Source organism: Pseudomonas sp. GV071 (genome assembly GCF_003050835.1).
Classification (GTDB): Bacteria; Pseudomonadota; Gammaproteobacteria; order Pseudomonadales; family Pseudomonadaceae; genus Aquipseudomonas.
In genome coordinates this window covers 114,971-158,242 of sequence record NZ_QAOJ01000014.1, presented here as the reverse complement: position 1 = coordinate 158,242, position 43,272 = coordinate 114,971, and the positions used below count along the sequence as shown (strand labels likewise).

General features: G+C 60.1%; 40 protein-coding genes, 3 tRNA genes and 1 pseudogene (1 of these 44 running past the window's edge). 28 read left to right on the top strand and 16 right to left on the bottom strand.

Annotation, left to right across the window (positions count from 1 at the left end; all coding sequences use genetic code 11):
- Positions 1 to 201 precede the first annotated feature (201 nt).
- Entirely contained in the window at positions 202 to 1,593 is a 1,392-nt protein-coding gene (locus C8K61_RS23310) for a PhoH family protein (RefSeq protein WP_108098691.1), read from the bottom strand.
- A 512-nt stretch (positions 1,594 to 2,105) separates the two neighbouring features.
- On the opposite strand from C8K61_RS23310, the gene C8K61_RS23305 reads away from it, so the two are divergent.
- From C8K61_RS23305 to C8K61_RS23245, 13 genes are all read left to right on the top strand, one after another.
- Complete coding sequence (locus C8K61_RS23305) at positions 2,106 to 3,401, top strand: NCS2 family permease (RefSeq protein ID WP_108098690.1); 1,296 nt, start codon at positions 2,106 to 2,108, stop codon at positions 3,399 to 3,401.
- Positions 3,398 to 4,486: a tRNA (uridine(54)-C5)-methyltransferase TrmA gene (gene trmA / locus C8K61_RS23300; protein WP_108098689.1), complete on the top strand. Its 1,089-nt coding sequence runs from the start codon at positions 3,398 to 3,400 to the stop codon at positions 4,484 to 4,486. Before C8K61_RS23305 ends, trmA begins: the two co-directional genes overlap by 4 nt.
- A 241-nt stretch (positions 4,487 to 4,727) precedes the next feature.
- Positions 4,728 to 5,681, top strand: a complete 954-nt coding sequence (locus C8K61_RS23295; RefSeq protein ID WP_108098688.1) for a DUF523 and DUF1722 domain-containing protein — start codon at positions 4,728 to 4,730, stop codon at positions 5,679 to 5,681.
- A gap of 19 nt (positions 5,682 to 5,700) precedes the next feature.
- Positions 5,701 to 6,672, top strand: coding sequence for a MerR family transcriptional regulator (locus C8K61_RS23290; RefSeq protein ID WP_108098699.1), 972 nt, complete (start codon positions 5,701 to 5,703; stop codon positions 6,670 to 6,672).
- A complete protein-coding gene (gene phrB, locus C8K61_RS23285) occupies positions 6,672 to 8,150 on the top strand; it encodes a deoxyribodipyrimidine photo-lyase (protein ID WP_108098687.1) in 1,479 nt (492 codons plus the stop codon). Before C8K61_RS23290 ends, phrB begins: the two co-directional genes overlap by 1 nt.
- Before the next feature lie 4 nt (positions 8,151 to 8,154).
- Positions 8,155 to 8,619, top strand: a complete 465-nt coding sequence (locus tag C8K61_RS23280; RefSeq protein WP_108098686.1) for a nuclear transport factor 2 family protein — start codon at positions 8,155 to 8,157, stop codon at positions 8,617 to 8,619.
- Complete coding sequence (locus C8K61_RS23275) at positions 8,616 to 9,386, top strand: SDR family oxidoreductase (protein WP_108098685.1); 771 nt, start codon at positions 8,616 to 8,618, stop codon at positions 9,384 to 9,386. Before C8K61_RS23280 ends, C8K61_RS23275 begins: the two co-directional genes overlap by 4 nt.
- On the top strand, positions 9,386 to 10,645 hold the full coding sequence (locus tag C8K61_RS23270) for an NAD(P)/FAD-dependent oxidoreductase (protein ID WP_108098684.1): 1,260 nt from the start codon (positions 9,386 to 9,388) through the stop codon (positions 10,643 to 10,645). The genes C8K61_RS23275 and C8K61_RS23270 overlap by 1 nt, the downstream gene beginning before the upstream one ends.
- Positions 10,645 to 11,442, top strand: a complete 798-nt coding sequence (locus C8K61_RS23265) for a DUF1365 domain-containing protein (protein ID WP_108098683.1) — start codon at positions 10,645 to 10,647, stop codon at positions 11,440 to 11,442. The genes C8K61_RS23270 and C8K61_RS23265 overlap by 1 nt, the downstream gene beginning before the upstream one ends.
- Positions 11,429 to 12,700 carry a cyclopropane-fatty-acyl-phospholipid synthase family protein gene (locus C8K61_RS23260; RefSeq protein ID WP_108098682.1) on the top strand — a complete coding sequence of 424 codons (1,272 nt, stop codon included), beginning with the start codon at positions 11,429 to 11,431 and terminating at the stop codon, positions 12,698 to 12,700. The genes C8K61_RS23265 and C8K61_RS23260 overlap by 14 nt, the downstream gene beginning before the upstream one ends.
- Positions 12,693 to 13,214 (top strand): DUF2878 domain-containing protein, encoded by a 522-nt coding sequence (locus tag C8K61_RS23255; RefSeq protein WP_108098681.1) that lies wholly within the window; start codon positions 12,693 to 12,695, stop codon positions 13,212 to 13,214. The genes C8K61_RS23260 and C8K61_RS23255 overlap by 8 nt, the downstream gene beginning before the upstream one ends.
- A 12-nt stretch (positions 13,215 to 13,226) precedes the next feature.
- Complete coding sequence (locus C8K61_RS23250; RefSeq protein ID WP_108098680.1) at positions 13,227 to 13,544, top strand: YkgJ family cysteine cluster protein; 318 nt, start codon at positions 13,227 to 13,229, stop codon at positions 13,542 to 13,544.
- 10 nt (positions 13,545 to 13,554) lie between these two features.
- Positions 13,555 to 14,286, top strand: coding sequence for a class I SAM-dependent methyltransferase (locus tag C8K61_RS23245; protein ID WP_256589534.1), 732 nt, complete (start codon positions 13,555 to 13,557; stop codon positions 14,284 to 14,286).
- 228 nt (positions 14,287 to 14,514) lie between these two features.
- Here the strand turns inward: C8K61_RS23245 and C8K61_RS23240 are convergent, their stop codons facing one another.
- On the bottom strand, positions 14,515 to 15,678 hold the full coding sequence (locus C8K61_RS23240; protein ID WP_108098679.1) for a type III PLP-dependent enzyme: 1,164 nt from the start codon (positions 15,676 to 15,678) through the stop codon (positions 14,515 to 14,517).
- A 496-nt stretch (positions 15,679 to 16,174) separates the two neighbouring features.
- On the opposite strand from C8K61_RS23240, the gene C8K61_RS23235 reads away from it, so the two are divergent.
- Complete coding sequence (locus tag C8K61_RS23235) at positions 16,175 to 17,758, top strand: peptide chain release factor 3 (protein WP_108098678.1); 1,584 nt, start codon at positions 16,175 to 16,177, stop codon at positions 17,756 to 17,758.
- Positions 17,759 to 17,822: 64 nt separating this feature from the next.
- On the opposite strand, the gene C8K61_RS23230 is transcribed toward C8K61_RS23235, so the two are convergent.
- Complete coding sequence (locus C8K61_RS23230) at positions 17,823 to 18,221, bottom strand: endonuclease domain-containing protein (protein ID WP_178086499.1); 399 nt, start codon at positions 18,219 to 18,221, stop codon at positions 17,823 to 17,825.
- A gap of 14 nt (positions 18,222 to 18,235) precedes the next feature.
- Here C8K61_RS23230 and C8K61_RS23225 point away from each other — a divergent pair, with 14 nt between their 5' ends.
- Positions 18,236 to 19,012: a TatD family hydrolase gene (locus C8K61_RS23225; RefSeq protein ID WP_108098677.1), complete on the top strand. Its 777-nt coding sequence runs from the start codon at positions 18,236 to 18,238 to the stop codon at positions 19,010 to 19,012.
- Between the two features lie 115 nt (positions 19,013 to 19,127).
- Here the strand turns inward: C8K61_RS23225 and C8K61_RS27355 are convergent, their stop codons facing one another.
- The 5 genes and pseudogenes from C8K61_RS27355 to C8K61_RS23205 all read right to left on the bottom strand — a co-directional run bounded on the left by C8K61_RS27355 (position 19,128) and on the right by C8K61_RS23205 (position 25,316).
- Positions 19,128 to 19,832 (bottom strand): methyl-accepting chemotaxis protein, encoded by a 705-nt coding sequence (locus tag C8K61_RS27355; protein WP_371920021.1) that lies wholly within the window; start codon positions 19,830 to 19,832, stop codon positions 19,128 to 19,130.
- 153 nt (positions 19,833 to 19,985) lie between these two features.
- Positions 19,986 to 20,189: pseudogene (locus C8K61_RS27350) on the bottom strand (HAMP domain-containing protein); the annotation flags it as partial.
- A 1,301-nt stretch (positions 20,190 to 21,490) separates the two neighbouring features.
- Positions 21,491 to 22,327: a regulatory signaling modulator protein AmpE gene (gene ampE / locus C8K61_RS23215; protein ID WP_108098675.1), complete on the bottom strand. Its 837-nt coding sequence runs from the start codon at positions 22,325 to 22,327 to the stop codon at positions 21,491 to 21,493.
- Positions 22,324 to 22,917 carry a 1,6-anhydro-N-acetylmuramyl-L-alanine amidase AmpD gene (ampD, locus tag C8K61_RS23210; RefSeq protein ID WP_108098674.1) on the bottom strand — a complete coding sequence of 198 codons (594 nt, stop codon included), beginning with the start codon at positions 22,915 to 22,917 and terminating at the stop codon, positions 22,324 to 22,326. The genes ampE and ampD overlap by 4 nt, the downstream gene beginning before the upstream one ends.
- A 95-nt stretch (positions 22,918 to 23,012) precedes the next feature.
- Positions 23,013 to 25,316 carry a DUF1631 domain-containing protein gene (locus C8K61_RS23205; protein WP_108098673.1) on the bottom strand — a complete coding sequence of 768 codons (2,304 nt, stop codon included), beginning with the start codon at positions 25,314 to 25,316 and terminating at the stop codon, positions 23,013 to 23,015.
- A 307-nt stretch (positions 25,317 to 25,623) separates the two neighbouring features.
- Here C8K61_RS23205 and nadC point away from each other — a divergent pair, with 307 nt between their 5' ends.
- Positions 25,624 to 26,472: a carboxylating nicotinate-nucleotide diphosphorylase gene (gene nadC, locus C8K61_RS23200; protein ID WP_108098672.1), complete on the top strand. Its 849-nt coding sequence runs from the start codon at positions 25,624 to 25,626 to the stop codon at positions 26,470 to 26,472.
- Between the two features lie 58 nt (positions 26,473 to 26,530).
- Here the strand turns inward: nadC and C8K61_RS23195 are convergent, their stop codons facing one another.
- Entirely contained in the window at positions 26,531 to 28,267 is a 1,737-nt protein-coding gene (locus tag C8K61_RS23195; protein WP_158272537.1) for a PglL family O-oligosaccharyltransferase, read from the bottom strand.
- A gap of 161 nt (positions 28,268 to 28,428) precedes the next feature.
- Between C8K61_RS23195 and C8K61_RS23190 the strand changes: the two genes are divergently transcribed.
- The 6 genes from C8K61_RS23190 to yacG all read left to right on the top strand — a co-directional run bounded on the left by C8K61_RS23190 (position 28,429) and on the right by yacG (position 33,590).
- A complete protein-coding gene (locus tag C8K61_RS23190; protein WP_108098670.1) occupies positions 28,429 to 28,857 on the top strand; it encodes a pilin in 429 nt (142 codons plus the stop codon).
- Between the two features lie 122 nt (positions 28,858 to 28,979).
- Positions 28,980 to 30,683, top strand: coding sequence for a type IV-A pilus assembly ATPase PilB (gene pilB / locus C8K61_RS23185; RefSeq protein WP_108098669.1), 1,704 nt, complete (start codon positions 28,980 to 28,982; stop codon positions 30,681 to 30,683).
- A gap of 3 nt (positions 30,684 to 30,686) precedes the next feature.
- The gene (locus C8K61_RS23180; RefSeq protein WP_108098668.1) at positions 30,687 to 31,904 is read left to right on the top strand and encodes a type II secretion system F family protein; all 1,218 of its coding nucleotides are present in this window, start codon (positions 30,687 to 30,689) and stop codon (positions 31,902 to 31,904) included.
- 2 nt (positions 31,905 to 31,906) lie between these two features.
- Positions 31,907 to 32,779 carry an A24 family peptidase gene (locus C8K61_RS23175; RefSeq protein WP_108098667.1) on the top strand — a complete coding sequence of 291 codons (873 nt, stop codon included), beginning with the start codon at positions 31,907 to 31,909 and terminating at the stop codon, positions 32,777 to 32,779.
- Positions 32,776 to 33,387, top strand: a complete 612-nt coding sequence (gene coaE / locus C8K61_RS23170) for a dephospho-CoA kinase (RefSeq protein WP_108098666.1) — start codon at positions 32,776 to 32,778, stop codon at positions 33,385 to 33,387. The genes C8K61_RS23175 and coaE overlap by 4 nt, the downstream gene beginning before the upstream one ends.
- Positions 33,384 to 33,590, top strand: coding sequence for a DNA gyrase inhibitor YacG (gene yacG, locus C8K61_RS23165; protein ID WP_108098665.1), 207 nt, complete (start codon positions 33,384 to 33,386; stop codon positions 33,588 to 33,590). Before coaE ends, yacG begins: the two co-directional genes overlap by 4 nt.
- Positions 33,591 to 33,593: 3 nt before the next feature.
- Here the strand turns inward: yacG and C8K61_RS23160 are convergent, their stop codons facing one another.
- The 3 genes from C8K61_RS23160 to C8K61_RS23150 all read right to left on the bottom strand — a co-directional run bounded on the left by C8K61_RS23160 (position 33,594) and on the right by C8K61_RS23150 (position 35,021).
- A complete protein-coding gene (locus C8K61_RS23160) occupies positions 33,594 to 33,809 on the bottom strand; it encodes a hypothetical protein (protein WP_108098664.1) in 216 nt (71 codons plus the stop codon).
- A 109-nt stretch (positions 33,810 to 33,918) separates the two neighbouring features.
- Positions 33,919 to 34,599, bottom strand: a complete 681-nt coding sequence (locus tag C8K61_RS23155; RefSeq protein ID WP_108098663.1) for an energy-coupling factor ABC transporter permease — start codon at positions 34,597 to 34,599, stop codon at positions 33,919 to 33,921.
- Positions 34,596 to 35,021, bottom strand: a complete 426-nt coding sequence (locus C8K61_RS23150; protein ID WP_108098662.1) for a GNAT family N-acetyltransferase — start codon at positions 35,019 to 35,021, stop codon at positions 34,596 to 34,598. Before C8K61_RS23150 ends, C8K61_RS23155 begins: the two co-directional genes overlap by 4 nt.
- Positions 35,022 to 35,087: 66 nt before the next feature.
- On the opposite strand from C8K61_RS23150, the gene C8K61_RS23145 reads away from it, so the two are divergent.
- From C8K61_RS23145 to C8K61_RS23130, 4 genes are all read left to right on the top strand, one after another.
- Positions 35,088 to 35,717, top strand: coding sequence for a DUF1780 domain-containing protein (locus tag C8K61_RS23145; protein WP_108098661.1), 630 nt, complete (start codon positions 35,088 to 35,090; stop codon positions 35,715 to 35,717).
- Complete coding sequence (locus C8K61_RS23140) at positions 35,714 to 36,208, top strand: MOSC domain-containing protein (RefSeq protein ID WP_108098660.1); 495 nt, start codon at positions 35,714 to 35,716, stop codon at positions 36,206 to 36,208. The genes C8K61_RS23145 and C8K61_RS23140 overlap by 4 nt, the downstream gene beginning before the upstream one ends.
- Positions 36,209 to 36,249: 41 nt before the next feature.
- A complete protein-coding gene (locus tag C8K61_RS23135) occupies positions 36,250 to 36,423 on the top strand; it encodes a DUF3094 family protein (RefSeq protein WP_108098659.1) in 174 nt (57 codons plus the stop codon).
- Between the two features lie 63 nt (positions 36,424 to 36,486).
- Positions 36,487 to 37,788 carry an NAD(P)/FAD-dependent oxidoreductase gene (locus C8K61_RS23130; RefSeq protein ID WP_108098658.1) on the top strand — a complete coding sequence of 434 codons (1,302 nt, stop codon included), beginning with the start codon at positions 36,487 to 36,489 and terminating at the stop codon, positions 37,786 to 37,788.
- Positions 37,789 to 37,981: 193 nt separating this feature from the next.
- On the opposite strand, the gene C8K61_RS23125 is transcribed toward C8K61_RS23130, so the two are convergent.
- From C8K61_RS23125 to C8K61_RS23115, 3 genes are all read right to left on the bottom strand, one after another.
- Positions 37,982 to 38,057: transfer RNA gene (locus tag C8K61_RS23125), tRNA-Lys, on the bottom strand.
- Between the two features lie 5 nt (positions 38,058 to 38,062).
- A tRNA-Pro gene (locus C8K61_RS23120) sits at positions 38,063 to 38,139 on the bottom strand.
- A 10-nt stretch (positions 38,140 to 38,149) separates the two neighbouring features.
- Positions 38,150 to 38,225: transfer RNA gene (locus C8K61_RS23115), tRNA-Asn, on the bottom strand.
- 205 nt (positions 38,226 to 38,430) lie between these two features.
- Between C8K61_RS23115 and C8K61_RS23110 the strand changes: the two genes are divergently transcribed.
- Both C8K61_RS23110 and C8K61_RS23105 read left to right on the top strand, forming a co-directional pair.
- Positions 38,431 to 40,797, top strand: a complete 2,367-nt coding sequence (locus C8K61_RS23110; protein ID WP_108098657.1) for a DUF1631 domain-containing protein — start codon at positions 38,431 to 38,433, stop codon at positions 40,795 to 40,797.
- A gap of 9 nt (positions 40,798 to 40,806) precedes the next feature.
- Positions 40,807 to 41,139: a PilZ domain-containing protein gene (locus tag C8K61_RS23105; protein WP_108098656.1), complete on the top strand. Its 333-nt coding sequence runs from the start codon at positions 40,807 to 40,809 to the stop codon at positions 41,137 to 41,139.
- A gap of 77 nt (positions 41,140 to 41,216) precedes the next feature.
- Here C8K61_RS23105 and clpB read toward each other — a convergent pair whose 3' ends face one another.
- A protein-coding gene (gene clpB / locus C8K61_RS23100) for an ATP-dependent chaperone ClpB (protein ID WP_108098655.1) crosses the window boundary here: on the bottom strand, positions 41,217 to 43,272 show its 3' portion. Its footprint extends 509 nt past the window's final position; the window shows 2,056 of its 2,565 coding nt (coding positions 510-2,565); its start codon lies beyond the right edge, outside the window; it ends in the stop codon at positions 41,217 to 41,219.

The window sequence follows — 43,272 nt, the reverse complement described above, 5'->3', positions numbered from 1 at the left end:
TCAAGATGAAGCTAGGCGGACTCAGCCCTGTCGCATACAGAGCCAAGTCCGCCATGGCTTAATCAATAGCCGTCCAACTTTTGGGGCGCACTTCAGAATGCGATCAGCTGTGGGAGGGGCTTCAGCCGCGAGCTCTTGATCTTTCACAGCATCATAAAAAACCGGGCACAAGGCCCGGTTTTTTTATCCTGCAAAACTCCTCTACATATTGGCTTCGGCGTACTCCGCCAGCACCGAACGGGGCACCCCTTGCAGGGTGATGTGCACCCCATGGGGGAAGTCTTTGAAGCGTTCGGTCAGGTAAGTCAGGCCCGAGCTGGGCGCCGACAGGTACGGTGTGTCGATCTGCGCCAGGTTGCCCAGGCACACCACTTTGGAACCGGTACCGGCACGGGTGATGATGGTTTTCATCTGGTGCGGGGTCAGGTTCTGGCATTCGTCGATCAGGATCAGGCTCTGCTGGAAGCTGCGCCCGCGGATGTAGTTGAGCGATTTGAACTGCAACGGCACCTTGCCGAGGATGTAATCCACGCTGCCGTGGGTGTTCTCGTCGTCCATGTGCAGGGCTTCGAGGTTGTCGGTGATGGCGCCCAGCCAGGGCTCCATTTTTTCCGCTTCGGTGCCGGGCAGAAAACCGATCTCCTGGTCCAGCCCCTGCACGCTGCGGGTGGCGATGATGCGCCGGTAGCGCTTGGTAACCATGGTCTGTTCGATGGCGGCCGCCAGGGCCAGGATGGTTTTCCCCGAACCGGCGGCGCCGGAGAGGTTGACCAGGTGGATGTCCGGATCGAGCAAGGCAAACAGCGCCAGGCTCTGGTAGATGTCCCGTGGGCGCAGGCCCCAGGCTTCCTGGTGCAGCAACGGCTCCTGGTGCAGGTCGAGAATCAGCAGCTCATCGGCTTTGATGCCTTTGACCCAGCCGACAAACCCCTGCTCGTCGATGATGAATTCGTTGATGTGCACGGCCGGCAGGTTGTCGGTCATCTGCACACGGTGCCAGGCGCGGCCACGGTCCTGACGGGTGTCCACCTTGCTGACGCGGTCCCAGAACGAGCCGGTCAGGGTGTGATAACCACGGGGCAACAGCGAGATGTCGTCGACCAACTGGTCGGTGTGATAGTCCTCGGATTCAATGCCACAGGCGCGCGCTTTGAGGCGCATGTTGATGTCTTTGGTGACCAGCACCACCGACAGACCCGGCTTGCGTGCTTTGAGGTCTACCAGCTGGTTGATGATTTTGTTGTCGTTGAGGTCTTCCGGCAGCCACGTGATGGGCTCGGCACGACGGCTCATGAGAATGGAGAGGTAACCGCAGGGACCGCTTTTGTCGCGCTGGATGGCGACACCATGTTCCACTTCTTCGGGGGAGGCACCGCCGAGGATCTTGTCGATCAGGCGGATGGCTTGCCTACATTCTGCGGCGACGCCTTGCTTGCCAGTTTTGAGCTTGTCCAGTTCCTCAAGGACGGTCATCGGGATGGCGACGTGGTGTTCCTGGAAGTTCAGCAGGGCGTTGGGGTCGTGGATCAGAACGTTGGTATCGAGGGCGTAGAGGATTGGAGCAGTAGGGCTGGAGCGTCCGTGGTCATCCATACTCGGTCACCTTCTTATAGGAGCCAAGCGACGGAATGCCGGAACAGCGCTCCGCCGCACAAACCGTCAATATCCCCGGCCGCGGCGGAGGAAAACTGTACACATCAACTGTGCTGCAGCATTTGGCGGTCTGCCTTTTAGATACTCCAAAAAACGTGACAGGAAAAAGTAATTTTTGCGTTTGCCGGGTTTATTTTTCAGTGCGACGAAAAGCCCTTGGCGTACCCGCACCGTCTCGTTAAAGTCGGAAGTCCGGCTAGCGTCAAACAGCCGTTGCCTACATACATTTTCCGTATGCGGGCCCGCTGCACTCTCCCTCCCCGACTTGCCCCCTTTAAGCACTGCGCCCGATACAAGGCACGAGCACTGCCGTGCGAACTGGTATGATGCGCCGCTTTTTTCGCCGCACCTCGCTACCGAGAACGGGCAATACCAGCGCCATCCAGGCGGCTGTGCTTTGCTTCTCGGTAGCTGAACAAGACGGCCACTGATCACATCCGCGGAGCCCGCCCATGCTGGAAAGACTGTTCCAACTCAACGCACACAACACCAACGTGCGCACCGAGGTCCTTGCCGGGATCACGACTTTCCTGACCATGGCCTACATCCTGTTCGTCAACCCGAGCATCCTCGGCGAGACCGGCATGGACAAAGGCGCGGTCTTTGTCGCTACCTGCCTGGCCGCCGCCATCGGTTCGGCGATCATGGGTTTCATTGCCAACTACCCAATCGCCCTCGCCCCGGGCATGGGCCTGAACGCCTTCTTTACCTACACCGTGGTGCTGCACATGGGCCACACCTGGCAGGTGGCGCTCGGCGCGGTGTTTCTGTCGGCCTGCATGTTCTTTCTGCTGTCGATCTTTCGCATCCGTGAATGGATCATCAACAGCATCCCGCTGGAGCTGCGCTCGGCCATTGCCGCCGGTATCGGCCTGTTCCTGGCGCTGATCGCGCTGAAAGAAGCCGGCATCGTCATCGCCAACCCGGCCACCCTGGTGGGCATGGGCGACCTCAGCAAGCCGGAGCCGCTGCTGGCCATCCTCGGCTTCTTTATCATCGTTGCCCTCGAAGCGCGCAAGATCACCGGCGCCGTGCTGATCGGCATTCTGGTCACCACTGCTGCCGGCATCGCCCTGGGCGTGTCGCAGTTCGGTGGAGTGTTCTCGATGCCACCATCGCTGGCGCCGACCTTTATGCAGCTGGATATCAAAGGCGCGCTGAATATCGGCCTGGTCACCGTGGTGTTCGCGTTCCTGTTTGTGGATATCTTCGACAACTCCGGCACCCTGATTGCCGTGGCCAAGAAAGCCGGCCTGATGCGCGCCGACGGCCATATGCCGAAGATGGGCCGCGCCCTGATCGCCGACAGCAGCGCGGCGATGGTCGGCTCGGTACTGGGTACCTCGACCACCACCAGCTATATCGAATCCGCTGCGGGCGTCAGTGCCGGTGGCCGTACTGGTCTGACCGCTGTCGTCGTCGCCATTCTGTTCCTGTTCGCGCTATTCCTTGCCCCCCTGGCGGGTAGCGTTCCGGCCTTCGCCACTGCCCCGGCCCTGCTGTTCGTGGCCGTACTGATGACCGCCGGCCTGGCGGAAATCGAATGGAGCGACATCACCGTCGCCGCCCCGGTGGTGATCACCGCCCTGGCCATGCCGCTGACCTTCTCCATCGCCAACGGCATCGCCTTTGGTTTTATCGCCTGGACCGTCATCAAGCTGTTGGCCGGCCGCGGCCGTGAGCTGAGCCCGGCACTGGTGATTTTGTCGATTCTGTTCGTGATCAAGCTGGGTTGGTTCAACGCATGAGTGCGCCGCAATTCGACCCAAGCCGCTACGACGCCCAACTGGCAGAAAAGAAACAGCGCCTGCAAGACCTGCTGGCGCCCTTCGACGCTCCGGCGCCACAGGTATTCGAATCGCCGCGCGAGCACTACCGCCTGCGCGCCGAGTTCCGTTTGTGGCGTGAAGGCGAAGAGCGCTTCTACGCCATGTTCGCCGCCGGCGACAAACACACGCCGATCCTGCTGGAAGACTTCCCCATCGCCAGCCAACCCATCAATGAGCTGATGCCGCGGCTGAAAGCCGCCTGGCAAGGCAGCAAGGCGCTGGGCTTCAAGCTGTTTCAGGTGGAATTTCTCACCACCCTGGCCGGCGATGGCCTGATCACCCTGTGCTACCACCGCCCGCTGAATGACGAGTGGCAAGCGGCGGCCACCGAGTTGGCAGCCGAACTGGGCGTCAGCATCGTCGGCCGCTCCCGCGGCCAGCGCCTGGTGGTGGGCCGTGACTACGTGGTGGAAAAACTCGACGTTGCCGGCCGCACCTTCAGCTACCGGCAACCCGAAGGCGCCTTCACCCAGCCCAACGGCACGGTCAACCAGCACATGCTCAACTGGGCCTATGAAGCCCTCGGCACGCGCAGCGACGACCTGTTGGAGCTGTACTGCGGCAACGGCAACTTCACCCTGCCGCTGGCCACCCGCGTGCGCAAGGTGCTGGCCACCGAGATCAGCAAGACCTCGGTGAATGCTGCCCTGGCCAACCTGGATGACAACCAGGTGGGCAACGTCACCCTGGTGCGGCTGTCCGCCGAGGAGCTGACCGAAGCCCTGAATGAAGTGCGCCCGTTCCGCCGCTTGCAGGGCATCGACCTCAAGGCCTATGAGTTCGGCAGCGTATTCGTCGACCCTCCGCGCGCCGGCATGGACCCGGACACCTGCGAACTGACCCGGCGTTTCGACAACATCCTGTACATCTCCTGCAACCCGGAGACGCTGGCCGCCAACATCGCGCAGCTTAATGACACGCACCGAGTTGAGCGGTGTGCGTTGTTTGATCAGTTTCCGTATACGCACCATATGGAATCTGGGGTTCTGCTGGTTCGCCGTTAAGCCCGCCCCTCTCCCCTAGCCCCTCTCCCGTAAACGGGAGAGGGGAACCTCTTCGCCGCTTTCCCCGCCAACGCGATCTGCCCCCTCTCCCGCTAGGCCGGCCGGGCAGGCGAGAGGGCTGGGGAGAGGGCAGCCCTTGAAAACTTGTACAAGAAACTTGACCTGTACAACCACTCATCTATGCTGCCCCCTAAAGCTGTACAAGAACTCAATCTTGTACAACTAACCCACAGGGGCCGTCATGGGTCAGAGCAAGCCGAAAATCGCCATCAGCGCCTGTTTACTGGGCGATGAAGTGCGCTTCAACGGCGGGCACAAACGCTCGGAGCTGTGTACCGAGCGGCTGGCCGAGCATGTGGAATTTGTCCGTGTCTGCCCGGAAGTCGCCATCGGCCTTGGCACGCCGCGCGAGCCGATCCGCCTGGTGGGCGATATCGCGGCCCCACGAGCGATAGGCAGCGTGCACAACGAACTCGACGTCAGCGACGCCCTGCACGACTACGGCACGCAAATGGCCGAGCAGTTGCGCGGTATCAGCGGCTACATCTTTATGCAGAAGTCGCCGTCGTGCGGGTTGTACCGCGTCAAGGTTTACGGCCCCAAAGGTTTGCCTGAAGCCGGTGGCGGACGCGGTCTGTACGCGGCGGCATTCTGCGCCGAACACCCGGATTTGCCGGTGGAGGAAGAAGGCCGCCTGAACGACCCGGTGCTGCGGGAAAACTTTCTCACCCGGGTTTTCGCCTATGCCGACTGGCAGCAGCTGCTGGCTGACGGCCTTACCTCGCGCGCCCTCACCCACTTCCACGCCCGCTACAAATACCTGCTGCTCGCCACCCACCCCGAACAGTACCGGGCGCTGGGCCAGTTGCTCGGTGGCCTGAACAAACACAACCTGCACGAGCTGGCGCCGCGCTACTTCAGCGCGCTGATGGAGGCACTGCAGAAGTGCGCCACACGCGGCACCCACAGCAACGTGCTGCAGCACATCAGCGGCCACCTGAAGCAAACCCTGAGTGCCGACGAAAAAACCGAAATGCAGCAGTTGATCGAGCAGTACCGCCGTGGCTATGTGCCGCTGGTGGTGCCACTGACCCTGCTCAAGCACCACTTTCTCTTGCACCCCGATCGCTACATTGCGCAGCAGGTATACCTGCAGCCCCACCCGGCCAACCTCAGCCTGCGCAATGCGCTCTGACCTGGAACCTGAACGCACCATGAGCAAACACGCCACCCACGTCGACGAGCCTGAAGACAGCACTGACGCTGAACTGCAGGCCGCGCTCGCCAACAACCTGCTGCCGATTCGCGAGGTGTCGCGCATCACCGGGGTCAACCCGGTCACCCTGCGCGCCTGGGAACGCCGCTACGGCCTGATCGTGCCGCAGCGCACGGCCAAAGGGCATCGCCTGTACACCCAGGAGCACATCGAACGTATCCAGGCGATTCTCACCTGGCTGAATCGCGGCGTGGCCGTCAGTCAGGTCAAGGCGCTACTGAAAACCGCCGCCCTGCCCAATGCCCATGTCGACAGCGACGGCTGGCAAAACGCCCGCGCCGCCCTGCTGAGCGCCATCAGTGAACAGGCCGAGCGGCGCCTGGACGATGCCTTCAAACGCGTCGAGCAGCTGTACCCGCCCAAACTGCTCTGCGAACAGCTGCTGTTGCCGTTGCTGGCCGAGCTGGAACAACGCTGGCAAGGGCAGTTCGGCGCCCGTCTGGAGCAGGTGTTTTTCTACTCCTGGCTGCGCAGCAAACTGGGCGCGCGCATCTACCACAACAACCGCCAACTGGGCGGCGCGCCGCTGCTGTTGGTGAACCTCTCCGACCTGCCGATGGAGCCGGCGCTCTGGCTGTCGGCCTGGCTGCTGAGCAGCGCCGATTGCGCCGTGGACGTGTTCGATTGGCCGCTGCCGCCGCTGGAACTGGCGCTGGCCATCGAGCACATCAAGCCGCGCGCCACCCTGCTGTATTCCGGCCAGGCACTGGTGGGCGCGCAATTGCCCAAACTGCTCGCCGACAGCAGCTGCCCGCGCCTGTTGGTCGGGCCCACTGTGCGTATTCACCAGGCCGACCTGCTCGCCCTGCAAACCCAGCTCAACGGCCTGCACCTGGCCGATGACCCATTGCTGGCCCTGGAAACCCTGCAGCAGCTCGACCTGCTCGGTCCGCAAAAAGGCAAACCGTGATGCGCCAGCTGATCTGGTTTCGCACCGACCTGCGGGTGCAGGACAACAGCGCCCTGGCCGCCGCTATGCAAGCCGGGCCGACCGTCGCGGTGTTTCTGCTCAGCCCCGGGCAATGGCAGCAGCACGACGATGCGCCGTGCAAAGTCGACTTCTGGCTGCGCAACCTGCAGCACCTGAGCGAAGCCCTCGGGCAGTTGGGTGTGCCACTGTTGATCCGCCACGCCGACACCTGGGAGCAGGCGCCGCAGGTGCTCGCCGAGCTGTGCAATGAGCATGAGATCGGCTGCGTGCAGGTCAACGAGGAATACGGCGTCAACGAAACCCGGCGCGACCATGCGGTGGCCGATCGTCTCGGCGAACAGGGCATCCACTGGCACAGTCACCTCGACCAGTTGCTGTTCCAGCCGGGTAGCGTGCTGACCAAGGCCGGCAACTACTTCCAGGTGTTCAGCCAGTTCCGCAAGGTCTGCTACAGCCGCCTGCACACCGCCCTGCCGCCACTGGTAGCGCTGCCGCACAAGCAGCAGGCGCTGGGTATCAAAGCGGACGCGGTACCCGCCGCAGTGCCCGGTTTCGCCACACCAGATAACAGCCTGCAAGCCCTCTGGCCAGCCGGCGAAGCCGAGGCCCACGAGCGCCTGGAAACCTTCGCCGACGAGGCGATCGGCTATTACCACGAACAGCGCGACCTGCCGGCCAAACCCGGCACCAGCCAGCTCTCCACCTACCTCGCCGCCGGGGTTCTGTCGCCACGCCAATGCCTGCACCGCGCGCTGATGAGCAACCAGGGTGAGTTCGAAAGTGGCAACACCGGGGTCATCACCTGGATCAACGAACTGCTCTGGCGCGAGTTCTACAAACATATCCTCGCCGGCTACCCACGGGTGTCACGCCACCGCGCCTTCCGCCAGGAAACCGAAGCCCTGCCCTGGCGCGATGCACCGCAAGACCTCGCCGCCTGGCAACAAGGCCGCACCGGCATTCCGTTGATCGATGCGGCCATCGCGCAACTGCTGGCCACCGGCTGGATGCACAACCGCCTGCGCATGGTGGTGGCGATGTTTCTGACCAAGAACCTGCTGATCGACTGGCGTGAGGGCGAGCGCTTTTTCATGCGCCACCTGATCGACGGCGACCTCGCCGCCAACAACGGTGGCTGGCAGTGGAGCGCGTCGACCGGTACCGATTCGGTGCCCTACTTCCGCATTTTCAATCCGGTCAGCCAGTCACAACGCTTCGACCCACAAGGCCGTTTCATTCGCCATTGGCTGCCACAGTTGGCAGACCTCAGCGACAAGGACGTGCACAACCCGGCCACGCGCAAAGGCGGCGATCTGTTCGCCAGCCTCGCGTACCCCGCACCCATCGTCGACCTGAGCAGCAGCCGCGCCCGTGCCCTGAGTGCCTTCAAAGGCCTGGGTGAGGCCAAGCTGCCACCCCTGTTCGACGATGACAGCGAAGCCCCCTGGAGGGACTGATGCGATGAAGTTCGAACGCGCCGACGCACTCAACCCTGAACAACTGCAACGCGAGTTTCTGCAGCGTTTTGCCACGGCTTTCGCCAGCCTGAATGCCGATAACCTAGAGCGCCTCGGCGAGCTCTATACCGAGGACGTGCGCTTTCAAGACCCGCTGCATGAGATCCACGGCCTGCCTGCGCTGCAGGAGTATTTCCGCGAGCTGTACGCCAACGTCGCGGAGCTGCATTTCCAGTTCTACGGTTTCGACCAGCTGTATCCCGGTGCCGGTTACCTGCGCTGGAAAATGACTTATCGCCACCCGCGCCTGAAGGGCGGCCAACTGATCGAAGTGCAGGGCTGCTCGCACCTGCTGTGGCGCGACAAGGTTTACGCCCACCGCGACTACTTCGATGCCGGCGCCCTGCTGTACGAGCATCTGCCGCTGCTGGGCCGGGTCATTCGCTGGCTCAAAGGCCGGCTGGTATGAGCAACGCCCGACGCATCTGGCTGACCGGCGCCAGCAGTGGCATTGGCGCCGCGCTGGCCGAACAGCTGTTGGCCAGCGGTGCACGCCTGGTACTCAGTGCCCGCCGCGCGGAACCGCTGCACGCCCTGGCCGCCCGTTACCCCCAGCAAGTGCTGGTGTTGCCGGGCGATCTCGGTGATGCCGAGCAAGTGCGCGCCATCGGTGAGCAGATAGCCCAGCAATGGGGGGCGCTGGATGGCGCCATTCTGAATGCCGGCACCTGTGAATACATCGAGGCCGCGCATTTCGAAGCGGCGATGGTCGAGCGCGTGCTGCGCGCCAACCTGCTGTCTGCCAGCTACTGCATCGAAGCCGCGCTGCCGCTGTTGCGTGTCGGGCACCAGCCGCATCTGGTGGCGGTGGCCAGTTCGGTGACTTACCTGCCGCTGCCGCGCGCCGAAGCCTATGGCGCGTCGAAAGCCGGCCTGCGCTATTTGCTGCAAGCGCTGCGCATTGACCTGGCGGCCGAGGGCATCGACGTCACCCTGGTCAGCCCCGGTTTTGTCGATACGCCGCTGACCGCCCGCAACGACTTCGCCATGCCCATGCGCTGGTCAGCGGCAAAAGCCGCCGCGCATATCACCAAACGCCTGGATAAACGCCCTTATGAAATCGCTTTTCCCGGCCCCTTTATTGCCATTCTGAAACTGCTCGCCAGTCTGCCCGTCGGCCTGCAACTGGCGCTCGGCAAACGCATGGCGCGCACCGAAAACAGCAAGGACGCGTGATGAAAATCGCCATTATCGGCAGCGGTATTTCCGGCCTGACCACGGCCTACCTGCTCAACCGCCAGCACGATATTCAAGTGTTCGAAGCCAGTGACTGGATTGGCGGCCACACCCATACCGTGGACGTACAGGTGGACGTGCGCAGCTATGCCATCGACACCGGTTTTATCGTCTTCAACGACTGGACCTACCCCAACTTCATGCGCCTGCTCAGCCAGCTGCAGGTGGCTTATCAGCCGACCGAGATGAGCTTTTCGGTGCGCGACCAGCAAAGCGGCGTGGAATACAACGGCAACACCCTCAACAGCCTGTTCGCGCAACGGCGCAACCTGCTGTCGCCGCTGTTCTGGGGCATGTTGCGCGACATTCTGCGGTTCAACCGCGAGGCCATCGACGACCTGCAGCAGCAACGTATCGACGCCGCCACCACGCTGGGCAGCTACCTGCAGACACGCGGCTACCGGCAACGTTTTATCGACCATTACATCGTGCCCATGGGGGCGGCGATCTGGTCGATGTCGCTGGGTGAAATGCTCAATTTCCCGCTGCAGTTTTTTGTCCGCTTCTTTAAAAATCACGGCCTGTTGTCAGTAACCAATCGCCCCCAGTGGCACGTGGTGAGCGGCGGCTCGCGCAGCTATGTGGAACCGTTGTGCGCCTCGTTCCGTCAGCACATCCGGCTTAACTGCCCGGTGCACCAGGTCGAGCGCGACGCGCTGGGTGTGACGGTGCATAGCGCCCAGGGCAGTGAACGTTTCGACAAAGTGGTATTTGCCTGCCACAGCGACCAGGCCCTGCGCCTGCTGGCCAAACCCAGCCAGGCCGAACAGAGCATTCTCGGCGCCCTGCCCTACGCCGATAACGAGGTGGTATTGCACACCGACACCCGCCTGTTGCCCAAGCGCCGGCTGGCCTGGGCCAGCTGGAACTATCACCTTGAAGGCCAGCTCGACGGCGACCGCAGCCGCGCGGCGGCGGTGACCTACAACATGAATATCCTCCAGGGTATCCACAGCGACACCACGTTCTGCGTCAGCCTCAATCAGAACGAGGCCATTGACCCTGCTACCGTGCTGTCGCGCCACACCTATGCCCATCCGCAATACAGCCTGGCCGGCGTCGCCGCTCAGGCGCGCTGGCACGAGCTGGTCGGCGCGCAACACAGCTATTACTGCGGCGCCTATTGGGCCAACGGTTTTCACGAAGACGGCGTGGTCAGCGCCCTGCGTGTGGCCAACGCATTCGGCGAGGCCCTGTGATGAACAGCGCCCTGTACAGCGGCTGGGTTGAGCACCGGCGCTTCAGCCCGCGCGCCCACGCGTTTCGCTACCGCATGGGCCTGCTGTTTCTCGACCTTGATGAACAGGAACAGGTGCTGGCTTTATCGCCGCTGGCAGGTCGTGGGCGCTGGTCGCCGTTCGCCTTTCGCGAAGGGGATTTCCTCCCCAGTTTTACCCAGCAGGGCATACGCCTGGGCGATGCGGTGCGCCAGGTGGTCAGCGAGGCACTGGGACACCCCTTGTTAGGGCGCATCTGTCTGTTGGCGCAACCGCGCAGTTGGGGGCTGGCGTTTAACCCGGCGAGTTTTTTCTACTGCTACGACAGCGTCGGGCAACTGCAGGCGGTGCTCTGCGAAGTCCGCAATACGCCGTGGCAGGAGCGCTACCACTACGTCCTGCCCTGCCCCGATGGCGAGCCTGGCCCTTATCACGTGCGGGTGCCCAAAGCCTTCCATGTGTCGCCGTTCTTACCGCGCGAGCTGGAATACCGCATGAGCTTCAGCCTGCCCAGCGCCCGTCTCGGCGTGCACATGGCCGACTGGCAAGGCGAGCTCAAACTGTTCGACGCCAGCCTCAGCCTGCAACGCCGGGAATTGTCCCGCGCCAGCCTGCATGGCCACCTGCTCAGTTTCCCCTGGATGACCGCCAAAACCCTGTTGGCCATCTATTGGCAGGCCCTGCGCCTGCTGCTTAAACGCACCCCTCTGTTTTCCCACCAGCCAGCGCAAGGTTCTGTGCGCGTGGCCTCGCCGGACCGCCCGCATGAAAAGCCCTAGCCTCAGCAGTAAAACCTTTATCCGCAGTGGCGCCGGCATCGGTGCCAACTTGCTGCGCCGTGCCGTATTGCGCCTGCTCGGGCAGTTGCGACATGGCCAACTGAGCATCGTCGAAAATGGCGAACGCTTGGTATTCGGCCAACCCGGTGCGGCGCTGCAGGCCGAGATCCAGGTGCTCGACCCGGCGGTTTGGGCGCTGGTGGCCAGTAACGGCTCGATAGGTTCAGGTGAGGCGTATATCCACGGTTACTGGAGCAGCCCGGACCTCACGGCGGTGGTGCGTGTGTTCGTCTGCAACCTTGATCTGCTGGATGCCATGGAGCGCGGCCTGGCGCAGTTAAGTCGGCCGCTGATTGCCGGCCTGCACTGGCTGAACCGCAACACCCGCGAAGGCTCGCAAAAGAACATCGCCGCCCACTACGACCTCGGCAACGACCTGTTCGAACAATTTCTCGACCCCACCATGATGTACTCGGCGGCCATGTTCCAACGTGCCGACGACAGCCTCGAACAGGCACAACTGAACAAGCTCGAACGCATCTGCCAGAAGCTCGCGTTGAAACCCACTGACCACCTGCTGGAAATCGGCACCGGCTGGGGCAGTATGGCCATCTATGCGGCGGTGCATTACGGCTGCCGGGTGACCACCACCACGCTGTCGCGCGAGCAGTTCGCCTATACCCAGCAGCGCATCGAAGCGCAGGGGCTGCAAGAGCGCGTCACCCTGCTGCTGCAGGACTACCGCGACCTCGACGGCCAGTACGACAAGCTGGTGTCGATCGAGATGATCGAAGCGGTCGGCCACAGTTTTCTGCCCACCTATTTCAAGCAATGCGCACACCTGCTCAAGGACGACGGCCTGATGCTGCTGCAGGCCATCACCATCCGCGACCAGCGTTACGAGCAAGCCAAGCGCAGCGTCGACTTCATTCAGCGCTACATCTTCCCCGGCGGCGCCCTGCCCTCGCTGAACACCATGCTGACGGTGCTGACCCGCGACACCGACATGAACCTGCTGCACATGGAAGACTTCGGCCTGCACTACGCGCGCACCCTGCGCATGTGGCACGACAACCTGCGCAACGCCCGCCACACCCTGCACGAACGCGGCTACGACGAGGCCTTCTTCCGCCTCTGGGAGTTCTACCTGTGCTACTGCGAAGGCGGCTTTATCGAGCGCACCATTGGCACCGCGCAACTGCTGCTGGCCAAACCGGCGGCGCAAACAGCTCCCTTGCTCGGCCGCTTTGATGCTTAACAACCTGGCGAACGCCGGGCTGTTCCAACTGGCCTGGTTCGCCAGCATTTTCAGCCCGCGCTACCCGGCGCTGTTACTGGTACCGGCGCTGGTGATCGGTCTGCATCTGCTCTGGCTCGGCCGCGGCGAACTGAAGCTGCTGGTGGCGATCACCGTGCTTGGCACCGCCATCGACAGCCTGTTGATGCACGCCGGGCTGTTCGAGTTCGCCGCACCGCGCTGGCTGATTCCGCTCTGGCTGGTGCTGATGTGGCCCCTGCTGGCGACCACCCTGCGCCACTGCCTGGCCTGGACCGCACGGCCCTGGTGGCTGGCGAGCCTGCTCGGCGCCATCAGCGCGCCGCTGTCCTACTACGCGGGTGCACGCCTGGCCGGCGTCGGTTTGCCCTTTGGCCTGTGGCCCAGTCTGTTGGCGTTGGCGGCGTTGTGGGCGGTGCTATTTCCGCTACTCCATCAGTTGGCGCGGCGCCTGCAGCCGGTCGAATTGCAGCCAAGCAGCCAGCGCAGTCTGTAGACTGTCGCCCCCATGAGCACCCTCCCCCCCATTCCCCTCGTCACCCTTGAGCCTACCCCAGCGGTGTCCTGCTCCAACTGCGCGGCCTGCTGCTGCCAGTTGGAAGTGCTGCTGCTCACCGACACCGGGGTGCCCGAGCGTTATATCGACACCGATGAATGGGGTGGAGAGGTGATGGCGCGCCTGGACGATGGCTGGTGCATCGCCCTGGACCGCGACACCATGCGCTGCACCATCTACGAAAACCGCCCCTGGGTGTGCCGGATTTTTGAAGAAGGCTCCCCGGAGTGCCTGGAAGAGCGCGAGCAGCTGACCACCATTTATCGCTAAGGGACTAGGCATGACGTTGCACAGCATTGAACGCATTTATCCAAAGGATCTGGACGCGCAAAACCCTGACGATCAGGCCACCCTGGCCATTCACATGCAGCGCTACGAATTCGCCGCAGGCCTGCTCAGCGGCTCGCGGGTACTGGATATGGCCTGCGGCTGCGGTTACGGCACGGCGCTGCTGGCCGAGCAGAACCCGGACAAACGCGTGATCGGCGTCGACATCGACCCCGACGCCATCGCCTACGCCCAGGCCCACTACCAACTGCCCAACCTCAGCTACGTTTGCGCCAACGCCGAAACCTTTGCCAGCGAGCACGGCTTCGACACCATCGTCAGCCTGGAAACCATCGAACACCTGCCCAGCCCCAGCCGCCTGGTGAGTAACTACAGCAAGCTGCTGGCCAAAGGCGGCCAGGTGATCGCCTCAGTGCCGATCACCCCGACCCTGGATGGCAACCCGCACCACCTGCATGACTTCAGCAAACGCTCATTTGCCCGCCTGTTCGGCAACCAGGGTTTGCGCGCCGTGGCGCAGTTCGAGCAGATCCAGTGGTGGCAGTTCAAAGGGCTGTTCAGCAAAAAGGCCGACCACCAGAAGCAACACCGCTCCGAAGGCGTCGGCAATGCGGTGCTGCAGTACTACCGCCAACACCCCTTCTACCTGCTCGCCCGCCTCGGCTCGATGCTGCGCTACGGCTTCAGCAACCGTTACCTGACCTGCCAGTTCAAGGCCGACTGAAGGCCGAATGTCGCACAAAATCCAGCCGCGCCGCCGTTGATCTTTTAAGCCACAACTCGGTCGCGAGTTCCGGGGCTAAGGTCAGGCAAGGCGCGCTCGGGAGGGAAAGCGGAGCGTACTTAAGTACGTGAGCATTTACCGAGCGAGCGCAACGCAGCATGACCGACGACCCGGAGCTCGCATACAAAAAAGCCCCGCCGAAGCGGGGCTTTTCATCTAGCGCGAGGGTTACAAATAGAACGCCTTCAGCGGCGGGAAGCCGTTGAATTCGACGGCACTGTAGCTGGTGGTGTAGGCACCGGTGGACAGCCAGTACAGGCGGTCACCGATGGCCAGGTTCAGCGGCAGGCCGTACTTGTAGTTCTCGTACATGATGTCGGCGCTGTCGCAGGTCGGGCCGGCGATCACCACCTCTTCCATCTCGCCTTTCTTCTCGGTCCAGATCGGGAACTTGATCGACTCGTCCATGGTTTCGATCAGGCCGGAGAACTTGCCCACGTCCACGTACACCCAACGCTCGACGGCGGTACGCGACTTACGCGCCACCAGCACCACTTCGCTGACCAGAATGCCGGCGTTGGCGATCAGCGAGCGGCCTGGCTCCAGAATGATTTCCGGCAGGTCATCACCGAAGTCTTCCTTGAGGAAGCGAATGATCTCTTCGGCGTAGGTTTCCAGGCTGTTGGTGCGGGTGATGTAGTTGGCCGGGAAGCCACCGCCCATGTTGATCAGTTTCAGTTCGATGCCGTCTTCTTCTTTCAGACGCTCGAAAATCACTTTGACCTTGGCAATCGCCGCGTCCCACACCGAGATATCACGCTGCTGCGAACCGACGTGGAACGACAGGCCGTAAGGCACCAGGCCCAGGTCACGGGCGAGGATCAACAGGTCCATGGCCATGTCGGTCTGGCAGCCGAACTTGCGCGACAGTGGCCAGTCAGCGGTGGTCGAGCCTTCGGTGAGAATGCGCACATAGACTTTCGAGCCCGGCGCGGCCTTGGCAATGTTGCGCAGGTCGGCTTCCGAGTCGGTAGCGTAGAGGCGCACGCCCTTCTCGTAGAAGTAACGGATGTCTTTGGATTTCTTGATGGTGTTGCCGTAGCTCATGCGCTCCGGGCCGACACCGGCGGACAGCACCTTGTCCAGCTCGTAGATCGAAGCGATGTCGAAGTTCGAGCCTTTGTCGCGCAGCAGCTCAATGATCTCGATGGCCGGGTTGGCCTTGACGGCGTAGTACACCTTGGCGAATTCGAAACCGGCGCGCAGGTCATCGTAGGCCTGGCTGATGATGTTGGTATCGATGACCACGAACGGGGTTTCTTGCTTATCGGCGAAAGCCTTCATTTTTTCGAAGGTAGCGCGCGGGTAGTAGTCTTCCACCTGAATCGACATGCGAGGGACTCCATGGGCAAAACAAACAAAGGTAGTTAGGGGTGGCTTTGTGACAAAGCCGCGAACGTCTAATCCGTTTCCCCACTTTGGTTCGCCTACTTCCCAAGGCTTGTCGCCGAGTATCGAATTCGATCTCTCGTCGTCAGTACTTGAGCCGCATGGATCGTTTCCAGCATGGACGTTCGGGCGCGAACTTTAGGAGCATGTGGGGGCAAGATCAATCAAAAAATGCCGCTGTTTTGCACCTATTTGTCGCCTCGTTTTGGATAACAAACAAAACGTCCGAAATGCTGCACAAACCGTTGCCAATCAAGGGTTGCAGCGTAGGTGCCTGGGTCAGTGTCCGAGTCTTTTTTGACAGACCGACTATCACCCTGAGGGTTCCTTCGGACTGACCTGCGGGCAGCAACCCCGCCACTGGGCTCGCCACGCCCAAACGCGACGGGCATCCTGTATACTTCGCGGCCAATTTCCAGCTCCACGACCAGGTTCTCGCATGACCACTCAGGCCGCCGAAGTCGCGAAACGCCGCACGTTCGCGATCATTTCCCACCCCGACGCCGGTAAAACCACCATTACCGAAAAGCTCCTGCTGATGGGCAAGGCCATTGCCGTGGCCGGTACGGTGAAGTCGCGCAAGTCCGACCGCCATGCGACGTCCGACTGGATGGAAATGGAGAAACAACGTGGTATTTCCATCACCACCTCGGTGATGCAGTTCCCCTACCGCGAGCACATGATCAACCTGCTCGACACCCCCGGCCACGAAGACTTCTCCGAAGACACCTACCGCACCCTGACCGCGGTGGACTCGGCACTGATGGTGCTCGACGGCGGTAAGGGTGTTGAGCCACGGACCATCGCCCTGATGGACGTTTGCCGCCTGCGCGACACGCCCATCGTCAGCTTTATCAACAAGCTCGACCGCGACATCCGCGATCCGATCGAACTGCTCGACGAGATCGAAGCGGTCCTCAAGATCAAAGCCGCGCCAATCACCTGGCCAATCGGTTGCTACCGCGACTTCAAAGGCGTGTACCACCTGGCGGACGACTACATCATTGTCTACACCGCCGGCCACGGCCATGAACGCACCGAAGTGAAGATCATCGAGAAGCTCGACTCCGATGAAGCCCGCGCCCACCTGGGTGACGAGTACCAGCGCTTTGTCGATCAGCTCGAACTGGTACAAGGCGCCTGCCACGAGTTCGATCAGCAGGAGTTCCTCGACGGCAAACTGACCCCGGTGTTCTTCGGTACCGCCCTGGGCAACTTCGGTGTCGACCATGTGCTGGACGCCGTCGTTGACTGGGCGCCCCGCCCGCTGCCACGGGTGGCCAACGAGCGCACCGTGGAACCGGTGGAAGAGAAATTCAGCGGCTTCGTGTTCAAGATCCAGGCGAACATGGACCCCAAACACCGCGACCGGATTGCCTTTATGCGCATCTGCTCGGGCAAGTACGAGAAAGGCATGAAAATGCGCCACGTGCGCCTCGGCAAAGAAGTGCGCATCGGCGATGCGCTGACCTTCTTCTCCTCCGAGCGTGAGCAACTGGAAGAAGCGTTTGCCGGCGACATCATCGGCCTGCACAACCACGGCACCATCCAGATTGGCGACACCTTCACCGAAGGCGAGAACCTCGGCTTCACCGGTATTCCGCACTTCGCCCCGGAACTGTTCCGCCGCGTGCGTCTGAAAGACCCGCTGAAATCCAAGCAACTGCGCCAGGGCCTGCAAGAACTGGCCGAAGAAGGCGCCACCCAGGTGTTCTTCCCCGAGCGCAGCAACGACATCATCCTCGGCGCCGTCGGTGTGCTGCAGTTCGACGTGGTCGCAAGCCGCCTGAAAGGCGAATACAAGGTGGAGTGCCAGTACGAGCCGATCACCGTGTGGTCCGCGCGCTGGATCGACAGCAGCGATAAGAAGAAGCTCGAGGAGTTCAAAGTCAAGGCGGTGGAAAACTTGGCCATTGATGGTGGCGGGCATTTGACCTACCTGGCACCGACGCGGGTGAATTTGGCGTTGATGGAAGAGCGTTGGCCGGAGATTAAATTCAGGGCTACGCGCGAGCATCATTGATCGGCGGAGAATCGCGTAAAAGCACCCTCACCCCTGCCCCTCTCCCGTAAACGGGAGAGGGGTTCTAATCGCGGTCAGCTTGTCTCCCCTCGCCCGCTTGCGGGAGAGGGGCCGGGGGTGAGGGCCGCTCTTGCTGCTCCAACCAAGTCTGCATCGACTCCAGCACGGCCTCCATTTCAAGCAACACCTGATCGTTCCAAAACCTCAGCACCCTATAGCCTTGCCCCTCCAACCATTGAGTCCGACATTGGTCGTAGGCAGCCTGCTCCATATGCTGACCGCCATCCAATTCGACGATCAGCTTCATCTCGCTACACAAGAAATCGACGATGTACCGGCCCAGCGGTACCTGACGCCTAAACTTAAGCCCCATAAAGCGCCGATCACGCAACCGATACCACATCCCCCGCTCCGCCTCCGTCGCCTCCCCCCGCAACCCTTTGGCACGCTCGCGCAAATCCATTTACCCTGTCCCCCATGCACCTCATAGACACCCACACCCACCTCGACTTCCCCGACTTCGACGCCGATCGCGGCCAGCTCCTGGCCAATGCACGAGCGAAAGGAGTTGAGCGCCTGGTAGTACTGGGCGTCTATCAGCGCAACTGGCAGCGGGTATGGGACCTGGCCCAGGAACACGACGGTCTGTATGCCGCCCTCGGCCTGCACCCGGTCTATCTGGAACAACACCAACCCGAGCACCTGCTGGAACTGCGCACCTGGCTGCAACGCCTGAGTGGCGAACACAAGCTGTGTGCCATCGGCGAATTTGGCCTCGACTACTACCTGCCTGAACTGGATCGCGAACGCCAACAGGCGCTGTTCGAAGCCCAGTTGCAACTGGCCGTGGAGTTCGAGTTACCGGTGCTGCTGCATGTGCGCCGCAGCCATGCCCAGGTGATCGCTACCCTCAAGCGTTTCAAGCTCAAACGCGCGGGCATCATCCATGCCTTTGCCGGCAGCTATGAGGAGGCTCGCGAGTACATCAAGCTGGGTTTCAAACTCGGCCTCGGCGGCGCCGCAACCTGGCCGCAGGCATTGCGCTTGCGCAAGGTACTGGCCCAGTTGCCGCTGGACGCGCTGGTGCTGGAAACCGACTCGCCCGATATGGCGCCCGCCATGTACCCCGAGCAGCGCAATAGCCCGGAGCACCTACCGGAGATTTGTGCGGCACTGGCGGAAATTGTCGGGGTGGACGCGCAGGAGTTGGCGCGGGTAAGTTCAGAGAATGCCCGCGCGCTGTTCGGCTGGTGAACCGCTCAGCTTGCCTCCCCTCGCCCGTTTACGGGAGAGGGGCCGGGGAGAGGGCCGCCCCAACCACAAAAACAACAAAGCCGCCCAAAGGCGGCCCTGTCGCTAGCCCAAAACCTCAGACGCGGAACGCACTGATCAACTGCTTCAAGTGCGCCACCTCTCCCGACAACTCACGACTGGCCTGCTCGGTCTGGCTAGCGCCTTCGGCCGTGCGCTCGCCCGCCAGGTTGATCTCGACAATGTTCTGATCGATATCGTGCGCCACCGCCGTCTGCTGCTCGGCAGCCGCGGCGATCTGCTGGTTCTGGTCGACGATCATGCCCACCGCCCCGAGGATATTCTCCAAGGCGATCTGCACCTTGCCCGACTCACTCACGGTGTTGTCGGCCATGGTGTGGCTGCTGTGCATGGTTTTCACTGCGGCACCGACGCCACCTTGCAGCTTGGCGATCATCTTTTCGATTTCTTCGGTGGACTGCTGGGTGCGCTTGGCGAGGTTGCGTACCTCGTCGGCCACCACGGCAAAACCACGGCCTTGCTCACCGGCACGGGCTGCTTCGATAGCGGCGTTAAGCGCCAGCAGGTTGGTTTGTTCGGCGATGCCTTTGATCACGTCCAGCACCTGGCTGATCGACGCGCTGTCGCTGGCCAACTGGTTGATCACGCTCACCGACTGGTCGATTTCATCGGCCAGACGCTGGATGCTGCCCACCTGCAACTCCACCAGGGCGCGGCCGCTGACGGTTTCGTGATTGACGCTCTGCGCGCTGTCCACCGCGGCAGCAGCGCTACGCGCTACTTCCTGGGCAGTGGCGGACATCTGGTTCATCGCCGTGGCCACCTGTTCGATCTGACTGCGCTGACCGGCCACCGCCTGGTTGCTCTGCGCTGACACATCTTCCACGCGATCCGCCTGCACCCCTACCGCGCTGACCGTGTGGCCGACGCGCTCGATCAGGTGGTGAATCTTCTGCACGGTGCCGTTGAACACTTCCCCCAGCTCACCCAATTCGTCGCGGCTTTGCGCGTGGAAACTGACCGTCATATCGCCGGCGGCCACCTGATCCATGACCTTACCGAGGCTTTTCAGAGTAGTGCGAGTGGAGACGTAGAAGCCGCCGTAGAGGTAGCCGATGAGGATGAACACCACCAACAGCGCCGCCACCAGCAACACCATCTGAGTTTGTTTCTGAGCCAGACGCTTCTGCAGTTGCTGCTTGAGGAATACCAGGGCGGCGTCGTTCAGTTGGTAGGTCTTGTCCATCGAGGCAGAGACCTTGTCATAGAACTCCTGCCACGGTGCGTCCAGGGAGTCGGCCATCACCACCTGGTCTTCGAACAGCGTGCCGCTGTCTTTCAGGGTGGCGCGGCTGGCTTCGGCCAGGCCTTTGAGCGCCTGTTGCGCGGCAGGGCTGCCGTCGAGGGCATCATTGATGGTCAGGCCGTATTCGGCGTGCAGTTTTTCCAGCAGCAGCAACAGCTCATCAAACTTGCCGCTGGCCGAAGAGTTGAGGAAGCCTTGGGCCAGCGAGGCGGAACCCAGGGAACGGCCAGTGCTCAACGCGGCGGTGACCGAGGTAGTGCCGTTGGTGACCAGCTCGATCATCTGCCGCACGGTGGTTTGCCCGTCCTGGCTGAGGCCCGCCTGGTTGGCGATGATCTTGATCAGCACCTGCATGTTGCCAGACAGCTTCTCGATCATCGGCGCCTTGCTCTGCAGCGAGGTCTCCGCGTCGGCGGCCTTCAGGGCTTTTTGCAGTTCGTCGCGCTTGCTGGTGAACAGCTCGACCTGATCGGCATCGGTGACCACTGGCTCAAGCTTGAGCAGGTCGGCTTCGATACGTTTGCTCAGGGCGCCGATACGCGCTTCGAGATCCCCTGCCTTGCCGGACTGGCCGACGGCAGCGTTGATCTCGACCATGTCATTGAGATTTTCCAGATCGGCGCGCAGCTTGAGGCTCGCGCTCATCAGGTCGAGGCTTTGCAGTTCAGCCCGGGTGCCGACGAACTCACGGTAGGAGTCCTGCACCAGATAGAAGTTGGTAACCAGCATCGGCAGAAAGAACAAGACGCTGATTAAGCTGAATTTCATACCAAAACTAAGGCGATTCATCAGCGCGATGGCCGGATACAGCACGGTCTTCACAAGACGTCTCCTGTTCACATTATTGTTATGGATCGTCACAGGGTAGAGCGGTGAGACTGGCGGGGGTCAGCCGCTTTATCCCTGCCGGCCCTTGCTGCACTGTTCTTTGGCGAACACTGTCAGCGGGCAAATCAAGCGTGACGCGAGTCACAGACTGCCGAGCGCGGCATTCTGTATACCCGATATCGGCAGGCACCTTTGTAACTTAAGGTTAAGGAGGCGTCTATCACCTGGCCGAGCCATTGATCTGAGTGATGGCACTTCACACCCAGAGCCGCCGCGCGCCCAGCCAGACCGGGCCTTCCGGCCCGACCGACGGCGTCTTGCAGGGACTAGAAAAGCAAGGTCCAGACAGCAAAACCGGCGTACCAAAACACCCCGGCACGCACCAGCAATTGCCACAGGCCATCGAGGCTCGATACGCCACTTTCGCCCAAGCCGGGAGTGGCAAATTCTTCAGCAGCACGACCACTGTTGGCGATCAGTTGTGCGGCGGCGATATTCCAGTTCAACAGCTCATGCAGAAGCACCCGGCTGACCGCGACAAAGCTGCCGACCAAGGCAAAGCTGCCCGCCAACAGACGCACCGGTAGCCAGTCGAGGGCATGTCGCCACTGCCCGGCGCGCAGGCGCAGGGCGTCGTCCTGGGCATGTTCCATGGTCAACGCCAGCAGGCGATAAGCCAGGGCCGCCAAGGGGCCGAGCAAGGCGTACCAGAAGATCACCGCGAAAAAGCTCTGGTAGCCCTGCCACAGCAGAAAGCCCTGGGCCTGCTGCAACAGACTGTCGGCATCGGCCGCCTCGACACCGAGATCGCGTTGCGCCACCAGATAGGCTGCCTCGACATCCTCACGCCGCCAGGCGTCACGGAATGGCCCGAGCGCCACCAGCGGGTCGCCGCGCCCCAGGCTGTACACCAGCACGCCCAAGTGCACCGGCAAAGCCAGCCAACCATGCAACGGCACGCCCAACACCACCAGAAGCAACGCCAACGCCAGCAATGGCAGCAGGACCAACACCGCCAGTTGCAGCCAGGGATTGTGGCGGAACGCGCTCTGCCGCTCGGCCCAGGCCAGGAGCCGCAACCAGCTGGCGTCTTGCTGGATTCTGGCGCGCCAGGACGAGAACTTCTCGACCCACAACACCAAGAGCAGCACTAGAAAACTCATTGTTTCACTCCTTTTGCGGGCAGCGCCTGCCCTGACAATCCTTGATCGGCCAGCCCAGCGTGAAAGCGGGACCAGTCAAAATGCTCACCGGGATCGGTCTTGCGCCCTGGTGCGATATCGCTGTGGCCGCAGATACGCTGCGGGGTGATGCCTGGATAAGCCCGGCACAGCTCGCCACTCAACTGCGCCAGGACGGCGTACTGAGCGTCGCTGAAGGGCTGATCGTCGGTCCCTTCTAACTCAATTCCAAGGGAGAAATCATTACAGTTGTCGCGTCCCTCGAACAACGACACGCCAGCGTGCCAGGCCCGTTCAAGGCAAGACACGAACTGGATTAACGTTCCGTCGCGCTCGATCAGAAAATGCGCCGATACACGCAGATGGCATATGCCCGCGAAGTACGGATGCTCCTCCGCCTGCAGCTCGTTCTGAAACAACTCCAGCACTTTGCCCGTACCAAACTGCCCCGGCGGTAGGCTGATGTTATGGATCACCAACAGGGAAATCTCGCCGTTGGGGCGGGCATTGAAGTTGGGCGATGGGCAGTGGCGAATGCCTTCGCACCAGCCGGTGAGCGGGTCCAGCAGCATAAAAACTCCTTACAGTGCGGGACACTCTACCGGGCCCAGCCCGAAAACGACAACGCCCGACATAAGCCGGGCGTTGTGGATAACTCATAGCGCGATCAGGCGTTTTTCAACCGGCGCAGGTTGCCGATCACCGACTCCAACGCCCGGTCAAACAGCAGCGCGTCGTCGAGCAGGCGGATGGCGTTGCGGCGGAACTCCACGGCCAGACCCATGCGGGTTTTCTCCAGCACTTTCATGCCGGTGCGGTTAACGAAGATGTACTTGCCGGTGGGCTTGATCACCGCCGCCAGCTTGCAGCGCAGCTTGTGCTCTTCGTCTTCCTGGAACTCGACCCAACTGCCCACCACCAGGCTGTCGACGCGAGCCAGCGACTCGTCATCATCCGGCAGCAAGACTTCCGGCTCCTGCACCCGGTTTTCACCCGGGGCCAGCAACACGATTTCTTCGATCACTTCGACCATCGCTGGCACGGCAACCGCTTCGATTTCCTCTTCCGGCGGCAGCTCCAGCAGCGGCGCGTCGCCATCCAGGTTTGGCAGCAGATCAACAGCCGTCTCTTCCGAGGTTTCCGGTAGCGGCCGCTTGAAGCGCTGGAACGCCTGCACATGCAGGTTTTCCAACTGACTGAAAAATTCGCTGGTGGAGAATGGGTCGAACGCCGCGCTGGCCATGCCTTCGCGCAGAGCCTTAAGCAGGCCAGGAACCAGTTCCAGCAAGCGCAGACGGGCTTCCGGATCTTCGTGCGGCGCAACGCTCCAAACCAGATCGTCCATGGTATTAAGGGCTGCTTGCCATTCTGGCGAGTCGACGCCGTGCTTGAGGCAGGTGAGCATCATCACCTTGCTCCAGGCTTCCTGCAGCAGACGCACCACCACTTCCGGCAGGGTCTTGCCCAGCAGGCGCTCGTTCAGCGCATGTTCCACTTCACGGCGAGCCAGTTCAGCTTTGGCGCTGCCCTCTTCGGCATCACGGGTGCGCTGCTCCAGCAGTTCGCTACGGCGGCGCTCGTCACCGGTGAAGGCGAGGAAGTCGGCCAGCAATTCGGAGAAGATCGCCGGGTCGTCAACAAAGTCATTGAGCAGGCGCTGCACGATGCTTTCGATCTTCTGGTACAGGCTGTCGCGCTGGGCGTCATCCTGCTCCGCCCAGCCGAGGGCTGCGGCGGCAATTTCGTTGAGCAGACGGCGCGCCGGATGGCTGCCGCGGCTGAAAAAGGTCTTGTCCAGCACCGCCACTTTCAACATCGGAATCTGCAGGCGGCCGATCAGGGCCTTGAGCGAATCCGACAGGGTGCGGTCGTCGAGGATGAACTCGAACAGCATCGACACCAGGTTGATCACATCTTCATCAACCTCACCAACCACCCGCGACTTGCCGCTCTTGGCGCTGGCGCGCACCAACAGTTGCTCGAGCTGGTTACGCAGGTCGAAATCGTCCTGCACAGCGGTGGTGAAGGCTGGGCGCTGCTGCATATGGGAAAGCAGGCGCATCAGGTCATTACTGGAAATCGGTAGAGCGTCGGCAGGCGCTTCGCGGCGCGGTACACCGCTGCCACGCACCTGCGACAACAGCTCCTGCAACACGCCAAACACTTCCTGCACGCCTTCATCGGCGTAAGCGCCTTGGCCCTGGCTGGCGTCGCCGCCGGACTGGCTTGCACCACCACGGCCGCCGGTAACGGACGGGCCGTTTTTGCGGCGCACAGGCGCGGTTTTCAATTCAGGCAAGACACCCGCGTCAATCAGTTGCTGGTTGGTGTCGGCGTACAGTTGGTCGAGATCGGCAAGAACATATTTCTCAAACAACTTGAGAATGATCAGTTTGACCTTGATCTCAACGCCCAAACGGCTGCAGGCCTCCAGAAAGTACTCGCAGAGTACGGTGGGGCCAAGCGGGTTGGTTTTATCGTCGAGTTTTTTGCTGACCATCGCATTGATGCGGGTGGTCAAGTGACCAAGGGAGACCGCGTCGCGGCTCATGACCTTGGCCACCATGGTGTCAATGGCGACAGTCTCTTCCAGCTCATCGTTCTGAATCAGCGCCAGGGTGTCGAACGACACTGCATCCAGCTGTGGCGCGCGGCCGATTTCGTACTGATTGAGATTGGCGAAGGTTTCAAAGACTTTCTGCAGGAAGCCGCGTTCGATGCCCTTGCGCTTCAGACGCAGGTCACGCATGGCCTCGAAAAAGGCGTTTTGCTCGGCGTTGCTGGTGGCGCGGTCAGCCATCTCGAAGAGGGTGTCATCCGCGTTGTCGAACAGCGCCTGCAAGGCTTGTTTCAGCTGCTGAGCAGCTTTGTCGCGCACGTGAATGAGTGCCACGGGCAGCCTCCCCGCCGATGATGTTGGCGAGTGCTCGGGGGCAAGCTTGTTCAGCTGCACCACTTTCGCATCAGTCATTGCAACTCTCCCGCAGACCGGCCCTTTGGCTCTCACATCTGCATAACGATCAACTGAGCGTCATCCGCTACGTCAAAGGCATGGCGTCAATAATAAGCAGTAAAACGATTATAGAGAGGCCGCGCAAGATAAAACCCTACTTCTTGCCCAGATATGACCTACATCACACATGTACCGCATCTGGTTACGAACGGCTACTGACTGACGACCAACGCGCGATAAGACGCACAGTTTTACCCACATAAATGGCACTAGCCAGAGGCCTTCGCCTCCTTATAATCGCCCCCATACGAAATGGGAGCCCCCAATGCCGAACCTACTCCTCGCCGACCTTGGCGCAGAAATTCAAGCCAACGTGCGTCGAGCCCTGCAAGAAGACGTCGGCAGCGGCGATATCACCGCCCAACTGATCCCCGCAGAACGCCTGGCGCACGCCACCATCATCACCCGCGACACCGCCGTCATAGCCGGCAGCGCATGGGTTGACAACGTATTCGCCCAAATAGATCCCCGCGTCGCCGTACATTGGCAAGTCCGCGACGGCGAGCGCGTGCAGCCTAACCAGCCTTTGTTTCATCTCGAAGGCCCCGCCCGCGCCCTATTGACCGGCGAGCGCAGCGCCCTGAACTTCCTGCAAACCCTCTCCGCCGTCGCCACCCGCTGCCGCCACTACGCCAACATCGTCGACGGCACGGGCGTAAAACTGCTCGACACCCGCAAAACCCTACCGGGACTTCGCCTGGCACAGAAGTACGCCGTTACCCAAGGCGGCTGCCATAACCATCGCATCGGCCTGTACGACGCTTTCTTGATCAAAGAAAACCATATTGCAGCCTGCGGCGGCATTGCCCAGGCCATTCAGGCCGCCCACGGCATTGCCCCGGGCAAGCCGGTGGAGGTGGAAGTAGAGAGCCTGACTGAGCTAAAGGAAGCGCTGGATGCGGGGGCGGACATCATCATGCTGGATGAATTGAGCCTGGATGAAATGCGCACAGCGGTGGCGATGACGGCTGGCAAGGCGAAGCTTGAGGCTTCCGGTGGGATTAATGAGGCAACGTTGCGGGTTGTGGCTGAGACCGGAGTGGATTATGTCTCTATTGGCACGTTGACCAAGGATGTGAAGGCGGTGGACTTGTCGATGCGGTTGAGTATTTGACGTTCTGCCCGCCAACAAAAAGCCCCGCGATTGCGGGGCTTTTTGTTGGCTGATGAAATTACTCGGCCGGCTTGGCGGCAACCGGCAATTTCAAACGCTCGAAAGGAATATCAGGGAAGAACTTCTGAGTAGCCGCTATTTGCTCAGCTAGCTTTCCTTCGTGACTGTCACCATAAAAGCGCCGCATTTCTAGTAGCACCGCTTGGGCTTTCAACTCATCCCCGCCAGCCATATACACCAGCGACAAACGTACCAAAACCGCTGGATAGGGCATGTAATTTTTAAATCGAAGCAATACGTCGCGCTCTCGACCCAAAGACGCAGGAGCAATATCGAAATTAGCGAAGTAGACCAAATACCCATAGGGCTCAAGCAATGGATCACGAATCATAGAGTCTACAAATGTATAACTTCGTGAATCCGTCGGTGCCCTTAGGAAGTATTGCTTATAACTCCATACCAAACGTTCTGTCAGCGGCAAATAAATAATCATAACCGCCAAAAACGCGGCAAAAATAATACCTGAAAAAACCTTACCTACTTTAAGCTTCACAACCATCGCCGGGCCGCCAAGTGCACCCAGCAGCAGCATATGCAAAACCAGAAAATGCATCATCCAAAGCGGAAACTCAAACATTCCATATATTTGAATAGATGCAAGCACTAGGACTGGTAACAACCTCGATCTGCTGGACAAGGTTTTCTTCAATGCAGTAACGGCCACCCCTACCAACGCAAGTAGCCAGATGAGCGCAGCCACCCCAAGCTCGGCCAAAAGTTGCAGGATTAAATTATGAGAATGAACAAAAAGCAAATTAGACGATGTCAAAGCCAAATCCAGACGATGCTGAAAGCTGTTGCCCGGATAATTACCGACCCCCACACCACCCCAGAAATTTTGAAGAATAATATCTAACGCTACCCGCCATTCTTCCAGTCGAGGTGAGCTGACCGCGCCCCTGCTGAGCACATCAGCTGATCCAGCGCTTGCAACTCCCGTTTGAGCCCAATCATCCAAGGTAAAGAAGATCGGCCTAAACGCCCAGTAAAAAAAGAACGAACCTAGCATCACCCAAAGCCAAGGACTGACGCCCTCCTTGCGCCGTAAAAAAAACAGCACTCCGATCACAAAAACCCACGCTACTAGCACCGCCCGACTGCCTGAGCCGATCAGCGAAGTCGCCAAAACCAACAAGCAAAAGATAGCCAGCGGCAGTCCAATCAAATGGCGCACCGCATAAACCCAACCCACCGCAAGCATTCCTAAAAAGCAAATGAATGCAAAAAAATTGCTGTGCCCGACCAAGCCTCTCCAACGGCCACCAGTGACTACCGGCAAATAGGCCCGTCCAAAATCACCAAGCAGCCCATAAAAGTGAAGAAACCCACCAATGGCACAGATCAAAGCGCCTGCGAGAAGAGCTACAGCCAATACATCGGAGAGACGCTCTCCCTCGGCATCCCAGTCCAACTGATCCCCGATGACCAGCGCTAACAAGCCCATAAACCAAAACACGCCAATAAAAAGCTTGGCGGAAACAAAAGGGGCCGGATGCAGCCAACCTGACACAACAAACAGTGCGCCAAGAATCAGCCACATCAGCAGCCAAACGGTTAACCGTAACTGTCGACTCCTCCAAAATAAAAGACCTGCTCCAAACAACGTCCCGCACACAACAATTAGCTCCTCAATGAAATTGGGGAGCGGAAAGGCGTGTACAGGCTGGCAAAAAGCCAACACGACCACGAACAGTAACAACGCGAAGGGACGCAAAGACACAGTCGGAAAGGACATGCAGGGGAACTCTATGACAATTTTGGGCACCTGACGCGTTAAAGCCACGCCATGCGAGCGAGCAACACAGGGGGCCTGCAAAGATTGGCAAGGCCTTTGCATTGGAGGATGTCAGCTGCCGAATACGCAGTAAAGCATTACCTACTATCTTGGAGAAACTCATGAAAGCTCAGATGCAGAAAGGTTTTACCCTCATTGAATTGATGATCGTTGTAGCAATTATCGGCATCCTGGCCGCCATCGCTATCCCTGCTTACCAGAACTATATCGGCCGCTCCGAAGCTGCGACCGGCATGGCCGCGATCGCCCCTCTGAAAACTGGCATTGAAGATGCGTTTGCTCAAGGCGTACCTCAAGCCTCGATCGACCTGGAACGCCTGGGCACCACTACCAACGCCAGCCCCCTGGGCGAAATCAGCGTAAGCGGTGTCACCGATGAAGGCGCCGCTATTCTGACTTTCGAATTCAAAACCTCTGGCCCGAAAACCAAGACCGGCACTATCGTTCTGACCCGCGCTGAAGACACCGGCGCCTGGACTTGCACCACTACCGTCCTGGCCGCTGAATTCAAGCCACGTAACTGCAACTGATTAAGTAGATTCAAAAATAAAGGCGCCTTGGGCGCCTTTATTTTTGTGGAGACCCCCATCGCTTCGCTCTACTGCTCATTTGCGCTATAAATGTCTCAAACCTCCTAGCCAAAAGCCGCCCAATGAATGAAAGCCCCGCACTCACCGGTTTAGCCAAACAGCTTGTTCTTGCTGAGCTTCTAGACGAGAAAACAGCCCGTTCGGCACACGCACAAGCGCAAAGAAACCACACGTCGCTCGTTACCTATCTCGTCCAAAACAAGCTTGTAAAAAGCCGAGCTTTGGCGGAGGTCGCCGCGGAACAATTTGGGGTCGCATTTCTTGACCTAGGCAGTGTAGACAAAGAAGCACAACCTAAAGATCTGGTCACGGAGAAGCTGCTGCGTCAGCACCGCGCCATTCCACTGTGGAAGCGCGGCAACAAACTCTTTGTGGGAATTTCCGATCCAACCAACCACCAGGCCATTACCGATATTCAGTTCAGCACCGGCCTCAATACCGAAGCCGTACTGGTAGAAGACGACAAACTCGGCGACGCCATTGAAAAGTTCTTCGATAGCGCCAACAGCGGCATGGATGACCTAGGTGATATTGACCTGGATGGTGTCGATATCCAGGCTGTCGATGAAGACAAGCAAGACAGCGGTGATAGCAACGCTGCCGACGACGCCCCGGTTGTGCGTTTCGTCAATAAGATGCTGTTGGACGCGATCAAGATGGGCTCCTCCGACCTGCACTTCGAACCCTATGAAAAAAGCTACCGCGTGCGCTTTCGTACCGACGGTATTCTTCACGAAATTGCCCGCCCGCCGATTCAGTTGGCACCCCGAATTTCTGCCCGCTTGAAGGTAATGGCCAGCCTGGATATTTCCGAGCGCCGCAAACCACAAGACGGCCGCATCAAGATGCGGATCTCGAAAACCAAATCCATCGATTTCCGCGTCAGCACTTGCCCCACCCTCTGGGGCGAGAAAATCGTAATGCGGATTCTCGACTCCTCCAGTGCGCAGATGGGCATTGATGCCCTCGGCTATGAAGAGTCGCAAAAAGACCTGTATATGTCCGCGCTGAAACAGCCGCAGGGCATGATTCTGGTAACCGGCCCGACCGGTTCCGGCAAAACCGTTTCTCTGTATACCGGCCTGAATATCCTTAATACCGTAGACGTGAATATTTCCACGGCGGAAGACCCGGTGGAGATTAACCTGGAAGGTATCAACCAGGTCAATGTCAACCCGAAACAAGGCATGGACTTCACCGCTGCGTTGAAGTCGTTCCTGCGTCAGGACCCAGATATCATCATGGTCGGTGAGATTCGAGATCTGGACACTGCTTCCATTGCAGTAAAAGCTGCACAGACCGGCCACATGGTGATGTCGACGCTGCACACCAACAGCGCCGCAGAAACTCTGACGCGCTTGCGCAATATGGGCGTGCCGTCGTTCAACATCGCCACCTCGGTAAACCTGATCATTGCCCAGCGCCTCGCGCGCAAGCTCTGCAATAACTGCAAGAAAGAAGTGCCGGTACCGACAGAAACCTTGCTAGAAGAGGGTTTCCCGGAAGACAAGATCGGCACGTTCAAGATTTACGGCCCGGTTGGCTGCGATAACTGCAACCACGGTTACAAAGGTCGCGTCGGAATATATGAAGTGGTTAAAAACACGCCTGCGCTGCAACGGATTATCATGGAGGAAGGCAACTCCATCGATATTTCGACGCAAATGCGTAAAGACGGCTTCAATGACCTGCGCACTTCGGCTCTGCTGAAGGCCATGCAAGGTGTCACCAGCCTCGAAGAAGTGAACCGCGTCACTAAGGACTAAGTCATGGCCGTTAAAGCATTAAAGACCAGCACTTTCAGCTGGGAAGGCACCGACAAAAAAGGCGCCAAGGTTAAAGGTGAAATAGCCGGCCAGAACCCAGCCCTGGTGAAAGCCCAGCTGCGCAAGCAGGGCGTTAACCCAACCAAAGTGCGCAAAAAAGCGGTCTCGCTATTCGGCAAAGGCAAGAAGATCAAGCCCTTGGACATCGCTCTGTTTGCCCGCCAAATGGCCACCATGATGAAAGCAGGGGTGCCGTTGCTGCAGTCCTTCGACATCATTGGCGAAGGGGTGGAAAACCCAAATATGCGCAAACTGGTAGACGACATAAAACAACAAGTAGCAGCGGGTAACAGCTTCGCTACGGCGCTGCGCACCCAACCTCAGTACTTTGATGATCTATTTTGCAACTTGGTAGATGCTGGCGAGCAAGCCGGTGCACTGGAAAGCTTGCTGGACCGTATTGCGACCTACAAAGAAAAAACCGAGCAACTGAAAGCCAAAATCAAAAAGGCGATGAATTACCCAATCGCCGTAATTATCGTTGCGTTGATCGTATCGGCCATTTTGCTGATCAAGGTCGTACCTCAATTCCAGTCGGTTTTCTCTGGATTTGGTGCGGAGCTCCCGGCCTTTACCCTTTGGGTTATTCACCTGTCTGAAGCATTGCAAACTTGGTGGTTCGCGATTGTGGTAGGCATCTTTGGCGCGGCGTTTGGCATCAAGCAAATGTTCAAACGCTCGCAAAAAGTACGCGATGGATTCGACCGCTTCGTCCTGAAAGTGCCAGTGGTTGGCGACATCATTTACAAATCGTCGATCGCACGTTTTGCGCGCACCCTATCCACTACCTTCGCTGCCGGCGTACCGCTGGTTGAGGCATTGGATTCGGTAGCTGGCGCCACCGGCAACATTGTGTTCAAGAACGCCACGAACAAGGTCAAATCTGACGTTTCAACCGGTATGCAGCTCAACTTTTCCATGCGCACCACCGGTGTCTTCCCCTCAATGGCCATTCAGATGACGGCGATTGGTGAAGAGTCTGGTGCGCTGGATAGCATGCTGGACAAAGTGGCGACTTACTACGAAGAAGAAGTCGACAATATGGTCGACGGCCTTACCGCTCTGATGGAGCCCATGATCATGTCCGTTCTGGGTGTGCTCGTCGGCGGCCTGGTAATCGCCATGTACCTGCCAATCTTCAAACTGGGTGCCGTGGTTTAACAATGCCCTTCATCGACTTCCTGGCCAGCTCAACGCTGGCCTTTGTTTTTTGTGCCCTTATCCTCGGCCTCTTGGTCGGCAGCTTCCTCAACGTGGTGGTCTACCGTCTCCCCGTGATGATGAAACGCGACTGGCAAAACCAGGCGCGGGAAATTCTTGAGCTGCCGGCCGAGCCCAAGGGGGAAACCTTCAATCTGGTGTTGCCGAATTCGCGCTGCCCGCACTGCGAGCATGAAATCCAGGCGCTGGAAAACATTCCGGTGGTGAGCTGGCTGGCGCTGCGTGGCAAATGCTCGTCGTGCAAGGCGCCGATCAGCAAGCGCTACCCGTTGGTGGAGCTGACCTGCGGTCTGTTGTCAGCCTATGTGGCGTATCACTTCGGGTTCAACTGGCAAGCGGGCGCCATGCTGTTGCTAACCTGGGGCCTGCTGGCGATGAGCTTGATCGATGTCGATCATCAGTTGCTGCCAGACGATCTGGTGTTGCCGCTGCTGTGGGTTGGCCTGGTCATTAACCAGTTTGGCCTGTTCGCCAGCCCGCAAGATGCGCTGTTCGGCGCCATCGCTGGCTACCTCAGCCTGTGGTCGGTGTATTGGCTGTTCAAGCTGGCCACCGGCAAGGAAGGCATGGGTTATGGCGACTTCAAGTTGCTGGCCATGCTCGGCGCCTGGGGCGGTTGGCAGGTATTGCCGTTGACCATCCTGCTGTCGTCGCTGGTTGGCGCGGTGCTGGGGGTGATCATGCTGCGTTTGCGTAATGCCGAGACCAGCACCCCAATCCCCTTCGGCCCCTACCTGGCGATTGCCGGCTGGATTGCATTGCTCTGGGGTGATCAAATAACCGGCACCTACCTTCAAATCGCCGGATTTAAATGACTACACCCTGGATTCTCGGGCTCACTGGCGGCATCGGCAGTGGCAAGAGCGCGGTAGCGCAGCACTTTATCGACCTTGGCGTGCATTGCGTGGATGCCGATCACGCGGCGCGCTGGGTGGTGGAGCCGGGCAAACCAGCCCTGGCGGCCATCGCCACGCACTTCGGCCCTGACGTGTTGCAGGCCAATGGAGAGCTCGATCGCGCCAGTCTGCGCGCGCGCATCTTTCAAGCGCCGGACGAGCGCCGTTGGCTGGAAGCTTTGCTGCATCCGCTGATCGGTGAAGAAATTATCGCCAGCCTGGCCAGTGCAAAATCCCCTTACGCCATTCTGGTCTCGCCGCTGTTGGTCGAGTCCGGGCAACACAAGCTGACCCAGCGTGTGCTGGTAGTGGACGCCCCCGAGCAACTGCAATTGCAACGCACCATGCTGCGTGATCAGGTGTCAGAGGAACAGGTGAACGCCATCCTCAAGGCCCAGGCCTTGCGCGAGGAGCGTCTGAAACACGCCGATGACGTGCTGCTCAATGACCGCGATCTACCCTGGCTGCAGAGCGAAGTTGAACGCCTGCACCGCTTTTATCTCACCCTTCATGGAGGCCAGCCATGAGCCAAGCTCCAATCGTTAAATGCCCGACCTGCGGCGCGCCCGTCGAGTGGGGCCCGCAAAGTGCCAGCCGGCCGTTCTGCAGCGAACGCTGCAAGCTAATCGACCTTGGGGCCTGGGCGGCCGAAGAACATGCCATCCCGGGCAACCCGCTAGAAGACGAGCTGTTTTCCAGCGATCTCGATATCCCGCCGCAGCGCCACTAACGGCTAGGGCCGCATAAAGCTGTAATCGCGGTCGTCATCCAGGTTATCCGCCAGAAATTGCAGCTCCTGCCCCAGGTCCGCAGGGCTGCGATAACCCTTGCTCTGCTCCACCACCGCACTGAGCAAAGCGCGCAACGCCAATGCCGGCTCGAAGCCTTCTGCTGCGGCTGTTTCCAGACTGCGCTGCAGCTGCTCTTTGGCCCACGTATGCACACTCATCTGAAAACTCCTCGCTTTATCGGCCGATACGGCTGGCTTGCAGAATGGCGTCTGCGCCCGCTGCACGCCTGACGCAGATCAAGCCCCGCCGCCCTATAAAGGCGGCGAATCAGTCGTCATCGTTCCAGGGTGCCTGCAGGTAGCGGTCGCGGTTGAAGGTCTCCAGCCACTCCGGTTTAAACACCACCAGCGCGGTGATCAACATGCCGTTGATAAAGGCCTCGGGAAACATCACCAGCCACAGGTAGCCAACGAAATCCTCCAGCCAGAACGGCATGGGAAAGCGGCCATCCAGCCACAGCACCCAGAGCCCCAGCAATACACAGAGCAAGGCGGCCAGCGCTGCCGGAAAAAAGCCTGAGCAGAAGATATAAACGAACAGGTTTTGCGATTGCCGGCGCTCCACCCACAGCGCGCTAACCTCGGTGACCAGCACCGGCACCAGCACCAACAGCGCGCCATTGACGCCCATCGCGGCCAAGTCCTGGCGGCCGATGGCCAGCAAGCCAAGCTGCGCTGCCACTCCACCCAGCACCGCCAGTGGCCAGTCGAGCAGCAAGGTCACGGCAGTCATGCCGATGAAGTGAAACGACACCCCCACCTCAAAATCGCGCCGCACCAACCACAGCAGAAACAGCACCAGCACCGTGCCGAACAGCAGGTGCTGGCGGCGGATATCGCTGAACAGCTCCAACCATGGCGCTCGGTAAGCGGCCCACGCCAAGGCCGGCAAATACACCAACCAGCCGACCGTCAAGGTGGTGGTGGACAGCAATTCAGCCGCGATCACGATGGCGTTGCCTGCGTCGAATACACCTGAATATCCTCACGCGCCTGCCAGCCCGGTTGCGCCGCCCAGAACGCCAGAGCGGGCTCCGCGTCGCTCAAGACAAACACGTGAGACTTATCCACACCCAGTTCGCGCAGTCGCGCGAGCGCTTCGTTGAGCATCGACTTAGCCAGCCCCTGCCCGCGAAAAGCCGGTGCCACCAGCAGGTGCTGTAGATAACCGCGGCGCCCGTCATGTCCGACCATCAAGCTACCAACCACTTGCCCATCACGCTCCGCCACCAGACTCAGCCCAGGGTTACGTGAAAGATAGGCGCAAAACGGAGCGAAAGCGTCTTCGGAGCGCAGGCGAATGCTGGGCTCGGCCTGCCACAGGGCAATCAGGGCGGGGTGGTCTGCGGGCAGCACGGGGCGAATCGACATAGCGGGCTCCAGCCTGGACGAAAACGCAGTCTACACCGGCCTCGTCGGCGGGCTAAGCTTGCAGGCATGGATGATTCTGAGTACCTGCGTCTACTGACCGATCAAGCCGAACAGGCCAATGCGCTGCTCTCCAATGCACAGAAATGGGAGCGGGAGCGTTGGGTTTGCCGACGTTTTTTACAGGCGCTGAACGTGCCGCACCGCCTGGAGGAGTTCAGCGCCGCCAGCCAGGACCCGCCCGACGTGCTGTTTCATGACGCGCATTTCGAGGTGTTTTTTGTCCTCGACGAAGGCCGGCGCCTGAATGACGAGTGGCGCCAGGAGCTGGAACGACGGCGCAACGCCTATTCCCTCAGCCAACTGGTCGAGCACGAAGCGCACCCACGAAAGATCCGCGCCGCCGAGCTGCACAACCGCCTGGCGCCAACACTGCGCAAGAAAACCGCCAGCTACCGCGAACGTAATATCGACGTGGCCAACTTGGACATGCTCGCCTACGTCAACCTCAAGCGCGAGATCACCGACTTCAACAGCGCCTTTCCACCGCCCACCGAATTTCTGCACCAGGGCTGGCGCTCGCTGTCTTTGTTAGGACCGAACTTCGCCCGAGTATTGTTTGCTCACCCGACGGCGCCGGACTTTTTGCGCATCAACCTCGGCCGCACCGTGCTGCTGGATATTGGAATCAGCCTATGAGCCAATTGCTGGAACTGATCGCCGACGTACCGCAACAGGGCGAGGTTCGCTGGATTGGCGTGCGCCCTGTGTCGCGGGAACCGATGCTTACGCTGGATGCTGTAGAAGCGCGGCGCGAAGCGGGATTGACCGGCGATCACACCCGCCCCGGCCCACGCAACGCGCGGCAAGTGACGCTGATTCAATGGGAACACCTGGCGGTGATCAGTGCGTTGTTAGGGCGGCCTGCCGAGCAAGCGATCACCCCGGCCGATATGCGCCGCAACATCGCCGTGAGCGGCATCAATTTATTCAGCTTGAAGAACCGGCGCTTTCGTCTCGGCCAGGCGCTGCTGGAAACCACCGGCTGGTGCCAGCCCTGCGCCCGCCTGGAACAACGTTTGGGGCGCGGCACCTTTCAGGCCGCGCGTGGCCACGGCGGCATTACCGCGCGGGTGCTGGAAAGCGGGATTATTCGCTTGCACGACACGCTTTACGTTGAGCCAGACTAAATCCGACGACTAGAATGCTTTCATCCCACACGAGGCCTGCCATGACCAGCCGACTCAGTCCTGACGACCAACAACGCGTCGACCAGTACCTCAGCGCGCCGCAGCATCAAGTCGAGCGGCGGCCGTTTCGTCCGTGGTTTCTCCTCTTCATTGTGTTGGCCTCGGTCATCGGCCTGGGCCTACTTAGCCGTTTACTCAGCCGGTTAGTGCTATGAGCTGCTTCGCGCTCGCCTTGCCGGCTTTCCCGCGAATCCCTGAAAGCCTTATGAGATCTCACCATGTCCCATCGCATCATTATTGTCGGCGGCGGAGCCGGCGGCTTGGAGCTTGCTACCCGCCTGGGTAAGACCCTGGGTAAACGCGACCTGGCGCGCGTCACCCTGGTCGATGCCAACCTCACCCACATCTGGAAACCGCTGCTGCACGAAGTGGCGGCTGGCTCGTTGAACTCGTCGGAAGACGAGCTCAACTATGTCGCCCAGGCCAAGTGGAACCACTTCGAGTTCCAGTTGGGGCGCATGGAAGGGTTGGACCGCAACGCGAAACGAATTCAACTGTCGGCCACCCTGGATGAACAGGGCGAGGAGCTGGTGCCCGCGCGCACGCTGGACTACGACACCTTGGTGATCGCCGTCGGCAGTACCACCAATGATTTCGGCACCCCCGGCGCGGCAGAGCACTGCCTGTTTCTCGATACCCGCGTACAAGCCGAACGTTTCCACCGGCAATTGCTCAACCACTACATGCGTGCCCACGCCAACCAGACTGAGCGTGCCGAGCAGATCAGCGTGGCCATCGTTGGCGCCGGTGCGACTGGCGTCGAGCTGGCAGCCGAGCTGCACCACGCTGCCCATGAGCTGGCGGCCTATGGCCTGGACAGCATCAAGCCGGAAAATATGCGCATCACCTTGATTGAAGCTGGCCCGCGCGTACTACCAGCGCTGCCCGAGCGCATCGGCCAGCCGGTGCATAAAACCCTGGAAAAACTCGGCGTCACAGTGCTTACCAACGCCGCCGTCAGCGAGGTTACCCGCGACAGCCTGAAGACCGCGCAAGGCCAGGATATTCCGGCGAGCCTCAAGGTCTGGGCGGCCGGCATTCGTGCTCCGGACTTTCTCAAGGAACTAGACGGCCTGGAAAGCAACCGCATCAACCAGTTGCAGGTGCGCCCTACTTTGCAGACCACACGCGACGATAATATCTTCGCCTTTGGTGATTGCGCCGCCTGCCCGCAACCGGGAGAAGACGGCCGCAACGTACCGCCGCGCGCGCAGGCTGCGCACCAGCAAGCATCGCTGCTGGCCAAATCGTTGAAGCTGCGAATTGAAGGCAAGGCGCTGCCGACCTACCGCTACCGCGATTATGGTTCGCTGATTTCGTTGGCAAGTTTCTCTGCCGTCGGCAACCTGATGGGCAATCTGACAGGCAGTGTGATGCTGGAGGGCTGGTTGGCGCGGATGTTTTATGTGTCGCTTTACCGCATGCACCAGATGGCCCTCTACGGCGTTTTTCGCACCCTGATGCTGATGCTCAGCGACCGCATCGGCCGCGGCACTGAACCGCGCCTCAAGCTGCATTAACACTGCGCTTTTGTAAGGTGCGCTTCGCGCACCAAGCGATTTATGTGGGATCGCTTGGTGCGCGAAGCACACCCTACGACAGCAAAAAACGCACAAACAAAAAAGGCGCCCCGAAGGGCGCCTTTTTTGTTGGATACTCCGTCTTTCAACGTTTCTCCTAAGATTTAACTCTTTAAACATCAAGAGCCAAAAATGGTGGGTCGTGTGGGACTCGAACCTACGACCAATTGGTTAAAAGCCAACTGCTCTACCAACTGAGCTAACGACCCAAAAATGGTCGGGGTAAGGGGATTCGAACTCCTGACATCCTGCTCCCAAAGCAGGCGCGCTACCGGACTGCGCTATACCCCGGTTGAAAGATTGGCTCCGCGACCAGGACTCGAACCTGGGACCCAATGATTAACAGTCATTTGCTCTACCGACTGAGCTATCGCGGAACTACTTGCTTCCATCTCTCTACGTCATTTGCTGTTAGGCATTTGCCGTATCGAGGCGCTGCATTTTAAGGATATTCGAAACCCTGTCAACCCCCTAAATAGCTTTTAAGACAATGATTTGCAGCAACGTGATCGCCACTCTGTGTTTGCCTGAGATATGATCGCTGCAGGATGCATAAGCCGGCCGGCTTGAACAGGACAGTCCATGAGCACGCAGGACATACCCCCACTACCTCGAACTAACCAGACGCTTGCCAGTCGCGGTATTCAGCCGCGCTTTGGTGAACTGGTGCAGGGTTGCCGCAAGCTCGCGATGAATCGTTTGGCCGAACACCTCACCGGGGTTTTCGGCCAGGTTGATGACACGTTGTTCGAATGCGCGGAGAAAGCCGAGAACAACAAAGTGCAATCGTTGTTCTTCGACAACATGCGCGAAATTCGTCGACAGCGTCCGCAGATCGAACGCAGCTACCACCAGCGTGTGGCGCAGAATTTTTCCAACTTTCTTGAAGGCACCCTCGAACCCGAGAAGAGTGCTGACGGCCTGCGCGCCGAAGACCTGTCGTTGATTCAGAACGAAGATTACGAAGAGAGCCTGCAGGTCACCAATATGGTCAGCCGGGTCAAGGCCCGCTGCGCCGAACCGCTGTTTGCCCTAGAGCAACGCCTGGCGGTGTTGAACAATGGTCAAAAGCTGGGCGAGGACAGCAATCCGTTCGGCCCGCGTGCCATCGCCCAGGCCTTCCGCGAAGCGCTGGCACCCACGCCGTTTCCCCCTCAGATCAAAACCATCCTTTATATGCTGTTCGATCGCCACGTCATGCAGAGCCTCGACCGCCTGTATGAAGCGATGAACCAGCGCCTGATCGATGCCGGCGTACTGCCGAATTTGAAATACGCGCCACAACGCACACCCGATGCCCGCCGCGCACCAACCACGCCACGAGAAACGGCACCCGCCGAGCCAGCCGCAGAAGCACCGCGCGCCGCAACGCCGCAACCGGCCAGCGCGCCAGCAACGGGAAACACCCCGGCAGCACCCAACGCCGAAACACCGCGTGTGCCGTTTGACGCCTCCGGCCCCGAGCCCACCGACCCTGTTGCGCTATTCAGCAGCCTGGCGGCCTTGCTTGGCGAACGGCGCCACTACAATGTCGATGCACCGCTGCTCGGCGGCACTCGCAGTATCGCCAGCTTCGCGCCGCAGGGCGCCACGCGCACCTACGCAGCCAGCGACCTGCTCGAAGCGCTGAACCGTTTGCAGCAGCAATCGGCGCTGGATTTTTCCCAGCGCCTGCAACGCCCGCAACACGTGGAAGACTTCAAGGTCGACCTGCAACAGCAACTGGAAACCCATAGCAGCCTGCCCGGCCAGCAAAAGCTGTCGGACCAGGAAGCCGATGTCATCGACCTCGTGGGCATGCTGTTCGACTTCATCCTTGATGATGAAAACCTGCCAGACAATTGCAAAACCGCCCTCTCCCACCTGCACACGCCGTACCTGAAAGTGGCGTTGCTGGACAAGGCGCTGTTCACCCAGCACCACCACCCGGCTCGTCGCCTGCTCAATGCCATGGCCCAGGCCGGTGTGCTGTACGGCGGCGAAGAAGACGACCGCGGCCTGCTGGCGAAAATTCACTGGGTGGTGGAGCGCGTCATCCAGGGTTTCGACGGCGACCTCAAGCTGTTCGACAGCCTGCTGGAAGAGTTCAACGAGTTCACCACCAACCTGCAACACAAGGTGGCCCTGCGTGAACGCCGCGCCGTCGAAGCGGCTAAAGGCCGCGACAAGCTGCTCGGTGCCCGCCAACAAGCGGTGGACATCATTGCCCGCGCCCTGGCCAACCGCCAGCCGCCGCCGCTGATTCGCAACTTCCTTGAACTGACCTGGACCGATGCCCTGGTGTTCGTGCTGCTGCGCCACGGTGAACGCAGTGACGAATGGCTGCGCTACAGCGAAGTGGCCGAGCAATTGGCCTGGAGTAGCACACCGCTGAACGCCACTGGCCAGGAACGCTTGCAGAGCATTCGCGTGCAACTGCTGGAAGACCTGCGCAAAGGCCTGGAAATTCTCGGCGGCTATCACGAAGACGGTATCCGCCGCCTGCTGCAAGACATCGTCGCCTGTCAGCACGCCGTGCAAGCCAAACAACCGCAAGTGGCCGCCAAGCTCAACCCGGTGCTGCCGGAAAGCCCCCTGGGCGCCATGCTCGGCGAAGATGCCGACTTGGTGAGTTCAGCGCCGCAAGCGTCTGGCTTGTCTTACAAGGCGCAGCTGATTGCCAAGGAGTTGGGACGGATCGAGTTTGGTACCTGGTTTGAATTTGTCGACGGTGCACAGGTGCGCAACCTGAAGCTGTCATGGTTCAGCCCCACCACCCACAACTACATGTTCGTTGACCACAGCGGTCAGCGTGTGGCGATCAAACCGCTGACAATTTTAGCCAACGAGATGGAACAAGGTTTGGTTCGCATCCTCCAAACGGAACGCGGGGCCCCTCTGGTGGACCGCGCCCTGACCGCTATCTACCGGGTGTTGCAACGCTTCACCGGTCGCGCCGACCACAGTTAAGGAGCCGTAATGGACGATCGTCGCCAACACAGTCGACACGCCGCAGAGCTGCATCTGGAAGTTTACGACCTGCATACCGAGCGCCACCTGGGTCGCGTGGTTGACCTGTCCGTAGAAGGCTTCATGATCTTCGGCGACTGCCCGCAGGAAGCCGATGCGCTGCTGGAATGCCGGCTGGTGTCTTACCCGCCGGTGGAAGGCCTGACCGAAGTGCGCCTGGGTGCCGACTGCCTGTGGAGCCGGCCCGGTGCCGACGGCCAGCATTGCTGGTCGGGGTTTCACATCATTGATCTGGCGGAAGACCAGGCCGTGCTGCTCGAAGGTTTGCTTAAACGCCTGTAGGGCTCGCGCCCCTACGAAAATGTTCCCCAACAAAAAGCCCCGCATCTGCGGGGCTTTTTGTTGCCTTGGCGAACGGATTATTCGAAAACGATCTCGTCTCCATCGACCACGCCAGTGACAGTCGCACCGGGCATGAACTTGCCGCCCAGAATCAGCTGCGCCAACGGGTTTTCGATCCAGCGCTGCACCGCTCGTTTTAACGGACGTGCGCCGTACACCGGGTCGTAACCAACAGCGATCAGCTTATCCAGCGCCTCGTCGCTCAACTCCAGACTCAGCTCCCGCTCGGCCAGACGTTTATCCAGGCGCGCCAGCTGAATCCGCGCAATCCCGGCAATCTGATCACGGGCCAGCGGTTCGAAGATCACCACTTCGTCGATCCGGTTGATGAACTCCGGCCGGAAGTGGTTGCTCACCGCATCCATCACCGCCGCGCGCTGGGCTTCCTGGTCACCGACCAATTCCTGAATCTGCGCTGAACCGAGGTTCGAGGTCATCACGATCACCGTATTGCGGAAGTCCACGGTACGACCATGGCTGTCGGTCAGACGACCGTCTTCCAACACCTGCAGCAACACGTTGAACACATCCGGGTGGGCCTTCTCGACTTCGTCCAGCAGCACCACCGAATACGGCTTACGGCGTACCGCTTCAGTGAGGTAACCACCCTCTTCGTAGCCGACATAGCCTGGCGGCGCGCCGATCAAACGGGCCACCGAATGTTTCTCCATGAACTCCGACATGTCGATGCGCACCAGCGCTTCTTCGGTATCAAAGAGGAACTCGGCCAAGGCTTTGCACAGCTCGGTTTTACCCACGCCGGTCGGGCCCAGGAACAGGAACGAACCGCTCGGGCGATCCGGGTCGGACAAGCCAGCACGGGAGCGCCGCACGGCGCTTGCCACGGCGGTAACCGCCTCGTTCTGGCCAATCACACGCTGGTGCAACAGGCCTTCCATGTTCAGCAGTTTTTCTCGCTCGCCTTCGAGCATTTTCGACACAGGAATGCCGGTCCACTTCGACACCACTTCAGCGATTTCTTCCTCAGTCACCCGGCTACGCAACAGCTGGTTTTCCGTTTTGCCATGCTGATCGACCATCTGCAGGCTACGTTCCAGATCCGGGATGATGCTGTATTGCAGCTTGGCCATCTGTTCCAGATCGCTGCGGCGGCGCGCTGCTTCCAGCTCCTGGCGAGCCTGCTCGATTTTCTGTTGGATTTGCGCCGAGCCTTGAACTTCGGCCTTCTCCGACTTCCAGATTTCCTCCAGGTCGGCGTATTCGCGCTCGTACTTGGCGATGTCTTCCTGCAGTTTGTCCAACCGCTTCAGTGCAGCATCATCACTTTCCTTTTTCAGCGCCTCGCGCTCGACCTTCAGCTGAATCAAGCGGCGCTCGAGACGATCGAGCACTTCCGGCTTGGAGTCGATTTCCATGCGGATGCGGCTGGCGGCCTCATCCATCAAATCGATGGCCTTGTCCGGCAGTTGACGGTCGGTGATGTAGCGGTGGCTAAGCTTGACCGCGGCAATGATCGCGCCGTCGGTGATCGCCACCTTGTGGTGAACTTCATAACGCTCTTTGAGGCCACGCAGAATGGCGATGGTGTCTTCTTCGCTGGGCTCTTCCACCAACACTTTCTGGAAACGCCGCTCCAGCGCCGCATCCTTTTCGATGAATTGGCGGTACTCATTCAGTGTGGTGGCACCCACGCAGTGCAGCTCGCCACGGGCCAGGGACGGCTTGAGCATATTGCCCGCGTCCATCGCGCCCTCGGCTTTACCGGCGCCGACCATGGTGTGCAGTTCGTCGATAAACAGGATGATCCGGCCTTCCTGCTTGGACAGTTCGTTAAGCACCGCTTTCAGGCGCTCCTCGAACTCGCCGCGGAACTTGGCCCCGGCGATCAGCGCGCCCATGTCCAGCGACAGCAGACGTTTGTCCTTCAAGCCATCCGGCACTTCGCCGTTGACGATGCGCTGAGCCAGGCCTTCGGCGATGGCGGTTTTACCTACGCCGGGCTCACCGATCAGCACCGGGTTGTTTTTGGTCCGGCGTTGCAGAACCTGAATGGTGCGGCGAATTTCGTCATCACGGCCGATCACCGGATCAAGCTTGCCTTCTTCGGCGCGC

Coding starts and splice junctions, on each gene's coding strand:
- C8K61_RS23310 (WP_108098691.1), bottom strand. CDS start 1,593: ATGGATGACCACGGACGCTCCAGCCCTACTGCTCCAATCCTCTACGCC.
- C8K61_RS23305 (WP_108098690.1), top strand. CDS start 2,106: ATGCTGGAAAGACTGTTCCAACTCAACGCACACAACACCAACGTGCGC.
- trmA (WP_108098689.1), top strand. CDS start 3,398: ATGAGTGCGCCGCAATTCGACCCAAGCCGCTACGACGCCCAACTGGCA.
- C8K61_RS23295 (WP_108098688.1), top strand. CDS start 4,728: ATGGGTCAGAGCAAGCCGAAAATCGCCATCAGCGCCTGTTTACTGGGC.
- C8K61_RS23290 (WP_108098699.1), top strand. CDS start 5,701: ATGAGCAAACACGCCACCCACGTCGACGAGCCTGAAGACAGCACTGAC.
- phrB (WP_108098687.1), top strand. CDS start 6,672: ATGCGCCAGCTGATCTGGTTTCGCACCGACCTGCGGGTGCAGGACAAC.
- C8K61_RS23280 (WP_108098686.1), top strand. CDS start 8,155: ATGAAGTTCGAACGCGCCGACGCACTCAACCCTGAACAACTGCAACGC.
- C8K61_RS23275 (WP_108098685.1), top strand. CDS start 8,616: ATGAGCAACGCCCGACGCATCTGGCTGACCGGCGCCAGCAGTGGCATT.
- C8K61_RS23270 (WP_108098684.1), top strand. CDS start 9,386: ATGAAAATCGCCATTATCGGCAGCGGTATTTCCGGCCTGACCACGGCC.
- C8K61_RS23265 (WP_108098683.1), top strand. CDS start 10,645: ATGAACAGCGCCCTGTACAGCGGCTGGGTTGAGCACCGGCGCTTCAGC.
- C8K61_RS23260 (WP_108098682.1), top strand. CDS start 11,429: ATGAAAAGCCCTAGCCTCAGCAGTAAAACCTTTATCCGCAGTGGCGCC.
- C8K61_RS23255 (WP_108098681.1), top strand. CDS start 12,693: ATGCTTAACAACCTGGCGAACGCCGGGCTGTTCCAACTGGCCTGGTTC.
- C8K61_RS23250 (WP_108098680.1), top strand. CDS start 13,227: ATGAGCACCCTCCCCCCCATTCCCCTCGTCACCCTTGAGCCTACCCCA.
- C8K61_RS23245 (WP_256589534.1), top strand. CDS start 13,555: ATGACGTTGCACAGCATTGAACGCATTTATCCAAAGGATCTGGACGCG.
- C8K61_RS23240 (WP_108098679.1), bottom strand. CDS start 15,678: ATGTCGATTCAGGTGGAAGACTACTACCCGCGCGCTACCTTCGAAAAA.
- C8K61_RS23235 (WP_108098678.1), top strand. CDS start 16,175: ATGACCACTCAGGCCGCCGAAGTCGCGAAACGCCGCACGTTCGCGATC.
- C8K61_RS23230 (WP_178086499.1), bottom strand. CDS start 18,221: ATGGATTTGCGCGAGCGTGCCAAAGGGTTGCGGGGGGAGGCGACGGAG.
- C8K61_RS23225 (WP_108098677.1), top strand. CDS start 18,236: ATGCACCTCATAGACACCCACACCCACCTCGACTTCCCCGACTTCGAC.
- C8K61_RS27355 (WP_371920021.1), bottom strand. CDS start 19,832: ATGTCCGCCACTGCCCAGGAAGTAGCGCGTAGCGCTGCTGCCGCGGTG.
- ampE (WP_108098675.1), bottom strand. CDS start 22,327: ATGAGTTTTCTAGTGCTGCTCTTGGTGTTGTGGGTCGAGAAGTTCTCG.
- ampD (WP_108098674.1), bottom strand. CDS start 22,917: ATGCTGCTGGACCCGCTCACCGGCTGGTGCGAAGGCATTCGCCACTGC.
- C8K61_RS23205 (WP_108098673.1), bottom strand. CDS start 25,316: ATGACTGATGCGAAAGTGGTGCAGCTGAACAAGCTTGCCCCCGAGCAC.
- nadC (WP_108098672.1), top strand. CDS start 25,624: ATGCCGAACCTACTCCTCGCCGACCTTGGCGCAGAAATTCAAGCCAAC.
- C8K61_RS23195 (WP_158272537.1), bottom strand. CDS start 28,267: ATGTCCTTTCCGACTGTGTCTTTGCGTCCCTTCGCGTTGTTACTGTTC.
- C8K61_RS23190 (WP_108098670.1), top strand. CDS start 28,429: ATGAAAGCTCAGATGCAGAAAGGTTTTACCCTCATTGAATTGATGATC.
- pilB (WP_108098669.1), top strand. CDS start 28,980: ATGAATGAAAGCCCCGCACTCACCGGTTTAGCCAAACAGCTTGTTCTT.
- C8K61_RS23180 (WP_108098668.1), top strand. CDS start 30,687: ATGGCCGTTAAAGCATTAAAGACCAGCACTTTCAGCTGGGAAGGCACC.
- C8K61_RS23175 (WP_108098667.1), top strand. CDS start 31,907: ATGCCCTTCATCGACTTCCTGGCCAGCTCAACGCTGGCCTTTGTTTTT.
- coaE (WP_108098666.1), top strand. CDS start 32,776: ATGACTACACCCTGGATTCTCGGGCTCACTGGCGGCATCGGCAGTGGC.
- yacG (WP_108098665.1), top strand. CDS start 33,384: ATGAGCCAAGCTCCAATCGTTAAATGCCCGACCTGCGGCGCGCCCGTC.
- C8K61_RS23160 (WP_108098664.1), bottom strand. CDS start 33,809: ATGAGTGTGCATACGTGGGCCAAAGAGCAGCTGCAGCGCAGTCTGGAA.
- C8K61_RS23150 (WP_108098662.1), bottom strand. CDS start 35,021: ATGTCGATTCGCCCCGTGCTGCCCGCAGACCACCCCGCCCTGATTGCC.
- C8K61_RS23145 (WP_108098661.1), top strand. CDS start 35,088: ATGGATGATTCTGAGTACCTGCGTCTACTGACCGATCAAGCCGAACAG.
- C8K61_RS23140 (WP_108098660.1), top strand. CDS start 35,714: ATGAGCCAATTGCTGGAACTGATCGCCGACGTACCGCAACAGGGCGAG.
- C8K61_RS23135 (WP_108098659.1), top strand. CDS start 36,250: ATGACCAGCCGACTCAGTCCTGACGACCAACAACGCGTCGACCAGTAC.
- C8K61_RS23130 (WP_108098658.1), top strand. CDS start 36,487: ATGTCCCATCGCATCATTATTGTCGGCGGCGGAGCCGGCGGCTTGGAG.
- C8K61_RS23110 (WP_108098657.1), top strand. CDS start 38,431: ATGAGCACGCAGGACATACCCCCACTACCTCGAACTAACCAGACGCTT.
- C8K61_RS23105 (WP_108098656.1), top strand. CDS start 40,807: ATGGACGATCGTCGCCAACACAGTCGACACGCCGCAGAGCTGCATCTG.